Origin of the sequence: Nocardioides allogilvus (assembly GCF_003047285.1) — a bacterium.
GTDB classification, from domain to species: Bacteria; Actinomycetota; Actinomycetes; order Propionibacteriales; family Nocardioidaceae; genus Nocardioides; species Nocardioides allogilvus.
On the sequence record NZ_PZYX01000002.1, the window covers coordinates 55,985 to 113,655 of the forward strand.

The following is a 57,671-nucleotide window of genomic DNA, read 5'->3' on the forward strand; positions in this document are numbered from 1 at the left end:
GGTGTCGACCCCCAGCGCCTTGGCGTAGTCGGGGTCGAGGGCGTGCTCGGCGTCGATGAAGGCCACGATGCCGCCGGCCCGCTGGGCGTTGGCCACCGCGTGCAGGGCGACCGTGGTCTTTCCGGAGGACTCCGGACCGTAGATCTCCACGACACGGCCGCGGGGCAGCCCGCCGAGACCGAGCGCGACGTCGAGCGCGATGGAACCGGTGGGAATCACCTCCAGCGGGGCACGGATCTCGTCGCCCAGTCGCATGACCGAGCCCTTGCCGAACGACTTCTCGATGTTGGCGAGCGCTGCATCCAGCGCCTTCTCGCGATCTCCACCAGCCATGTGCGTGTCCTTCTCTACGTGTCGGATGTCAGGTACGTCTGCGACGCTAGAGCGAGCCACCGACATCCCCTGATCAGGGAGGTCGAACCTGTGGAGAACCTCGGTCCCACGTCGTACCTGTGGACACAATCTAACCCGAACGTCTGTTCGATGCGCTGTTCGCCCCCGGCGTGTCGCCCGGATCAGGCGCGGCCGTCGCGACGTGTCGCGAGCCCGGCCGCGACGACGACCGCGCCGAGCAGCGCGGCGAAGGCGGCCAGCATCGGATAACCGAGCTCCTGGACGATCACCCCGGCGAGCGCTCCCCCGGCGGCGGCCGTCAGGGACATCGCCATGTCGGAGGTGCCCTGGACGTCCGTGCGCGCGGACAGCGGCGTACGGTCCGCGATGATCGTCGAGGCCGCCACCGTCGCGAAGGACCAGCCGAGGCCGAGCAGGAAGAGCCCGGCGAAGATCTGCCACGAGCTCCCCTCGGGCGCCGAGCCGCACAGAGCCAGCGACGTCAGCAGCGTCAGTCCGCCGGCCGCCAGCACCGACGAGCGTCCCCAGCGATCGGCGGCGAGACCGACGAGCGGTGAGAACGCGAACATGCCGAGCACGTGCAGCGAGATCACGAAGCCGATGACGTGCAGGTGTGCGCCGCCGTGCTCCATGTGCAGCGGCGTCATGATCATCACGGTCACCATCGCCGCGTGCGCGCAGGCCATGCCGACCACGGCCGCGCCGACGGCCGGCACGTCGCGCACCGTGGCGGTGAAGCGCGACCACGACCGGGTGGGGACGTCGCCCGCGGTGACCGGTGCCATCGACTGCGCGACGAGGAGCGGATCCGGCTTGAGGCGTACGGCGAGCACGCCGGCCGCCACCACGAGCGCGACCGCGCCGATGGCGAACCCGCCGGTGAGCTCGGGGATGCCGACTGACCGCGCGAAGGAGGCGCCGACACCGGTCAGGTTGGGGCCGGCGACAGCGCCGATGGTGGTGGCCCACACGACGACGGACAACGCACGGGCGCGCGTCTCCTCGGGCGCGAGGTCGGTGGCGGCGTAGCGCGAGCCGGAGTTGGCTGCCGTGGTCGCACCGAGGAGGACGGCACCGACGAGCAGCACCAGCATCGAGTCGACCACACCGGCGACGACGGCCAGCACGGCGCCGGCAGCGCCGAGCAGGTAGCCGGTGACGAGGCCGATCCGGCGCCCGCGGGCGCGCATCAACCGCGCGAGCAGGAAGGCGGCGGCCGCCGTGCCGAGCACCTGGAAGGTCTGGGCCAGGCCGGCCATGCTCTCGCTGCCGGAGATGTCGCGCGCGAGCAGCGAGGCGGTCGCGACGCCGATCGTCACGCCGACCGCCCCGACTGCCTGCGAGACGACGAGCGTGCGGATCGTGCGGGTCTGGACGGCCTCGATGTCGACGAGGGTCGTCGTCGTCATGCGGCGCTGATCGGCGCGGTGCCGAAGGCGATGTTGAAGCGGTCGCACCAGATGACGACCGACTTCAGCCCGGCGAGGTCGGCCCCGGCCGGGATCTCGTAGTTCTGGTTGCCGTGGGTGGCCTTGAGGTCCCCGAGCGCGACGTAGCGACCGTCGTCGTAGGAGCCCCAGTCACCCCCGCTGGGTCGGTCGCTGAGCCAGACGTGGAGGTCCGGACCGTCGGAGCTGGCCAGTCCCTCGATGCGGACGAACCGGCGGCCGTCGGCGAGCTCGAGCAGGCGGACCTTCCCCGACGTCGCGTGTTCCGCGTCGACGAAGGTGCCGGCGCCGAGCTCCCGGTCCGTGGGCGTGGCGGTGGGCTTATCGACCGGCGTGGCCGACTCCGTCTGGTCCGCTCCTGAGGTGGCTGTCGGCACGGCCTCGTCGGCGGTGCTGCTGGTGAGGATGCGCCAGGGCTGGAACAGCCACGCCCCGACCCCGACGACCAGCAGCGCGGCGACGACCGCGACGCTGATCCAGCTGCCCTTGGTCATGCCAGCCATGGTCTCACCGTTCCCGGTCGGGCAGCTCGAGCGTGCGCCACACGGCCTGCCACACCTGCTTGGGCGCGACGCCCGCGTCGAGGGCCTCGACCGCGGTCCGGCTGCCGAGCTCGCCGATCACGAACAGCTCGGCCCAGGTCCGTGAGCTCGCCCGTCCGAGGGCGTGGTCGAGGCGGTCCCAGAACTCGGTGTGCCTCATGCGCGCACCGCCGACAGCTCGAGCCACGAGTCGGCGTTCTTCCGTCCGGCCTCGTGGGCGATCTCGACGTCGCGCCAGCCCGCGTCGGCGACGACGGTGGCCAGCGCATCGGCGCGCCAGTAGGTGAAGTGGCGCGGGCTGCTGATCGAGCCGTGCGTCGACCAGCCCTCCCCGTCGCCCTCCTTGACCGAGATGCGCAGCAGGCCACCGGGTCGCACGACCGCGGCGAGGCGTGCGATCACGGTGGGCAGGTCTCTCCGAGCGACGTGCAGCAGCGAGGCGTTGGCCCACACAGCGGCGTACGGGCCCTCGGGCGAAGCCAGGTCGTCGGTGAGCGGGTCGAGGACGTCGGCGTCGTGCCCCTGGGCCCGGAGCAGGGCGACGAAGCCGGGCGTGATGTCGGTACGGCGCACGCGCAGCCCCAGCTCCTCCATCAGCCGCGCGTCCCGCCCGCCGCCACTGCCGATCTCCAGCACCCGCGCGCCGGCGCCGAGCTGCTGGGCGAAGGCCCCGATGTCGCGGCGGACCGAGTCGGGCATGGTGGCGCCGTTGCCGGCATAGGCCGCCGCGTCGAGGTGGTAGGCGGCGACCGTGTCGTCGGTGTGACTCATGCGCGCACGTCGTGGACGTGGTGGACCACGTCGTGCAGGTGGTAGAGCCCGAGCGTCTCGATCGTGAAGGCACTCCCGTTGGAGCGCACCCCGGTCCGACCGATGGTCTCGGGGGTCACGGTGGAGTAGAGGCCGGCGACGTGACCGGCGGCCTCGATCAGGTCGACGTCGACCTCGGCCGGGTCCTGCTCGTCGTACCTCGATGCGATCGCGGTCTCGTCCTGGTCCCAGTTGGCGAAGGTCGGCGCGTCCTCGGTCAGCATCAGTGCGACGCGCTCCGCGAAGATCCGGTGCACGTCGCGGACGTGGCAGGCGTACTCGAGCGGCGACCAGACGTCCGGCTGCGGGCGCTCGCGGACCTCGGCGCGCCGCAGCACCGCGGAGAACGCCATCGCCGTGTCGTGGATCAGGCCCGGCACCGCTGCCAGCGTCTGCGCCGCGGGGTCGAAACCGCACTCGTCGCACTGCTGCTCGAGGACCCAGGTCCAGTCCTTGGTGTCGGGCGCGATGGGCTCAGGCATGGCGCCATCCTCGCAGTCGGGCAAGGCGATCCGCGAACGGGTTCCTGCCACGGTGCGGCACGATGGCGCCATGCTGATCCGCCCCGCCGAAGCCGACGACCTGACCGCGATCACCGCCATCTACAACCACGAGGTGGACCAGGGCGTGGCGACCTTCGACACCGAGCACCGACCGGTCAGCGCGTGGGCGACCCACCTCGCCGACGGCGAGCCGCTCCTCGTCGCGGCCGACGACGCGGGCGTCCACGGCTACGCCAGCGCCTTCCCCTACCGCCCCAAGCTCGGCTACAGGTTCACCCGCGAGGCCTCGATCTACGTCACGCCGACAGGACAGGGCCAGGGCGTGGGGCGCCGGTTGTACGTCGACCTGCTGGCCGAGCTCGAGAGGAGGGGCATGCACCTCGTGCTGGCCGCGGTGGCCCTGCCCAACCCCGCCAGCCTCGCGCTGCACACCGCCTGCGGGTTCGAGGAGGTCGGCACGATGCGCGAGGTCGGCCACAAGCACGACCGCTGGATCGATGTGACCTGGTTGCAGAAGAAGCTGTCGTGAGCGACGACTTCGCGCAGGTGCACTTCCTCTCCTGCGGCCGACCAGTCCGACGCGGTGTCCTTGACGCCCTGGCGGTGGCAGGACACCGCAGGAGCGACACCAGCGCCGCACTGCGGTGCTGTGGCCGGAGAGGTCCCGGCGCAGGTCACTCCGAGCCGAGCAGCGCCCGGGTGAGGGTCGCACCGTCGGACTGGAGCTCCCGGCTCGCGGCGACGAGGTCGTCGTCAGCCGGCTCGTGGCCGGCCATCGCTGCGTGCAGCACCGCGCGGCGTACGAGCTCCTTGGCGTAGGACGCCGTGGTGCCCTCGGCGGCATCCGCGGCGGCGGCGATCGCGTCGTCACCGAAGTCCACCTCGGCGCCGTAGAGGCGGATCAGCGCTCGCCGGGCGACCGCGTCGGGCAGCGGGATCTCGACTGCGAGGTCCACTCGGCCCGGGCGCTGCGCGAGCGCGCGCTCGAGGGCCTTGGCCCGGTTGGTCGTCAGCAGGAACACGACATCGGCGTCCTGGTCGAGACCGTCCATCGCGTCGAGCAGCGTGAAGAGCAGCGGGGAGGCCCCACCGCCGAACTGGCCGTGGCGGTCGCGGTCCTCGGCGATCAGGTCGCAGTCCTCGAGCACGACGATCGCGGGCTGGTGGGCCCGGGCGATCTGCGCGGCACTGCCGACGTGGACGAGGTTGGTGCCGGACAGCAGGATCACGGTGGTCCCGGGTACGGCGCCGATCACGTGTCGCACGGTGTGGGTCTTCCCGGTCCCGGGCGGGCCGTAGAGCAGGATGCCGCGCTTGAGGTGCTGGCCCTTGGCCCGCAGCTGGTCGCGGTGCTCGGCGAGGCCGACCACGTGGGAGCGCACCTGGTCGAGGGTCCCCTCGGGCAGGATCACCCGTTCGGCCGGCAGGTCCGGGCGACGGGTGAACGTGATCCCGCTGGCGGTGTGCTCGTAGGGGTTGCCGCTGAGGCTGATGACCTGGCCGCGCAGCACGCTCTTGGCCAGCGACAGCTCGCGGACCTCGGACAGCACCGCCGCAGCGAGCTCCGGCCTGCTGGCGATGACCTCGAGGCGAGCCTCGCCACCGTGCTGGGGATTGTGACCGCGCTGGAGGACGAGGACCGGCTCGTCGCCGTACGCGAACAGGTGGAGCCCGAAGGAGACGGTGGCGCGCTCGGAGTCGGGCCCGACGGCGACGCTGAGGCGATCGACCTGCCCCTGGCGGAACCTGCCCCACTCGGCGTTGGCCATCAGGTCGCTGAGCGACGAGTGGTGCCGATCGCCGCCGCCGACCCCGAGCAGCCGGGCGTCGGGGTCCCGCGCCGCGAGCGTCTCCAGCGCGATGTCGACGTCGGCCCACCGGTGGACGTCGATGCGCTCGGACACCACCGGCAGTTCGTCGGCGGGCGTGCCGAAGTGCGCGTCGAGGACCGGCAGCAGCGGTGTCCCGCGGCCTGTCGGCTGTTCCTCCTTGAGCAGCTGGTTGACGAGTCGCGCGAGCGACGTCCTGAGCTCCTGGTCCCCCGTGTCAGACATGGGGCTCAGCGTAGGGACAACGTCAATCGAGATCTGTGGAAGTGTGCGTCGCGTGACCGCGACCCCCGACCGCCGCCTCGGGGTGCTGATGCTCGCCGCGGCCGCCGGGACCAACGTCCCGACACCGCTGCTGCTGGTCTACCGCGACGAGCTGGACATGACCGACCAGTCGCTGACGGCGATCTTCGGCGTCTATGCGCTGGGGCTGATGATCGCGCTGGCCGTCGCCGGCCAGGCGGCGGACCGCTGGGGGCGCCGGCGGGTGGTGCTGCCGGCCGCGCTCGGCTCCGGCCTCGCGTCGCTGTTCTTCATCCTGGCGCAGGACAGCGAGGGCCTGCTCTACCTCGCGCGCTTCCTGCAGGGCGCCGTCTCCGGCACCGTGTTCAGCGTCGGCAGCGCCTGGCTCGTGGAGTCGGCGGCGCGACGGGGCAGCACGGCCGGGCCGCGGGTCGCCGCCGTCACGATGACCGGCGGCTTCGCGATCGGTCCGGCGGTGGCCGGGGTGATCGGCGAGTGGGGCCCATGGCCGCTGGTGCTCCCCTACCTGCTGCACGTCGCCGCGCTGGCGCTGGCCGTGGTCCTGGCGTGGACGGTCGAGGAGACCCTCAGCCGCACACGCGCGGAGCCGCACACCGTCCGGCCGGGCGCGTTCCGCGACGGCGAGCTGCGCACCTTCCTGCTGGTCATCGCGCCGCTCGCCATCTGCGTCTACGCGTTCCCGGCGAGCGCGGTCGGCGGGCTGCCGGTGCTGATCGGCTTCCCGGTCGCCCCGGTCGCGCTGACCGGCCTGCTCGCCGGCCTCACCCTGGGCGCCGGCGCCCTCGCGGCTCCGCTGCAAGGACGGTTGGGAGAGCGTACGGCGCCCATCGCCGCCCTCTGCGGTGTCATCGGGTTCGGCGGATCCGCGTTGGCGGCATCGGTCCCGTCGCTGCTCCTGCTGGCGGTCCCCGCCTCCGTCGTGCTCGGTGCGGGTGGCGGACTGGCGCTGGCAGCCAGCCTCGCGCGCCTGCCCGCGGTGGCGTCCGACGGCCGGCTCGGCTCCGTGTCGTCCGCGCTGTACGCCGTCGCCTACATCGGCTTCGGCTTTCCCCTGCTGCTCGCCGCCCTGTCGGAGCAGGTGCCGACCGCCGCGCTGCTGGCCGGGCTGGCCGTCGTGTGCACAGGGCTGGCGGTCCAGCAGGCCGCGCACGCCCGTCGCTGAGCCCACTTCCCCGTCGTTGTCGGTGCCGTAGGCCAGACTTGGGCCCATGTCCGCCCTCGACCACTTCAGCGCCCCGACGCGAACGTGGTTCGAGGCTGCCTTCGCAGCGCCGACGCCGGCCCAGGCAGGTGCCTGGGACGCGATCGCCCACGGCAAGCACGCGCTGGTCGTCGCCCCCACCGGCAGCGGCAAGACTCTCAGCGCCTTCCTCTTCGCGATCGACAAGCTCCTCACCGCGGGTCCGCCCGAGGAGAAGACCAAGCGCACCCGAGTGCTCTACATCAGCCCGCTCAAGGCACTGGCCGTCGACGTCGAGCGCAACCTCCGCGCGCCGCTCACCGGCATCCGGCACACGGCCGACCGGCTCCAGACACCGCTGCCCGAGGTCACCGTGGGCCTCCGGTCCGGTGACACGAGCCCGGCCGACCGGCGCCGGCTCTCGACCCGCCCGCCCGACATCCTGATCACGACCCCCGAGTCGCTGTTCCTGATCCTGACCAGCCAGGCGCGCGAGACGCTGCGCGGCATCGAGACGGTGATCATCGACGAGGTCCACGCCGTCGCCGGCACCAAGCGCGGTGCCCACCTCGCGCTCACCCTCGAGCGGCTCGACGCCCTGCTCGACCGGCCGGCCCAGCGCATCGGGCTCAGCGCCACCGTGCGCCCGCTCGAGGAGGTCGCCCGCTTCCTCGGCGGCACCGCCCCGGTCGAGATCGTCGCGCCGCCCTCGACCAAGGAGTGGGACCTCAAGGTCGTCGTCCCGGTCGAGGACATGACGATGCCCGGTGAGTACGACGAGGAGTCGGGCGATCCCGGTCGCGCCACCAGCATCTGGCCACACGTCGAGGAGCACGTCGTCGACCTGATCGAGCAGCACCGCTCGACCATCGTCTTCGCCAACTCGCGGCGGCTGGCCGAGCGCCTCACCGCGAGGCTCAACGAGATCGCCACCGAGCGAGCCTCGGCGGCGGTCGAGGAGGGCGCCCAGCGCCCGTCACGAGACCCCGAGGACCAACCGGCTCAGATCATGGCCCAGTCCGGGGCGAGCTCAGGGGCCGAGACGGTCATCGCCAAGGCCCACCACGGCTCGGTGTCCAAGGAGCAGCGCGGCATCATCGAGGACGACCTCAAGCGCGGCCGACTGCCGGCCGTGGTCGCCACGAGCAGCCTCGAGCTCGGCATCGACATGGGTGCGGTCGACCTCGTCATCCAGATCGAGTCGCCGCCGAGCGTGGCCAGTGCGTTGCAGCGGGTCGGCCGGGCCGGGCACCAGGTCGGCGAGGTCAGCCGCGGCGTCCTGTTCCCGAAGCACCGGGGCGACCTCGCGCAGACGGCTGTCTCGGTGCAGCGCATGCTCACGGGCACCATCGAGAAGCTCCGGGTGCCGACCAACCCGCTCGACGTGCTGGCGCAGCAGGTCGTGGCGGCGACCGCCATGGAGGACTGGTCGGTCGACGAGTTCTTCGACCTCACGCGGCGCGCTGCGTCGTACTCCAACCTCCCGCGCAGTGCCTTCGACGCCACCCTCGACCTCCTGAGCGGGCGCTACCCGAGCGAGGAGTTCGCCGAGCTGCGACCGCGCATCGTGTGGGACCGCGTCAACGGCACGATCTCCGGGCGACCCGGCGCCCAGCGGCTCGCCGTCACCAGCGGCGGCACGATCCCCGACCGCGGGCTGTTCGGGGTCTTCCTCGTCGGCGAGAAGGCCAGCCGGGTCGGCGAGCTCGACGAGGAGATGGTCTACGAGTCACGCGTCGGCGACATCTTCGCCCTGGGCGCGACCAGCTGGCGGATCGAGGACATCACCCACGACCGGGTGCTCGTCACGCCCGCGCCCGGCATCCCCGGCCGGCTGCCCTTCTGGAAGGGGGACACCCTCGGCCGGCCCGCCGAGCTGGGCGCCGCCATCGGCGCCTTCACCCGTGGCCTGCTCACGCAGAGCCAGGACGCCGCCCGCGCCACCGTCGGCGCGGCCGGGCTCGACACCTACGCCGCGGCCAACCTCGTCACCTACGTCAACGAGCAGCGCGAGGCGACCAACGTCGTGCCGAGCGACACCCAGATCGTGGTGGAGCGCTTCCGCGACGAGCTCGGCGACTGGCGACTCGTCGTCCACTCCCCCTACGGCACGCCCCTGCATGCTCCGTGGGCGCTGGCGATCAACGCGCGCCTGCGCGAGCGCTACGACATCGACGGCCAGGCGATGGCCTCCGACGACGGCATCGTCATCCGCATCCCCGACACCGACCAGGAGCCGCCGCTCGGCGACCTGATCGTCTTCGAGCCCGAGGAGATCGAGCAGCTCGTCACCCAGGAGGTCGGCGGCTCGGCGCTGTTCGCCAGCCGCTTCCGCGAGTGCGCCGCGCGCGCCCTGCTGCTCCCCCGTCGTGACCCCGGCCGTCGCAGCCCGCTGTGGCAGCAGCGCCAGCGCAGCGCCCAGCTGCTCGAGGTCGCCTCGAAGTACCCCAGCTTCCCGATCGTGCTCGAAGCGATCCGCGAGTGCCTGCAGGACGTCTACGACCTGCCGGCCCTCACCGCCCTGCTCGGCCGGATCCAGCGCCGCGAGGTCACCGTCGTCGACGTCGCCACCCAGACGCCGAGCCCCTATGCCCGCAGCCTGCTGTTCGGGTACGTCGCCCAGTTCGTCTACGAGGGCGACTCCCCGATCGCCGAGCGGCGTGCGGCGGCCCTCAGCCTCGACCAGGGCCTGCTCGCGGAGCTGCTCGGACGGGCGGAGCTGCGCGAGCTGCTCGACCCCGAGGTGCTCGCCGAGGTCGAGGCCGAGCTGCAGTGGCTGGCCCCCGACCGGCGCGCGCGCACCGCCGAGGCCGTCGCCGACCTGCTGCGCCTGCTCGGGCCGCTGACGATCGACGAGGTCGAGGCGCGGGTCACCGACGAGGGCGCCCCCGTGGTGCAGGCGTGGCTCACCGGCCTGGCCGAGGCCCGCCGGGTCGTCGCCGTACGCATCGCGAGCGAGGAGCGCTGGACCACGATCGAGGACATCGCGCGACTGCGCGACGGTCTCGGCGTCCCGGTGCCCGTGGGCACGCCCGAGGCCTTCACCGAGCCGACCGAGGACCCCATCGGCGACCTCGTCTCGCGCTACGCCCGCACCCACGGCCCCTTCACGACCGCCGACGTCGCAGGCCGGCTCGGGCTCGGCGAGGCCGTCGCGCGCCAGGCGCTGCAACGGCTGGCTGCCCGTGGGCGCCTGCTCGAGGGTGAGTTCCGACCGGCCGGCAGCGGCTCGGAGTGGTGCGACGCCGAGGTGCTGCGCAAGCTGCGCCGCCGGTCGCTGGCCAGGCTCCGCAAGGAGGTCGAGCCGGTCACCCCAGAGACCCTGGCCCGGTTCCTGCCAGCCTGGCAGCGGGTCGGCGGCAAGCTCCGCGGCGTCGACGGCGTGGTCGCTGCCATCGACCAGCTCGCGGGCTGCCCGGTGCCGGCGAGCGCGCTCGAGCCGCTGGTCCTGGCGAGCCGGGTCAACGGCTACGAGTCGAGCCTCCTCGACGAGCTCACCAGCAGCGGCGAGGTCATCTGGGCGGGCCACGCACCGCTGCCCGGCAGCGACGGCTGGGTGAGCCTGCACCTCGCCGACCAGGCCCACCTCACCCTCCCCGACCCCCTGTGGGGCGACCTCGACGAGCTCCAGCAGTCCGTGCTCGAGGCGCTCGCGCCGGGTGGCGCCTGGTTCTTCCGCCAGCTCAGCGACCGGCTCGGCTCCACCAACGACACCGCCCTGTCGACCGCACTGTGGGGCCTGGTGTGGGAGGGCATGGTCACCAACGACACGCTGACCCCGCTGCGGGCGCTGGTGCGCTCGGGCACCGCCAGCCACCGCACCCGGCGCGCTCCCCCGCGCGTCTCGCTCGGCTCGGGGCGCATGCCCTCCCGCACGGGCCCCCCGGAGACGGCCGGACGGTGGAGCGTGCTGCGCGCGCGCGACCCTGATGCCACCCGCCGCGCGCACGCCACTGCCGAGCACCTCCTCGAGCGGCACGGCGTGGTGACCCGTGGCGCGGTCATGCAGGAACGGATCGTCGGCGGCTTCGCGGGGGTCTACAAGGTGCTCTCCGCCTTCGAGGACACCGGCAGGTGTCGCCGGGGTTACTTCATCGAGGGTCTCGGCGCCGCCCAGTTCGGCGCGGCCGGCGCGATCGACCGTTTGCGCACGTTCTCCGAGCCCGACGAGTCCAAACCCGTCACCGTCGCCCTCGCCGCGACCGACCCCGCCAACCCCTACGGCGCCGCTCTCCCGTGGCCGGCCAACACCGGCGACAACGGCCACCGGCCCGGCCGGAAGGCAGGCGCCCTGGTGGTCCTCGTCGACGGCGCCCTGACGCTCTACGTCGAGCGCGGCGGGCGCACGCTGCTGACGTGGAGCGACGACATCGACCGGCTCACGCTCGCTGCCGCAGCCCTCGCCGACGCGACCCGACGCGGGGCGCTCGGCAAGCTGACGGTGGAGAAGGCCGACGGCGCGGCCCTGCTCGGTGGGGGCGACACCCCGCTGCGACAGGCGCTGAACGCCGCCGGGTTCGTGTCCACCCCCAAGGGGCTGAGGATGCGTGCCTGAGGGCGACACCGTCCTGCGGGCCGCCCGCCTGCTCGACCGCTCCCTGTCGGGCCGGGTGCTGACCCGCACCGACTTCCGGGTGCCGCAGCACGCGACCGCCGACCTGAGCGGCGCGAGCGTGACCGCGACGATCGCGCGCGGCAAGCACCTCCTCACCCGCACCGACAGCGGCTTCACGCTGCACACCCACCTGAAGATGGAGGGCGCGTGGCGCGTCTACCGCCCCGGCGAGAGCTGGCAGCGACCGGCCAGCCAGGTCAGGGTCCTGCTCGAGGCAGGCGACGTCACCGCCGTCGGGTTCAGCCTCGGCATCGTGGAGCTCATCGAGACGACGGACGAGGACCAGGTCGTCGGCCACCTCGGCCCCGACCTCCTCGGCCCCGACTGGGACGAGGACGAGGCCCTGCGGCGGCTGCGTGCGGATCCCGACCGTGAGCTGATGGCGGCCCTGCTCGACCAGCGCAACCTCGCCGGCATCGGCAACATGTATGCCGCCGAGCTCTGCTTCACCAGCGGCGTCCACCCGAGCAGCCAGGTGGGCGACGTGCCCGACCTCGCGCGGCTGGTCAAGCGGGCGAAGCTGATGCTGGAGCAGAACGCCGAACGCGCGATCCAGTCCACGACCGGCAACCTGCGCCCCCGCGAGCGGATGTGGGTCTATCGGCGCGACCGGTCGCCGTGCCGCCGCTGCGGCACCCCGATCCAGGTCGCGATGCGCGGGGAGCCCGGACGCGAACGTGCGGCCTACTGGTGCCCGACCTGCCAGCCCGCAGTCGGCTGACCGCTTCCCGCGTGCGGTCGGACTGCACGAGCGAGCACAGGGAGGCGGCGCGCAAACGCGGAGCGGAGGAGCCGCGGGCGGGAACCCGTCAGGCGGCGGAGGCGACGACGTCGCCGGGCGCGGGGCGGGCCGTGCTGATCGGCGTCGCGTCGACACTGTGCAGGCCGAGCGCACGCTCCTCGATCGCCACAGCGTCGGAGACCTCGCGCAGCACGTCGGAGAGCGGCAGGTCCATGGCCATGCACAACGATGCGAGCAGCTCCGAGGACGCTTCCTTCTGGCCGCGCTCGATCTCGGAGATGTAGCCCAGGCTCACCCGCGCCTCGGCGGAGACTTCACGCAAGGTCATGCCGCGCTGCATCCGCTCGCTGCGGAGCACGTCGCCGAGAAGCCGACGAAAGAGCACCATGCGCTTGTCCTTCCGGAGGTGGGGTGGGACCTAGGTGGCCAACGCTACCCGAGGACCGAATCTTCCCTGCGGAGCATGCCATCGAGCACCGACAGCGCGCCGCGACAGCTCGCGGCCTGGACGGCCGCGCGGTCGCCCTCCAGCGCCAGCAGTCGCGTCTCGACACTGGCCGGTCCGGCGCAGGCGATCCACACGTGTCCGGGTGGGTGCCCCTCCTGCCGCCCGGGCCCGGCGACCCCGGTGGTGGCGAGGGCGTAGTCCGCCCCGAGCCGCTGCCTGGCCCCGACGGCCATGGCTGTCGCGCACTCGGCCGACACGGCGCCGTACTCCTCGATGGTCGCGGGACTGACGCCGAGCACCGAGACCTTGACGGCCGTCGCATAGGCCACGACACCGCCGACGAAGCACACGGACGCTCCCGGCACCGCGGTGAGCAGCGCCGCGAGCTGGCCGCCCGTCAGCGACTCCGCGGTCGCGAGGGTCGCCCCGCGGGCCGTGAGCGACGCAACGAGGGCCGGGGCGTCCGCAGTCATGTGGGAGACGATAGCTACGTTGATCAGCATGGCTCTCCCCATCGAGGACTACGCGCTCGTCGGCGACCGCGGCACGGCCGCCCTGATCGGCCGGGACGGGTCGGTCGACTGGCTCTGCCTCCCCCGCTTCGACTCCCCCGCCTGCTTCGCGGCGCTGCTGGGCGCCCCAGACAACGGGCGCTGGCTGCTGGCCCCCGCTGACCTCGACGGCGTGACCACGAGCCGCACCTACGTCGGCAACAGCGCGATCCTGGAGACGACCTTCACGACCCCCACCGGCGTGCTGGTGCTGCGCGACGTGATGCCGGAGGGCGACGGGCGCGCCGACCTGGTCCGCACGATCCGCTGCACCGAGGGCACCGTGCGCGTGCGGCACGAGTGGATCGTGCGCTTCGACTACGGCCGGGTCCGGCCCTGGGTGATGCGCCAGCACGTCGGCGGTCAGGAGGTCATCGTGGCCACCGCCGGTCCCGACAAGCTGATGCTGCGCGGTCCGCGCCTGCCGCACGCCAACGACGGTCGCCACGACGACGAGTTCGACGTGTCGGCCGGCGAGGAGATGACGTTCTCCACGACCTGGGTGCGCTCCTGGCGCGACCTGCCCGAGCCGCTCCCCTTCGACGACCGGATCGAGGCCACCCGCGCCGAGCACGAGCAGTGGGCTCTGCACTGCGTCGAGGACATCCCCCACGCCCAGCTCGTACGGCGCAGCCTGCTCACCCTGCGCCTGCTGACGCACGCAGAGACCGGCGGGATCGTGGCGGCGCCGACCACGAGCCTGCCCGAGGACTTCGGCGGCGAGCGCAACTGGGACTACCGCTTCTGCTGGCTGCGCGACGCGGCGCTCACCCTCGAGTCGCTGCTGGCGGCCGGCTACACCGAGGAGGCCCGCGACTGGCGCGACTGGCTGCTGCGCGCGGTCGCCGGCGACCCGGAGGACCTCCAGATCATGTACACCGTCGACGGCGGTCGACAGCTGCCCGAGCGGGGGCTCCCCCATCTGCCCGGCTACGAGGACTCGCAGCCGGTGCGCATCGGCAACGCCGCCGTCGACCAGCGGCAGACCGACGTGCTCGGTGAGGTCATGATCGCCCTCGAGGACGCGCGCAACGCCGGCATCGCCGAGACGACGCAGAGCTGGGCGCTGCAGCGCTCGCTCGTGGAGAACCTCGCCGAGCACTGGGACCAGCCGGACAACGGCCTGTGGGAGATCCGCGGCGACCTGCGGCACTTCACGCACTCGCGGGTGATGGTGTGGGTGGCCTTCGACCGCGCTGTGAAGGCAGTCGAGCAGCACGGGCTCGACGGCCCGGTCGAGCGGTGGCGCACCCTGCGCGACCAGGTCTGCGAGGAGATCCTGGAGAAGGGCTACGACGCGGAGCGCGGCACCTTCACCCAGCACTACGACACCCGCGAGCTCGACGCGAGCCTGCTCAACATCTCCTTGGTGGGCTTCCTGCCCGGGGACGACGAGCGGATGCTCGGCACCATCCGGGCGATCGAGGAGGACCTCATGCACCACGGCTTCCTGCGGCGCTACCGCACCCAGACCGGGGTCGACGGGCTGAGCGGCGGCGAGCACCCGTTCCTGGCGTGCTCCTTCTGGCTCGTCTCCGCCTACGCCCGGGCCGGGCGGCGCGACGACGCCCACGCCCTGATGGACCGGCTCTGTGCGCTGGCCAACGACGTGGGCCTGCTCTCCGAGGAGTACGACGTCGACGGCGACCGGATGGCGGGCAACTTTCCCCAGGCCTTCAGCCACCTCACCCTCGTGCAAGCGGCCCTCGCCCTGCGGTGATCCGCAGGGCGAGGGCCGCCTCGAGGTCGGTGCCCGTCAGTCAGGCCGTCACTTCTGCGGGGTGCACCGCGACCGGCAGTCACGGTCGATGCCGCCCGCGGGGAGCCTGATCCCGACGACCTCCGGGTTGTGGTCGGAGGAGGCGAAGACGTCAGCGCGGTAGAGGTCCGTGCCGACGTAGTTGAACCGGCTGTACTGGTAGAACACCGACTCGTTGGCGTTGATCTCCCACAGGTCGACCCCGGTGACCATCTCCTGGGCCGCCGCGTTGGCGAAGACGTGGTCGAGCGACCCCGAGGTGCCGGCGAAGCTGTAGCTCTCCTCGTCCGGGTCGTCGGTCGACTTCAGCGACACGTAACCCGCGGCCTCGATCTCCTGGACCGGGTCCTCCTCGGAGTAGGCGTTGAAGTCACCGGTGAGGAACACCCGCTCGGTCCCCCGCTCCGCGGCGAAGGAATCGGCGAAGGCCACCAGCGCCCTGGCCTGCGCGATCCGGTCCGGGTTGGCGTTGCCCTGCCCGGTGCCGTCGTTGACACCCGACCCCTTCGACTTGAAGTGGTTGGCGATGACCGCGAACTTCTGACCGGTGGGCCCGCCCTTGCCCTTGAACATCTGGGCGACCGGCTCACGTGCGTTGTCGAAGGCGGGAACGTCGAGGATCGTGCTCTCGCCGACCGTCTCGATCGTGGAGGGGTCGTAGATGAACCCGTTGCGGATGACGTCCTCGGCGGCCGGGAGCACGGCCGGCGAAGCGGCGTAGGCCCAGCGGACGCGGCCGGCGTCGGCGTTGAGCGAGGCCACGAGCGCGGAGATGGCCTCGTCGCGGTCGCCACCGTCGACGGTGCGCGAGTTCTCGAGCTCCTCCAGGGAGACGATGTCGGCGTCCATGGTGTTGATGGCGCGCACGATCTTCGCCTGCTGGCGCTCGAAGTTGACCTGGTTCCACGCACCGCGCGGGCCGTTCGGGCCCGAGCAGCCCCGGGTGGCGATCGGGTTGCCGTCACGGTCGACGAACGGCGAGCACCCGGGCACGTCACCACCGAGGGTGGTGAAGTAGTTCAGCACGTTGAACGTGGCCAGCTGGACGTCGCCGCCGACCGGTGCGGGCGCCTGCGGACGGTCCTGCTCGAAGGTCACCAGGCCGGTCGGGACACCGACGACCTGACGCTGCGGCTGCAGCTTCCAGCCGAAGCGGAAGTCGAGGATGACCGGCTGCTCGAAGCTCACCTGCGCCCCGACGCGGACCGTGTGGTCGGCCGTCAGCCACGGCAGCGGCTGGTCCTGGGCGGAAGCGGTGTTGCTGGTGTTCCAGTAGTTCGCGGAGGAACCGTCGTCGAGCACGACCCGGTGAGCATCGTTGTACGCCGTACGCGCCGCGATGCCCGCCGTGTCCTGCGCGTCGACGACCTCGGTCGGGGTGACCAGCGGGATCGTCGAGCCCGCAGCGATGCCGATCTCGCCGAAGAAGCTGCTCGAGGAGACGCCGAAGTCGTAGGCGTCGGTCACCGTCATCGGGGCCGTCGGTGCGAAGGCCTCGCCCTCGAGCTCCTCGCGCTGGGCGTCCAACGCGGCCGTGCCCGGGCAACCCGTGCCCGGCAGCTCGCACGCCGAGCCGGGGAGCTCGGTGTTGGGCACGACCGGGGGCAGGGCCGCGATCTCGGCGATCTTCGTCGCGTCGATCTCGGTGAGGCCGTTGAACTCCTTGACCGTGCCCTCGACGTCGACCGAGCGGCCGACCGTGATGCCGGTGTCGAAGCCGGGCTCGTAGACGAAGAGGCCGTCGGAGGCGCCAGGCGTCGTGTCGGCCCCGCCGGTCTGGATGTAGAAGCCGTTGAACCCACCCGTCGGGAAGGCAGCGGTGACGACACCGGTGGTGGAGACGAGCTGGTTGACGACCGGGCTCGACGCTCCGGTGCCCTGGATCTCGGCGATGGTCAGGTCCGTGACGACAGGGTCCGGCGGATCGACCGGCGGGGTTCCTCCTCCGGAGCTCTGCGGTGCCGGGGCGGCGGCCGTGAAGTCAGCGGCGTTGTTGTCGGTGTCCGTCCGCTCAGCGTTGCGGGTCGCCGCGGTCGTGTTGCTCAGCGCCGGCGCGGCCGCACCCTCGCGCAGGGTGGCGGTGCCGTAGCCGACGAGGTCGAGCGTGGTGCCGTTGTTCTTGAGCGCGACGGAGCCGTTCGAGCCGCTCATGGCCAGCGACCCCGACGCATCCGGAGCCGGCAGCGCGGTGGTGCCGCCGGCGCCCATCGCCTCCTGGACCAGGTAGTGGCCGTTGGCCGGGACCGAGCCGGTGAGAGGGGTGCTGCCGCCGGATCCGCCCGAGGCGGAGAAGTACTCCACCGTGTGCCCGGTCAGCGAGATCGGTGCGGAAGTGGGGTTGTAGAGCTCGATGAAGTCGTGGGTGTAGGTGGCGCCGGAGTTCCCGCCACCGCCGTACACCTCAGAGATGACCAGAGCGGTGCCGCCGGGGTTGGCGGTGGCAGTGACGGGAGTGGCGACGAGGCTCGTGGCAGCGACCGCGAGGCCGACTAACCCGAGTGCCTGTCGCAGGACAGGACGAGGGGACATGAGATCTCCGAGGGACAGGTGGTGCGATGAGTGGTGGTGGACCCCGAGCGTCCGCGTGCACCAGAGCAGGTGCGGGGCAACCGCAGGTGAACGCCGCACCGACGTGCGGGGCACCGCGCGGGACGAAACCCTCCGGGGCGGGCCGAGCGAACCCGGCCCGCCCCGGAGGCGGCGATCAGCGCTTGATGCGCAGCGTCGTCGTCTTGCGGACGCCCTGGAAGCTCTCGTTGGCCTTGAACTGCACGACCATGCGGTACTTCCCGGGTCGCGAGAACGTGCGCAGCTTGAGCTTCGCCACGCCGTTCTTGACCTTGGCGGTGTACTTGCGAGCGGCCACGCGAACGACCACGCGGCCCTTGACGGGCATGGCGACGTCGGACGTGAGCTTGATCTTGACCCGAGCCCTGGTCTTCTTCGACTTGATGAACTTCGCCTTCGGGAACACCTTGGCGACGAGCGTCGGCTTGCCCTGCGTGACCGGGCGCTCGATGGTCGTCTTCGAGCCCTGCGCGACGAGGCGGAGCGCCTTGCCACCCCGAACCGTGAAGACTGCCCGGGCCTGGCCGTTGGTGACTGGGACCGAGGCGAAGGTCGCCGTGGAGCTGTCGCGGTTGATCTTCACCAGGTCGAGCTTGGTGTTGGGTGCGATGCCCAGCGAGTTGATGTTCAGCTTGTCGAAGACGATCGTCGCCTTCTCCCCCGACCGGTAGGTGCTCTTCAGGCCGGTCGCGAAGATCTGGCGCTTGATCGCGGACGGTGACTTGGTGACGCCGTCCTTGAAATAGCCGTCGATCCACAGGTCACGGTCGATGGCGCCGGTGTCGGCCGACTTGCCCTCGGTGAACGCGGTGAAGTTGTCGCCGCCCTGGGCCAGGAAGCTGAACGTGGAGACGGTGTAGGTCTTCTTGGGGTCCACCTGCGCTCCGTCGATCGTCAGCGACACGACGCGGTCACCGACCGGGCGGGACGGGTCGAGGATCGTCTGCACGTTCTTGGAGACACCGAGGTGCAGGAACGTGCGGCTGGCGGACGCAGGCTGCCACTGCTGCTCGAGGATCTTCTTCAGGGTCGCGCCGGTGACGTCGACATAGCTGATGTTGTTGACGAAGGGCAGGACCGAGTTGGCCTCCTCGAAGGTCACCACTCCGTCGAGGTTCTCGGGGCTGGTGGTGAGGTCGCCCTTGAAGAGCAGGTCGGCGCGCAGTCCGCCGGGGTTGGTGATGCCGATGACCGGGGTCTTGCCCGCGGCCGCGATCTTCACCTCACGCAGGGCGTCGGCGACCAGGTTGCCGATCGTGGACTCGCTGCCGCGGTCCTCCTGGACACCGGGGGCGACGAGGTCCTCGTCGGCCCGGGTGATGTCGGCGGAGATGGTGCCGACCTTGCGGTCGCCGATGACGTTGGAGGCGGCCAGCGCGGCATCGACGATCGACTTGACGGCCGCGACGCGCGGCAGGGTGTTGTCGGCCGTGGTCACGCGGTTCAGGACAGCCGCACCGAGCACGCTCACCGTGTTGGCGTCGGTGTCGATGGTCATGTCGAGCTTGCCGATCGAGTCGCCGTAGTTGCCGGACTGCAGGACCGGGCGACCGTTGTTGTAGGCGTACTTCTGGTGCGTGTGCCCGTTGTAGATCACGTCGACCGCGGGGACGGTGTCCTGGGTGATGTGACGGAAGACAGCGCTCTCGGTCTCCTGCTGCGCCTGCGTGGCGACGGCGTCGGGCTTGGGTGCGCCCTCGTGGTAGGTCGCGATGGTGGCGTCGCAGTCGACGGCCGCCGCCTGGAGCCGGGCGACCTCCTTGTTGACCGCGGCGACCGGGTCGGAGAAGGTCAGGCCGGCCACGCCGCCGGGGCTGACCAGGGTCGGGGTCTCCTGCGTGACCGCGCCGATGACGCAGACATTGGCGCCGTTGAGCGTCAGCTGGGTCGAGGCGGGCAGCACGGGGTTGCCGCTGGCGTCGACCACGTTGGCCGCGAGGTAGGGGAAGGCCGCCTTCGGGTAGGCCGTGCCGTCGGGTGCGGTCGCGCCGCCGTCGACGACGTGCGACTTGAACCAGGCGAAACCCTTGTCGAACTCGTGGTTCCCGACGGCCGAGGCTCCGACCTCGAGCGCGTTCAGCACGTCGATGGTGGGCTTGTCGTCGTTGTAGGCCGAGGCGAACAGCGAGGCTCCGATGCTGTCACCTGCCGAGAGCAGCAACGTGTTGGCGTCGCGGTTCTGCTCGATGGTGGTGGCCCACTTGGTCGTGTTGGAGTCGATGCGACCGTGGAAGTCGTTGAAGTTGAGGACGCGCACCGCAACGACTGCGGCGTTGGCCGGAGCTGCGGTGACGGCGACAACTGCAAGGGGCGCAGCGAGGACGCCGGTTGCGGTGGCAGCGGCGAGGAGGCGGCGGCCCAGACGTGATGTTGACACGAGGTACCTTTCGATCGGACAGGTGATTTGCGACACCCTAACCCGGCCCGGGGCGGGCGTTGTCCGTTCTCGAGCGACTCGTCAGACGGTCCTCAGGGAGGTGTCAGGCAGTCGGCGTACGACGCTGCTGCCACACCGCGCGGAAGAACTCGTAGCCCGACCACAGGGTCATGACCACGGCGCCGGCGAGGAACACCTGGCTGAGGTAGAACAGCGCCTCACCGAAGCCGCCCCACGCGTCGAAGGCGCCGCCGTGGGCGTCACCGTGCGGCAGCGGGAGCATCAGCCCGGACAGCGCGATCGCCTGGAAGGTCGTCTTGATCTTGCCGCTCATGGCGGCCGGGATGACGACCTGCTTGAGCACCGAGAGGCGCAGCAGCGTCACGCTCCACTCGCGGATCAGCACGACGATCGTGACCCACCACCAGATGTCGCCGACGATCGAGAGCCCGATGAAGGCCATGCCCGTGATGGCCTTGTCGGCGATCGGGTCGGCGATCTTGCCGAAGTCGGTGATCAGGTTGTGCTTGCGGGCGAGGTCACCGTCGATCTTGTCGGTGATCATCGCGACGACGAAGATCCCGAAGGCGATCCAGCGCCACATGGTGGAGTCGCCGCCGTCGTGGAGCAGCGCCCACGCCAGCACCGGCACCAGCACGATGCGCAACGTCGTCAGGACGTTGGCGATGTTGAAGTTGGAGACCTGGTTCTCGGTGGTGGTCATGAGTGGTCTCCGTCGTTGTCGAGGGGTACGGCGATGAGGTCGACACCATCGGTGGCGATCACCTCCGCGGTGACGAGGTCGCCGACCCGGGCCTGCGAGCCGTCGAGGGTGGTGGTGCCGTCGACCTCGGGGCCCTGGTGCTCGGCCCTACCCTCAACTCTGCCTTCGACCCCATCAGAACCAACGGACTCCACCAGGACGCTGACGGTCTCGCCGATCCGCTCCTCGGCGCGCTGCGCGTTGAGCTCCTCGACGAGGGCGGTGACGTGCTCGGTGCGGGCCCGCACCTCGTCGTCGTCCAGCTTGCCGTCGTAGGTGGCGGCCTCGGTGCCGTCCTCGTCGGAGTAGCCGAAGACGCCGGTGACGTCCATGCGTGCGGCCTCGAGGAAGTCGCACAACGTCTGCAGGTCGTCCTCGGTCTCGCCGGGGAACCCGACGATGACGTTGGACCGCACACCGGCCAGCGGACTGAGCTTGCGGATCCGGGCGAGCAGGTCCAGGAAGCTCTCCGGGTCACCGAAGCGACGCATCCGGCGCAGCACCGTCGCGCTGGCGTGCTGGAAGGACAGGTCGAAGTAGGGCACGACGCCCGGGGTGTCGGCGATCGCCTCGATCAGGCCGGGGCGGGTCTCGGCCGGCTGCAGGTAGGACACCCGCACGCGCGCGATGCCCTCGATCGCGGCGAGCTCGGGGAGCATCGTCTCGAGCAGGCGCAGGTCACCGAGGTCCTTGCCGTAGGACGTGGAGTTCTCGCTGACGAGGAAGAGCTCCTTGATGTCCTGGGTCGCGAGCCACTGGGCTTCCTGGAGGACGTCGCTCGGGCGGCGGCTCACGAACGAGCCGCGGAAGCTGGGGATCGCGCAGAACGAGCAGCGGCGGTCGCAGCCGCTGGCCAGCTTGAGCGGGGCCATCGGGCCGGCGTCGAGCCTGCGGCGTACGACCCGGGGGCCGGTCGCCGGCGCACCCTGGCCGATCTCGGCCGTGTCGGCCCGGAGGTTGTCGGCGTGGCCGGGCATCGAGATCGCCGAGGCGTCGCGGTCGACCGGCGAGATCGGCAGCAGGCGACGGCGGTCGGACGGCGTGTGGGGATGGTGGACCTCGCCCGCCACGATGGAGCGCAGCTTGGCGGCGATGTCGGGGTAGTCGTCGAAGCCGAGGATCGCGTCGGCCTCGGGCAGCGACTCCGCGAGGTCCTTGCCGTAGCGCTCGGCCAGGCACCCGACGGCCACCACCGCCTGCGTCTTGCCGGTCTCCTTGAGGTCGGCCGCGGCGAGCAGCGTGTCGACCGAGTCCTTCTTGGCGGCCTCCACGAAGCCACATGTGTTGACCAGGACGGTGTCGGCGTCCTCCGGCTCGTCGACGAGCACGAAGCCGCCGGCCTCGAGGCGGCCAGCGAGCTCCTCGGAGTCGACCTCGTTGCGGGCGCAGCCGAGGGTCACCACGGCCACGCTCATCGGGGTCTCGGCAGCAGCCGGGTTCGTGAGCCGGCCGGGGGCAGCAGAAGTAGTCGTCATCGCTGTCCGAGTATGCCGGTTCAGCGCCTGCGAGACCCCTTCGTGGCGCGCGTGGGGGTCGCCACACAGACGCAGATGGCCCCGTCTCACGAGGAGACGGGGCCATCGAGAGGGCTGGAGTCAGCGGGCGACGTAGGTGCCCTGCCCGGCGACACCGGACTCGCCGATCGGCTTGGCGTCCTCGCCGTCGAGGGAGACCGTGACGGCCCCGTCGGTGGTCTGCACGCGGACCGGCGGGGCGGCGTCGAGCTCCTTGGTGTCGCCCACGGCCAGGTTGCCCTTGAAGACGATCTCGCCGGCACCGTCACGCACGACGATGTGGGCGCCGCCGGTGGTCGCGCTCAGCACGACCGGGACGGGGTCGCCGAGGCTGGTCGAGCCACCGCCACCGGGACCACCGGACCCGTTGAGGACGGGCGCCGAGCCGCGCAGCTCCGGCGGGGCGTCCATGACCAGGCGCGCGATGGACCAGCACAGCACGAGGGCCATCACCACGGCGACGAGCATCGACCAGTTGGGGCCGCCGCGCGTGCTGCGGATCGAGCCGTTGGCGCCCGTGGCCAGCTCGGCCTCGAAGACCCGACGCGGGTTGATCTCGGCGTGGGCGTAGCGCTCGTCGTAGGACGCGAGCAGCGGCGCCACGTCGACACCGAGCACCCGCGCGAGCGTGCGCAGGTGCCCGCGGGCGTAGAAGTCACCGCCGCAGGGGGCGAAGTCGTCGACCTCGATCGACTCGATGACGTGTGGGCGGATGCGGGTGCGATCCGCCAGCTGGTCGACGCTGAGGCCGAGCCGCGTGCGGGCCGCGGCCAGCTCCGGTCCGATGACGGGGTCGACGGCCGGCTCGACCTCGAAGTCGTCGAGCACGATCGGGTCGACCGCGTCGCCGCCCTTGGCGATCGGACGCACACGATCACCCCAGACCTGGGTGTCCTCGACGAGGCTGACGCTGCCCGGGCGTCGCAGCTCGCGACCCTCGAGCTCGGTCTCCTCGACGGGCAGGTCGAGGCGCGCGTCGCTGCGCCGACCGGCCGTGGACTCGCGCAGCGGCGCGGGCGTCTCGCTGGCGACGACGGGCTCGTCGTCGAGCTCGACGTCCACGTCGACGTCGTCCTCGACCTCGTCGAGCAGGTCCTCGCCCGCGTCGACCTGTCGGCGCTTCGGCGCCATGGACGCGAGCTTGGCGATGCCCGCGGCCAGCAACGGCCGCGGGTCGCGCAGCGAGGGACGGGCGTGCGGGGTGTCGTCCTCCTCGTCGAGGGGCGCGGTCTCGACCGGCTCACTCTCCTCGACGGCGGTGGCCAGCGTCGGGTCGATGACCACGACGTCACCGGCCTGGTGGGCGACCTGCTCGAGCGCGGTGCCCAGGTCGTCGCCTGCACCCACGACCTGCGTGGCCAGCCCGAGGGGTACGGCGAACGGCGCGCCGTACAACCGGGTGGAGAGCTTGGCCTGGCGACGTCCGGAGGAGTCGAGCTCGGCGAGCAGCTTCTCCTCGTTGTGTGCGCTGATGACGAGGCGGCCGTCGCGCAGCAGCCCGCGTCGGGGCGTGTGCTCGACGTGCTCGACCGCGCTCCACGGCAACCCGCGCCAGGTGCGGCCCAGACGGATCCGGATTCCGTGGGCATCGGCCACGAGCAACGGCGTGCGGGCATCGACGAAGGTGAGCAGCCAGTAGCCGCCCAGCAGCCCCATGACCGTGGCCAGCAACCAGTCCAGCGCTCCCCCTCCGCCCACGGCTCGCGCGAGGTAGGCGATCGCGACCGCCGAGGCGATCGCGCCGACGCCGGCGGCGAGGCCTGCGTTGCGGCGCACCTCCACCGCGTCCGGCGTCAGCGACAACGACTCCGTCGTCTCCGAGCCGGCCGCGGACTCCAGGTCCGTGTCGCGAAGTTCGGCAGCACCCATCACGCGTCCCCCTCAAGTGTGGCAATCACTGCATCGATCTCATCGGGCTTCACCAGCACGTCACGCGCCTTCGAGCCCTCGCTGGGCCCGACGACGCCGCGGCTCTCCATGATGTCCATCAGTCGGCCGGCCTTGGCGAAGCCGACGCGGAGCTTGCGCTGGAGCATCGAGGTCGAGCCGAACTGCGTCGAGACGACCAGCTCCACGGCCTGGATGACGAGCTCCATGTCGTCGCCGATGTCGTCGTCGATCTCGCGCTTGGCCGCGGCGGGCGCGGTCACGTCCTCGATGTAGGTGGGCTCCAGCTGCGTCTTGCAGTGGCTGACCACCTGGTGGATCTCGGCCTCGGTGACCCAGGAGCCCTGGACCCGGACCGGCTTGCTCTGGCCCATCGGCAGGAAGAGTCCGTCACCCTGTCCGACGAGCTTCTCCGCACCGGGCTGGTCGAGGATGACGCGGCTGTCGCCGAGCGACGAGGTCGCAAAGGCGAGCCGCGACGGCACGTTGGCCTTGATCAGGCCGGTCACGACGTCGACCGACGGTCGCTGCGTCGCGAGCACCAGGTGGATGCCGGCCGCACGCGCCAGCTGCGTGATCCGCACGACCGAGTCCTCGACGTCGCGCGGGGCGACCATCATCAGGTCAGCGAGCTCGTCGACGATGACCAGGAGATAGGGGTACGGCGCCAGCTTGCGCTCGCTCCCGGGCGGCACCTCGACCTTGCCGCCCCGCACCGCCTTGTTGAAGTCGTCGATGTGGCGGAAACCGAAGTTGGCCAGGTCGTCGTAGCGCATGTCCATCTCGCGCACGACCCAGGCGAGTGCCTCGGCAGCCTTCTTGGGGTTGGTGATGATCGGGGTGATCAGGTGTGGGACGCCCTCGTAGGCGTTCAGCTCGACCCGCTTGGGGTCGACCAGGATCATCCGGACCTCGTCGGGCGTCGAGCGCATCAGGATCGAGGTGATCAGCGAGTTGATGAACGACGACTTGCCCGAGCCGGTGGCGCCGGCCACCAGCAGGTGCGGCATCTTCGACATGTTGGCGACGACGAAGCCGCCTTCGACGTCCTTGCCGAGGCCGGCCACCATCGGGTGGTGGTCCGAGCGCGCGGTGTTGGAGCGGAGCACGTCGCCGAGGGAGACGATCTCCTTGTCGACGTTGGGGATCTCGATGCCGATCGCGGACTTGCCCGGGATCGGGCTCAGGATCCGCACGTCGGCGGAGGCGACCGCGTAGGCGATGTTCTTCGACAGCGCGGTGACCTTCTCGACCTTGACGGCCGGACCGAGCTCGACCTCGTAGCGGGTGACCGTCGGTCCGCGCGTGTAGCCGGTGACGGCGGCGTCGATGCCGAACTCGTCCATCACCTGCATCAGCCGCTCGACGACCGCGTCGCTGGCCTTGGAGCGCTGCTTGTGCACCGACCCGGGCTTGAGGACCTCGTTGCTGGGCAGTGAGTAGGTGATGTCGCCGGACAGCGCGAGCTGCTCGACCCGCTGCGGCAGCGGCGTGTGCGGCGGCGCGACGAGCTCGCCGGTGCCGTCGACCGTGGGCTCCACGACCGGAGCGACCTCGGTGGGGGCGTCGGCGAACAGGTCGATGCCGAGGTCGACGCCGGGCTCGGTGGCGGCCTCGTCCTTCTTCTTGCGGCGCCTCTTGACCTCGCGGTCCTCGAGCATCGGGGTGTCGTAGGGCTTGTCGCCCATCTCCGGGTCGATCTCGTCGAGCATGCTGCTGCGGCGCGTGCGGATCGGCCGGGTGCCGGTGTCGGCCAGCTCGTCCTCGGGGCTCGGCGGCGTGCGCCCGAGCAGCTTGTCGCGGGTCGCGGCCAGCTTCGTCGGGATCTGGTAGACGGGCGTCGCGGTGATGATGAGGACGCCGAAGAACGCGAGCAGGACCAGCACCGGCACGACGACGTACGCCGTGCGCAGCAGGTCGAGCAGCAGGCTCGACATCACGAAGCCCACGGCACCGCCGGCCTGCTGGAGCTGGCTGGCGTCGCCGAGCTCGGGCTGCGGGTTGCCGTTGGCGATGTGGACGATGCCCAGCAGGCCCAGCGCGAAGGCGGACCAGCCGATGACCTGGCGCCCGACGGGGCCGTTGTGCTCGGGGTCGCGCAGCGTGCGCCATCCGGCATAGAGGACGAAGAACGGCACGAGCCAGCCGACCTTGCCGACGGCGCCGGCGGTCATCTGGCGCAGGAACTCCATCACGCCGCCGGGCAGCTGCCACCACACCGCAGCCGCGATCACCAGGGCCAGCGCGATCAGGAACAGCCCGGCGCCGTCGCGGCGGTGCTCGGGCTCGAGGTCACGGGCCGAGCGCCCGATCGAGCGCGCGACCGCGCCGACCGTGTGGGCGATGCCCAGCCAGATCGAGGCGACGACGTGACCGAGCGCGCCGAACGTGCGAGAGACGGGTCCGGGACCGTTGCGTACGGCGCGGGGCGCGGGTCGCTTCGCCGGAGCGCGCGAGCGCCCCTTGGCGGCGGCCTTGGCCGAGCCGCGTGCGGGCGCGGCAGAGCCGCGAGCCGGTCTGGTGGTCGGTCGCTTGGAACTGGTACCCCGAGATCGCGTGCTCGCACTCGTCTTGGACGTGCTCGAACTCCGCGAACCCGGCGGGGAAGACGTACGGGTCGCCATGGTTCGACCCTAGTCCCAAGTCACACCAGCCCCATGCATCACAGTTGCGTGTCGGTCGACATCTGCCGGCCCCCCTCAGCCCGGTCACCGGCGGACAAACGGGTCAAGCGCAGGTGTCGCACGAAACCATCCGCTCGAGGGGCCAGTGACGGACAATGCTCCCAATGGTGTTGCAGGGTCTCCGGGCGAGACGCGTCCGGGAGCAGGGAAGGAGCCCCCACGTGAAGCCGCTCAGGACGGGGCTTGCGCTGATGATGGTGGGGGCTGGTCTGGCGGCCATGCCCAGCCTCGGAGCGCAGGCAGCGCCAGCACCGGCCAGCGAATCGCTGCTGGCGCAGGTGCGCGACCAGGCTGATCGGCCTGTGGTCGTCAACGACCAGGTCGCGACCGGCAAGCTCGGCTTCGTCCGCACCAAGGGCGACCTGATGCCCGGCCGGCTCGCCACCGACCGCGCGAGCGCCGTTGCGAAGGCCGACGTCTACCTCGCGAAGTTCGCCCCCGCCTTCGGTGCCCGCGCCGGTGAGCTCGAGCAGGCCGAGGTCCACGCCGACCGCGCCGGCTGGTCCGTCACCTACGAGCAGAGCTACCAGGGCGTCCCGGTGTTCGCCGCGGAGCTGAAGGCGCACGTCGACCGGGAGGGCGACCTGACGTCGGTCAACGGCTTCGCGGCTCCCGCCCTCGACCTCTCCGTCACTCCCACCGTCTCCGAGGACGAAGCATCGGCGCGCGCCCTCGCCGCGGTCAGGGCCAAGCCCACCGGCCACGAGGACGGCCTGCCCGCCTCCTTCGCCGACGGCCTCACCGTCCGCTCGGCCGACCTGGAGATCTACCGCATGGGTTCGACCCGCGGGATCGACGGCGAGGCCAGGCTCGCCTGGGTCGTCGAGGTCTGGAACAGGTCGACGATCCGCGAGACGCTCATTCTCGACGCGGCCACCGGCAAGCCGCTCAACCGCTGGTCGATGATCGCCCACGCCCTCGACCGCGAGCTCTACGAGGCGCGCCAGGACTTCTCCGGCTACGAACACGTCTGGAGTGAGGGTGAGCCCTACCCCGCCCCCCACATGACCGAGGACCACCGGAACGAGGTCCGGGGCGCCGGCGAGGCCTACTGGATGTTCCGCAACACCTTCGGCTACGACTCCTGGGACGGCAACGGCGCCACGATGATCACGGTCAACAACGACCCGCGGATCAGCTGCCCCAACGCCAACTGGAACGGCGTCACCACCAACTACTGCACCGGCGTCACCGGTGACGACACCGTCGCCCACGAGTGGGGCCACGCCTACACCGAGTCGACCTCCGGCCTGATCTACCAGTGGCAGGCCGGCGCGATGAACGAGGCCTACTCGGACATCTGGGGCGAGACCGTCGACATGCTCAACACCCGCCATAACGAGGTGGGCGAGCCCGGCTCGGGCACCACGGTGCACCGCACCCCGGGACGGTGCTCGGAGTACACCAGGGCCGCCACCAACATGACGATCACGGCGCCCGCCTCCGTCGCCGGTCCCTGCGTCAACGTCCCCGCGTCCTTCGGCCCGGTCATCACCCAGGCCGGCGTCAACGCCACCGCGGTCGTCGGGATCGACAAGGCGGAGAAGGACGGGAGCGGCACCACCATCGGCACCACGACCGACGGCTGCTCCCCGTTCACCAACGCCGCCGTCATCACCGGCAAGTGGGTCTACGTCGACCGCGGCCTGTGCTCGTTCGCGGTCAAGATCGACAACGCGGAGGCTGCCGGCGCCCTGGGCATCGTCGTCGGCAACACACCAACGCAGACCCTGGGGTCCATGGCCGGCAACTCCGAGATCTACGGCGTCATGGTCTCCAACGCGGACGGTGCGAAGTTCAAGTCCGCCGGCGGGCCCGTGTCGTTCCACATCGAGGCGAAGCCCTCCCCCGCCGACCCGACCCACCGTTGGCTCTCCGGGGAGTCCGACCCGGCCTTCGGTGGCGCGATCCGCGACATGTGGAACCCGAACTGCTACGGCGACCCGGGCCAGGTCTCCGACGCCGAGTACACCTGCGGGTCCGAGGACAGCGGTGGCGTCCACTCCAACTCGGGCGTCGTCAACCGCACGTTCGCGATCCTGGTCGACGGCATCGACGGCTCCGGCACGAGCGGCATCGGGCTGGACAAGGCGGCGCGGTTGTTCTGGCACGCCCAGACCAACTACCTGACCCCGTCGTCCTACTTCCCCGACCTGGCCGACGGACTGGAGGCGTCGTGCGCGGACCTGACGGGGATCAGCTTCGAGAAGGTCACGCTGGGCAACCCCACCGACCCGGACGGGTCCGACGGCGGCGTCGTCGAGCCTGAGCTCGTCGTGGGCGGCACCACTGCGGCCGACTGCGCCAAGGTGACGGCCGCCATCGCGGACACCGAGCTGCGCCTCGACCCGAGCGCGCAGTGCGACTGGCAGCCGCTCCTGGCGCCGGGGGCTCCGAAGCTCGAGTGCGGCACGGGAACGGTCACGAAGGCCAGCTACACCGAGGACTTCGAGGACGGCCTCGAGGGCTGGACCCAGGACGAGGAGATCGGCTTCCCCGACGGCTCCGGCATCGCCTGGGAGGCATCCACGACCGCCCCCGCCGGCCACGCCGGCGGTGTCGCGTTCGGCCCGGACCCGGTCGAGGGATCCTGCAGCGGCGCTGCTGGTGACCTCACCAGCCGCAACGGCCTGATCAGCCCGGCCATCACCGTGCCGGCCGGCGCCACGCCGCGGCTCTCGTTCGACCACTACGTGGCGACCGAGGCGACCTGGGACGGCGGCAACGTCAAGGTCAGCGTCGACGGCGGAGCCTTCCAGCTCGTGCCCGCCGACGCCTACCTCCACAACGCGCCTGGCGGCACGCTCGACCCGGATGCCGGCCCGATGGGTGGCGAAGCCGCCTGGACCGGCACCGACGGCGGTCAGATGGCCGGGGCGTGGGGCACCTCGGTGATCAACCTCGCCAAGGTCGCTGCGGCCGGTGCGTCGGTCAAGCTCCGCTTCGACATGGGACGCGACGGCTGCAACGGCATCGACGGCTGGTACGTCGACAACGTCGTCGTCGAGGCCTGTGAGGTCGTGGCGACGCCCACGCCCACGCCGACCACGACCCCGACCACCACGCCCACGACCCCGACCACCACACCGACCACCACACCGACGACACCTGCCAAGGCGGCCACGTCGACGAAGATCAAGGTCAAGCCGCGGACGGTGGTGCGTGGGAAGGCCTTCAAGGTGATCGTCAAGGTCAGCTCGGTGGTCGACGTCGACGGGAAGGTCAAGCTCAAGCTCGATGGCACGCGGCTCAAGGTCGTCCGACTCAAGGACGGCCGCGCCGTGCTGAAGGTCAGGCGCCTGCTCCGCGTCGGGAAGCACAAGGTGGCGGCCACCTACCTCGGGTCCGTCACGACGCTGCGCAGCAAGGACAGCGTCCGTGTGAGGGTCATCGCCTGACGGACAGCTGAGTGAAGAAGCGGGGGCCCGGCAGTCAGCTGCCACCAGAGATTGTTACAAACAACTCTCGATGAGGGCTATCGGTGTCACGTCACAATTCGTATGGTGACGTGGATCACTCGGACACACCTCGGCTCCGGGTGGCAATCGAACTGGGAGGAACCCCCGTGAAGCTCCTCAAGCAAGGAGTCGCGCTGGCGATGCTCGGAGCCGGCCTCGTTGCCGTTCCGTCGCTGCAGGCGCAAGCAACCCCGGCCGCGACGTCCGCGGCCGCCGCCGACAACGGCGTACAAGCCATGAAGAACGAGGCCGACGGCCTCGTCGCCGTGTCCGGCGAGAGCGCGACGAAGCGAGTCGGCTTCATCCGCCTGACCCAGAAGTCCGGCGACCTCATGCCTTCTCGAGGCGCATCGAGCAAGTCCGCCGCTGCCGCCAAGGCCGACGCCTACCTCGCCAAGTACGCCGCCAACTTCGGCGCGCGACCCGGTGAGCTCACGCAGGAGGGCGTCACGTCCTCGGCGTCCGGCTGGACGGTCAGCTACACCCAGGCCTACAAGGGCGTGCCCGTGTTCGGCTCGATGCTGCGCGCTCACGTCGACAAGCAGGGCGACCTGACGTCCGTCAACGGCTACGCCGCGCCGGACCTGTCGCTGTCGACCACGCCGCGGATCACCGCTGCCGGAGCCGCTGAGCGCGCGGTGGGCACCGTGCGCGCCAACCCGCCCGGCCACGAGGGTGACGCCGACACCACGGGCATCCGCGCCGCCTCCACCGAGCTGGCGGTCTACCGCCTGGGCTCGACCAAGGGCGAAGCCGGCAAGGCGATCCTCGCCTGGATCGTCGAGGTCTCCAACGACGCCAACGTGCGCGACGTCCTGACCCTCGACGCCGCCACCGGCAAGCTGGTCAACCGCTACTCCCTCATCCACGACGGTCTCTACCGCGAGCTCTACGAAGCCACCTACGCCCGCAAGGGGCTGAAGTGGAAGGAGGGCGACAAGTTCCCCGGCCGCCTCGACGTGGACCAGCAGAACGAGGTCCTCGCCACCGGTGAGTCCTACTGGTTCTTCAAGAACGCCTTCGGTCGCGACTCCTACGACGACGCCGGCCACAAGATGATCACGGTCAACAACGACCCGCGCATCTCGTGCCCCAACGCCAACTGGAACGGCGTCACCACCAACTACTGCTCGGGGGTCTCCTCCGACGACGTCGTCGCCCACGAGTGGGGCCACGCCTACACCGAGTACACCCACGGCCTCATCTACCAGTGGCAGTCGGGCGCGCTCAACGAGTCCTACTCCGACATCTGGGGCGAGACCGTCGACCTGATCAACGGCCGCATGGACGCCGACGAGGGCGACATCACCGCGAAGCGACAGGTCGGCGTGTGCTCCACGCACTCCCCCGCCCGTCCGATCGTGCTGATCAACTCCCCGGCCACCATCGCCAAGGAGTGCGAGGCCGGCGCGGCCTCCTTCGGCCCCCAGCTCGACGGCGCCGGCGTGTCCGGCGACGTGGTCCTGGCCGTCGACAACGGCCAGCCGCTGCCCGACGGCACCCCCAGCCCGAGCACCTCCGACGCCTGCACCGCGCTGACCAACGGCGCAGCCGTTGCCGGCAAGGTCGCGCTCGTGGATCGCGGCTCCTGCGCCTTCACCATCAAGGTCAAGAACGCCCAGGCAGCCGGCGCCACCGCCGTGCTCGTCGCGGACAACGTCGAGGCCACCCCCTCCGGCATGTCCGGTGTCGACCCGGCCATCACCATCCCGGCGGTGCGCATCCGGCTCAGCGACGGCAACCTGATCAAGTCCGAGCTTCCCAACGGCCCGGTCAACATCACGATGAAGGACGCCTCCGGCGACCGTGCCGACACCTACCGCTGGTTGATGGGTGAGGACTCCTCGGCCTTCGGCGGCGCGATCCGCGACATGTGGTCGCCCACCTGCCACGGTGACCCGGGCAAGGTCTCGGACGCGGAGTACTACTGCGCGACCGACGACGGCGGCGGCGTGCACAGCAACTCCGGGGTGCCCAACCACGGCTATGCGCTGCTCGTCGACGGCGGCACCTACAACGGTGTCACGGTCAAGGGCCTGGGCCTCGACAAGTCCGCGGCGATCTACTTCCGCGCGATGGTGGACTACCAGACGCCCACCACCGACTTCGCCGACCACGCCGACGCCCTGGCTGCGTCGTGCCTCGACCTCGTCGGTCAGCCCATCGCGACCCTCACGACGGCGGCCAACGCCAAGACCGCCCCGGCCGACTCGATCCGACGTGCCGACTGCGCTCAGGTCGGCAACATGGCCGCGGCCGTGGAGCTGCGCACCGACCCGGTGCAGTGCAACTTCAAGCCCCTGCTCGACCCGAACACCCCCGCCCTGTGCGGCGAGGGTGGCACCGAGACGCAGGTCTGGTCCGAGGACTTCGAGGACGGACTCGCCGGCTGGACTGCCTCGCAGCAGGTCGTGTTCGCGGGTGGCTTCGGCCAGCCGTGGGAGGCCTCGTCCACCGCACCCGGTGACCACGCAGGTGGTGTGGCCTTCGGCCCCGCCCCCGACCGTGGTCAGTGCTCCAACGGCGCCGGGGACTTCTCGAGCCGGGACTCGATCACGAGTCCGTCGGTGAGCATCCCGGCCGCCGGCGCGGCACGCCTGTCCTTCGAGCACTACGTCTCGACGGAGTCGGGCTATGACGGCGGCAACGTCAAGGTCAGCATCAACGGTGGCGACTTCATGGTCATCCCCGCCGCTGCCTACACCTTCAACAAGCCCTCGAAGATCTTCGACGCCTCGACGAACACCAACCCGCTGGCAGGCGAGGACGGGTTCACCGGCACCGACGGCGGCGAGATCGGCGGCTCGTGGGGCACCTCCCAGGTCGACCTGACCCAGGCCGGTGTGAAGGCAGGAGACACCGTCACGTTCCGCTTCGACATCGGTCGTGACGGCTGTGGCGGCCTCGAGGGTTGGGCCGTCGACAACGTCGAGGTGGCCACGTGCCCGGCGCCCGCCGCCACCGCGGCAGGCACCGAGGGGCGTCGCCGCTGACACCCTGATCGACCGCATGACACGAAGGGCCCCGGCACCTGGTGCCGGGGCCCTCTGTGTGTCTCGGAAGCTGTGTCAGGGGAGGCCGCGGTGTCGCGACCGTCCGTGACTAGGCCTCGATGACGACCGGGATGATCATGGGCCGGCGGCGCAGGCTCTTGTTCACCCAGCGACCGACGACGCGGCGTACGGTCTGCTGCATCTGGTAGGAGTCGGCTCCCCCGTCGGCGGCGATCTTGGCGAGCGCGTCGATGATCTGCGGCTTGATGGCGTCGAAGGCGGAGTCGTCCTCGGCGAAGCCGCGGGCGTGGATCTCGGGCCCGCCGGAGACCTTGCCGGTCACCGAGTCGACGACGACGATCACCGAGATGAAGCCCTCCTCGCCCAGCACCCGGCGGTCCTTCATGGAGGACTCGGAGATGTCACCGACGCTGGAGCCGTCGACGAAGACGTAGCCGCACGCGACCTTGCCCGCGATCTTCGCGACACCGTCGACGAGGTCGACCACGACGCCGTCCTCGGCCATGACGACGCGGTCGGCCGGCACGCCGGTCGCGATCGCGAGCGCGGCGTTGGCACGCATGTGCCGGATCTCGCCGTGGATGGGCATCACGTTGCGCGGCTTGACGATGTTGTAGCAGTAGAGCAGCTCGCCGGCGCTGGCGTGACCGCTGACGTGCACGAGGGCGTTGCCCTTGTGCACGACGTTGGCGCCCCAGCGGGCGAGACCGTTGATCACGCGGTAGACGGCGTTCTCGTTGCCCGGGATCAGCGAGCTGGCCAGGACGACCGTGTCGCCCTCCTCGAGGTGCACGAAGGAGTGGGTGCGCTGCGCGATCCGGCTCAGCGCGCTCAGCGGCTCGCCCTGCGACCCGGTGGAGATGAGCACCTGGCGCTCGACCGGCAGGTCGGCCAGCTCCTTGGCGTCGACGAGCACGCCGGCCGGCACCTTGAGGTAGCCGAGCTCCTTGGCGATCGCCATGTTGCGCACCATCGAGCGACCGACGTAGGCGACCTTGCGGTCGTTGGCGACGGCGGCGTCGATGACCTGCTGCACCCGGTGGATGTGCGAGGCGAAGCAGGCCACGATGATCCGCTGGGCGGACTTGTGGAAGACCCCCTCCAGGACCGGCGCGATGTCCTTCTCGGAGGTCGTGAAGCCCGGCACCTCGGCGTTGGTGGAGTCGGTCATGAAGAGGTCGACGCCCTCGTCGCCCAGCCGCGCGAACTCGTTGAGGTCGGTGATCCGGCCGTCGAGCGGGAGCTGGTCCATCTTGAAGTCGCCGGTGTGCAGCACGACGCCGGCGCCGGTGCGGATGACGACCGCGAGCGCGTCGGGGATGGAGTGGTTGACCGCGATGAACTCCAGCACGAAGGGCCCGAAGGTGATCGTCTCCCCCTCGGCCACGACGTGGTGCACGGTCTCCTTGAGACGGTGCTCGCGCAGCTTGGAGCCGAGCAGGGCCAAGGTCAGCTCCGAGCCGACGAGCGGGATGTCGCCGCGTTCGCGCAGGAGGTACGGCGTCGCGCCGATGTGGTCCTCGTGACCGTGGGTCAGCACCAGCGCCTCGACCTTGTCGAGCCGGCCCCGGATCGGGTCGAAGTCGGGGAGGATCAGGTCGACGCCGGGGTGGTGGTCCTCGGGGAACAGGACGCCGCAGTCCACGATCAGCAACCGGTCGTCGTACTCGAAGACAGTCATGTTGCGACCGATCTCGCCGAGGCCGCCGAGCGGGATGACGCGCAGGCCCCCTTCGACCAGTGGCGCGGGCGTGCTCAGTTCGGGATGCGGATGGCTCAAGGGACTCCTCAGATCAGGCCCGACGCGGCGAGCCCGGCGCGGAGCGCGGTGACCTCGTCGTCGTCGAGAGGAACGAGCGGACCTCGCACGTTCCGGTTGTCGAGCACGCCGAGCAGCTCCAGGGCTGCCTTGGCGGTTGTAGCTCCGTAGTTGGTGACGCCCATGACGGCGTCGAAGGCCGGCACGAGCCGGGTGTGGATCTCGAGGGCCTCGCGCTGGTTGCCCGCGAGGTAGGCCTCGATCATGGTCTTGAGCTCGCGTCCTGCGGCGTGGCCGACGACGCTGACGAGTCCGGCGGCGCCGTACGCGAGGTAACCCAGCGTCGCGGCGTCGTCGCCGCAGTAGACGGTGTAGCCGAGCTGGGTGAGCGCGACCGTGTGGGCAGGATCGCCGGTGGCTTCCTTGACGGTGGTGACGTTGGCGAGCTCACGAGCCCGCTCGTAGGTCTCGAGCGCGATCGGGATGCCCGAGCGGCTGGGGACGTCGTAGAGCATCACCGGCAGGTCGGTGGCCTCGGCCACGCTGCGGAAGTGGTGCAGGACCCCGGCCGGGCTCGGCTTGTTGTAGTAGGGCGTGACCAGCAGCACTGCGTGGACGCCGATCTTGGCGGCCTGCTCGGCCAGCTCGACGGAGTGGGCGGTCGCGTTGGTGCCGACGCCGGCGATGACCGAGGCACGGTCGCCGACCGCGTCCATGACGGCCTGCAGGATCTGGCCGTCCTCGGCCACGGTGGTGGTCGGGGCCTCTCCGGTGGTGCCGCTGACGACGACTCCGTCGTTGCCGTTGTCGACGAGATGTCGGGCAATCTTGGCCGTTGCTTCGAGGTCCACCGACCCGTCGTCGTGGAACGCCGTGGCCATCGCGGTCAACAGGCGGCCGAACGGTGCTGCGGTTGTCATAGGGGTCAGGCTATCCCGCCCGGGACCCATGAGTAGGCCACGGCCTTGCCAGAGGCGCATACTGGTACTGATGTCTACTCCAGTGCGCCGCCACCTCGCCAGCAGTCCCTTCCAGGCCGAACCCGAGCCGACCATCGAGACGTTTGCGATGGACGACCTGGTCTGCCATGACGCACACGGCGTCGGACGGGTGATCGGCATGGAGCCAGCAGCGGTCACCGTCGACTTCCGTGGGCAGGCCATGCGCATCACCAGCCCCTACCGCAAGCTGGTCAAGCTCTGAGCCGTGGCTCCCGGCTGGCGCTGTCGGTGCCGTCGCCTAGCGTGTGCGTCGTGAAGACACGATGAGCAAGATGGACGCACTGCGAGCGATGCGCGAGGCGCGCTACGCCGAGAATGCCGCACGAGCCAAGACCTCCGCCCCGGCTGCGAAGCAGCCCGCGGCGACTGGGGCGACGGCGAAGAAGACGACCGCCAGGAAGGCACCGGCGAAGAAGGCTGCCGAGCCCGCTGCCACCGAGGCTGCGGAGACCGCCCTGTGCGGTCACCGCAACATGAGCGGGCGGTCCTGCACCCGCGAGCACGGCCACGCCGCCAAGAGCCACCGCTACTCCTGAGCGACGCAGGACAGCGGTGGTCCACAGTCACCCAGTGACCGTCAGATACCGCTGTCTTCGACGACGCGGCTGACGCGCTCCCACCACACCCAGTCCAGCCCGAGGTCGGGCCGCGACTCCCGGCGCACCTCGGTCCACTCGTCGAGCGGGAAGACGGGATAGCGGGCGTCACCGGGCGGCGCGAGGTCGACCTCGGTGAGCACCTGGTGCGTGGCCCGCGGCAGCGCGAGCTCGTAGACCTGCGCTCCCCCGACCACGAAGACCTCACCGAGCGAGGCGGCCAGGCCCAGCGCCTCGTCGAGGGAGTGCGCGACGAGCACCCCGTCGAAGCCGGGCTGCCAGGTCGTCGACCGGGTGAGCACGATCGTGGTGCGTCCGGGCAACGGGCGACCGATCGAGTCCCAGGTCGCGCGGCCCATGACGAGCACGCCGCCCATGGTCACGGCCTTGAAGTGGGCGAAGTCCTCGCTGATGTGCCACGGGATCGAGCCCGCGTCGCCGATGATGCGCCCATCGGCGTACGCCGCGACCAGGGTGACGCGGCCCGAGCCCTCAGACGGCAACGGGTGCCTTGATGCCGGGGTGCGGGTCGTAGCCCTCGAGGCCGATGTCCTCGAGGTCGAAGCCGTCGATCTCGGTGATCGACTCGTTCAGCACCAGTCGCGGCAGCGGGCGGACGTCGCGGGTGAGCTGGAGGCGCGCCTGGTCGACGTGGTTGGAGTAGAGGTGGGCGTCACCGATCGTGTGCACGAAGTCGCCGACCTCGAGGCCGCACACCTGGGCGACCATGTGGGTCAGCAGGGCGTAGGACGCGATGTTGAACGGGACGCCGAGGAAGACATCGCCCGAGCGCTGGTAGAGCTGGCACGAGAGCTTGCCGTCGGCGACGTAGAACTGGATCAGGGTGTGGCAGGGCGGCAGCGCCATGTCGCCGATGTCGGCGACGTTCCAGGCCGAGACGATGTGCCGGCGGCTGTCGGGGTTGTCCTTGATCTGCTGGACGACCTGGGCGATCTGGTCGATGTGGCGCCCGTCGGGCGTCGGCCAGGAGCGCCATTGGTAGCCGTAGACCGGGCCGAGATCACCGTTGTCGTCGGCCCACTCGTCCCAGATCGAGATGCCGCGGTCGTTGAGCCACTTGACGTTGGTGTCGCCGCGCAGGAACCACAGCAGCTCGCCGAAGACGGACCGGGTGTGGATCTTCTTGGTGGTCACCAGCGGGAAGCCCTCGGCGAGGTTGAACCGCATCTGGTGACCGAAGACGCTGTAGGTGCCCGTGCCGGTCCGGTCGGACTTCTCCACCCCGTCGTCGAGGAGCCGTTGGAGGAGGTCGAGGTAGGCCTGCATGCGCCGACAATACTGCGGACTCGGCAGGTCTCAGCGCAGGCGCACGTCGGCGCCCGCGACCACGACACGGCGGATCGAGGTGCAGTCGCGATCGCGGCAGACGAGGAACATCCTGCGCACCGTCTCGGACTGGCGCAGGTAGATCTCGGCCTCGTGCCGGGACAGCGAGATCTCCATGAGGTGCACGGGTTCGCCGCCCGGCGCGAGGACGACGTCGAGGCGCCGGTCACCCGGGGTGCCTCCCTCGGACGGCGGCGGCAGGTCCGGCGCCGGCTCCTCGGGCATGGCCTCGTCGAAGTCCGACACGTCCCCGTCGGCCGCGACCATCAGCAGCGAGCCGTCCTCGTGCTCGATCACGACGCCGTCGGCCAGCGGCACGAACGACCCGGCACGGGGCAGCGACACCACGACGTCGGCCAGGTGCAGCTCGCCGTCGGCGAACCACGGCACCGGGACCCGGTTGGCCTCCTCGCGCACGGCGGGCGGCGCGGGCAGGAGCGAGACGACCACCGCGCCGGCGACGAGGAGGGCGAGCACCCCGACGGCGTACAGCGTCAACCGTCGGCGCCGCGGACGCTCGAGCTCCTCGGCGACGAGGTCACGGACGTGTGCCTCGACGTCGGTGGTCTGCTCGAGCCTGCGCCACCCGCGCTGGCAGCGCGCCAGCGCGCGGTCGACGGCGGCCTCGGCCCTCGCTCCCCCGCCGAACTCCTCGACCAGCGAGGAACGGCGCGCGGCCACGAAGTCGTCGTGGGTGTCCATCCGCACCTCCGGGGTGTGTTCGGCGCCCCCGTCGTCCCGGATGGGTCAGGGCGACGCCGTCACCAGCACTGCCTCGACCGGGAAGACGAGGTGCTCACCCACCAGCCAAGGCGCAGCGAAGTCCTCGTACAACTCCCGCATCGACTCCTGCACCGCGGTCGACTGGGCCCGCCAGGTCACCCCGAAGTTACCGATCGTGGTGGCGCCGGCCCAGAAGTCCTCAGGGCGCACGCTCCAGTCCCATCGCGGCGCGCTCGCCTCGATGACGTCGAGCCCGGCCCCGGACAGCAGCGACCCGAGGCCCTCGGACGAGCGTTCGAAGTCGAGGTGCGGCGCCAACCGCGGCGCGGGAGGGCGTACGGCGCCCGCCGCATCGAGCAGGTCGTTCCACAGCTGCGCCTGGTGCATCAGCGAGGCCGGCCACACCGTCGCAGCAACCTGCCCACCAGATCGCGCCACGCGCACCAGCCCACGGGTCGCCGCACGCGGGTCGTCGACGTGATTGAGCACGAAGTTGGCCAGCACGACGTCGAACGGGGCGTCGTCGAACGGCAGGTCGGGCAGCCCACCCTGACGAACATCAGCTCCCGACCGGGAGCTCGCCAGCGCGACCATCTCGGGATCGGGGTCGACCGCGGTCACCACGTGGCCAGCCGTCAGCAGGGCCGCCGTGAGGTGGCCGGATCCGCAGCCGACGTCGAGCACCCTCGACCCGGACGGGATCCGCGTCAGCAGGGCTGGTGCGGTGCCGGAGCACAGCGTCGCGAAGGACCGGTCGTAGGCCGCTGCGACGTCGTCCCAGAGGCCCTCTGCCATCAGGCGTGCAGCGACATCGGTCCGTAGACCTGGCGCTCGTGCTCGAACAGCGTCACCGCGTCCACACCGGCCTCCGCCAGCTCGGCCCAGATCTCCCCGACCCACGACTCGGCGTCGGCCTGCGAGAGGAAGCGCTTGCCGGCGAACTCGTCGGCCGCGACCTCGTTGCCGGCCGCGTCCTCGAGGCGCCACCACCAGGGGCGCTCGGCTGCCGACGGCTGGCGGAAGGTGGGCGGCTGGTCGGGCAGCATCACGACTCCTTGACCGAGGTGTCGACGAACGGCGGCTTCGTCAGCTGGAAGATCTCGCGGCGGCCGCGGACGTCCACGCCGACCTCGGCCTCGGGGTGCACCATCGTGGGCACCAGCGCCATCCCGATGCCCTTCTTCAGCGTCGGGGAGAAGGTGCCCGAGGTGATGTCGCACAGCGGGACGTCCTGGGTGAGCGTGACGCCCATGCCCGGGCGCGGGATGCCGCGACCGGTGGCGACGAGGCCGCGCAGGAGGCGCTTGGGCCCGGCCTCCTTGACGGCCAGGAGCGCGTCGCGACCCCAGAAGGCGTCCTTCTTCCAGCCGACGGCCCAGCTCAGGCCGGCCTCGACCGGGTTGACGTCGATGGTGATGTCCTGGCCGTGCAGCGGGTAGCCCATCTCGGTGCGGAGCGTGTCGCGGGAGCCGAGCCCGCAGGCCAGCATCCCGAACTCCTCGCCGGCCGCGAGCAGGGCATCCCACAGGGCGCCGGCCTCGGCATTGCGGACGATCAGCTCGTAGCCGCGCTCGCCGGTGTAGCCCGTGCGGCACACCACGACGCCGACCTCGGAGCCGAGGACGTCGGGGACCTGGGCCTCGAGGAAGGACATGTAGTCGTGGCCGGTCGGCAGCCCGACGCGCTCAAGGACCTCGTCGGACCTGGTGCCCTGCACTGCGAGGACGGCATAGTCCTCGTGGTGGTCCTTGACCGAGACACCGTCGGGAGCCTCGGCCTGCAGGCGGCGTACGACCTCGGCAGTGTTGGCGGCGTTGGGGACGAGCAGCACGTGCTCGTCGTCCTGGTAGTAGGCGATCAGGTCGTCGACGATGCCGCCGGTCTCGGCGTCGCAGCACAGGGTGTACTGCGCCTTGCCGGGCTGGATCTTGGCGAGGTCGTTGGAGAGCGTGGCGTTGACGAAGTCGGCGGCGCCGGGGCCGCTGACCATCGCCTTGCCGAGGTGGCTGACATCGAAGATGCCCACCGACTCTCGGACGGCCGTGTGCTCCTTGACGACACCGGCGGGATATTCGAGGGGCATGGACCAGCCACCGAACTCGGCGAGCTTCGCACCGAGAGCGACGTGGCGGTCGTGGAGTGGGGACTGCTTGAGGTTCGCGTCAGCCATGGCCCGAAACCTACCCCAGCGACTCGCGGCTCCGCCCTGACCTAAAGTGCCCGGGTGACGACGACGTACACGCTGCGCAGCGCGAGCCCCGCCAAGACCCGGGCGGAGGCCGTCGTGGTCGGCGTCCTCGCCTCCGACAAGGGACCGGTCGTCTGCGACGCCGGCGCCGACGTCGCCGAGGCCTGGGGCCGCAAGTGGCAACCCCTTCTCTCGACGCTCGGCGTGACCGGCAAGGCCGGTGAAGCCGTGCGCATCCCGGCCAACGGCCTCATCAACGCCCAGCTGCTCGTGCTCGTCGGGTTGGGTGCCGAGCCGGACGAGACGTCCGTACGACGCGCGGCCGGCGTCGCCGCGCGCAGCGTGCCCAACGCCGCGTCGGTCGCGATCGCGCTGCCCGCCGACACCCCGGGCCTGGTGGACGCCGTGACCCAGGGCCACCTGCTCGGCGGCTACACCTACACGCTGCACAAGACCTCCGCGGCCAAGGCGGACGAGTCGTCGGGGGCCGGCCAGGTCGTCGTCCTCAGCCCCGTCGCGCGCCAGGGCGAGGCGATCACAGCCTTCGAGGAGGCACAGGTGCTCGCCGACGCCGTCCGGCTCACCCGCGACTGGGTCAACGAGCCGCCCGGCCACCTCACCCCCGCCGGATTCGCCGACGCGGTCACCGACGCCCACCGCGCGGCGACGAAGGGCCGCGGCGCCCCCAAGGTCGACCTCGAGATCTGGGACCACGCGAGGCTGACCGAGCGCGGCCTCGGCGGCACCCTCGCCGTCGGCAACGGCTCGGACGCCACACCCCGGCTGGCCAAGCTGACCTGGTCGCCCAAGGACGCCACGACCCATCTCGTCCTGGTCGGCAAGGGCATCACCTTCGACTCGGGCGGCCTCACCATCAAGCCGGCCTCGAGCATGGTCGGGATGAAGGGCGACATGGGCGGCGCGGCCTGCGTCATCGCTGCGACGCTGGCCATCGCGAAGCTCGGGCTGCCGGTCAAGGTCACCACCTTCGCGCCGATGGCGGAGAACATGGTCTCCGGCTCGTCGTTCCGCCCCGGCGACGTCGTCACGATGTACGGCGGCACCACCGTCGAGATCGCCAATACCGACGCCGAGGGCCGGATGCTCCTGGGTGACGCCTTGGTGCTCGCCACCGAGGAGGCGCCCAACATCATCGTCGACGTCGCCACCCTCACCGGCCACCTCCAGCTCGCGCTCGGCGACAAGGTCGGCGCCGTGCTCGGTTCCCAGGAGATCGTCGACGCGGTGCTGGCCGCCGGCGCCCGCGCGGGCGAGCAGCACTGGCAGATGCCGATCCCCGAGGAGATGACGGAGCGGATCAAGGCCTCCAAGATCGCCGACCTGCTCCAGCACGACTGGGTGCGCTGGGGCGGTGGGCTGATGGCCGCGGCGTTCCTGCGCGAGTTCACCGCCGGCCTGCCGTGGGCCCACCTCGACATCGCCGGCAAGGAGATCAACACGGGCGGGCCCTACGGCCACGTCCCCTCCGGCGGCACGGGCTTCGGCGTCACCACGATCGTGGAGTACGCCCGCTCGCTCGCCGCCCCGGAGTGAGCACCCCGCGGCGTTCATTCATGTAAATGAACCTCGCGACGGGGGTCAGATCCCGCCGGCCTTCTTGCGACGGTTGAAGTCGCGCATCCGCTGCGGGATGCCGACGACGGCGGCGTCGTACGACGGCACCTGGTGCTTGTTGGCGAACGTGTGGGCCCACTGGACGCTCGGGACACGGCGACGCGTCCACTCGCCGTCGTGGGCCACGAGGAGCAGCGTCACGTCACTGACCGCGGTGCGCGGCTCGACGAATCCCTCGACGCCGCGACGCGTGGTCACGAAGTCGGTGAGGTGGGCGATGTCGTGGCCGTCGGAGGCGCGCACCGATGTCGACCCGGTGCGCAGGCCGTCGCGCGCAGGTCGGCGCACGCGCCCGGATCGTCTGAATCGGTCCAGCAGTCCCATGCCGTCATTGTGCCTGCCGCCCGGGAGCAGACGGGTCAGACCCGGTGTGGACAGGCTCACAAAGAGTGCAAGGATGTGCGCGTGACCGACGGCGACTTCGACGTACTCATTCTCGGTGCTGGGTCCGGCGGCTACGCGTGTGCACTCCGCGCAGCCCAGCTCGGCCTCACCGTGGGACTCGTGGAGAAGGGCAACCTCGGGGGCACCTGCCTCCACGTGGGTTGCATCCCCACCAAGGCCCTGCTGCATGCGGCGGAGGTGGCCGACTCGGCGCGCGACGCGTCCAAGTTCGGCGTCAGCGCCACCCTCGACGGCATCGACATGGCCGGGGTCAACTCCTACAAGGACGGCGTGGTCGCGCGCCTGTTCAAGGGACTGACCGGCCTGATCAAGTCGCGTGGCATCACCGTCATCGAGGGCGAGGGGCGCGTCACCGGCCCGCGCACGGTGACGGTCGGCGCGGCGACGTACACCGGGAAGAGCCTCGTCCTGGCGTCCGGTTCCTACTCCAAGTCGCTGCCCGGGCTCGAGCTCGACGGCGAGCGCGTCATCAGCTCCGAACACGCCCTCAAGCTCGACCGGGTGCCGGCGTCGGTGATCGTGCTCGGCGGTGGCGTCATCGGCTGCGAGTTCGCCAGCGTGTGGGCGAGCTTCGGCGCGAAGGTCACCATCCTCGAGGCACTCCCCCGGCTCGTGGCTGCCGAGGACGAGGCATCCTCGAAGGCCCTCGAGCGGGCCTTCCGCAAGCGCAAGATCGACTTCCGCACCAGCACGCCGTTCCAGAGCGTCAAGACCACCGACTCCGGCGTCGCCGTGACCGTGGAGGGTGGCGACGTGATCGAGGCCGAGCTGCTGCTCGTCGCAGTCGGTCGCGGTCCCTCGACCGACGGCCTCGGCTACGAGGAGCAGGGCATCGTGATGGAGCGCGGCTTCGTGCTCGCCGACGAACGCTGCCGCACGAATGTCGAGGGCGTCTTCGCCGTCGGTGACATCGTGCCGGGTCTCCAACTGGCCCACCGCGGCTTCCAGCAGGGGATCTTCGTGGCCGAGGAGATCGCCGGGCTCGACCCGAAGCCGATCGACGAGGCCGGCATCCCGCGCGTCACCTACTCCCACCCCGAGATCGCCTCGGTCGGCCTCGACGAGGCCACGGCCAGGGAGCAGTACGGCGACGACATCACCACGATCACCTACGACCTCGGCGGCAACGGCAAGAGCCAGATCCTGCAGACCGCGGGCTTCGTCAAGCTGGTCGGCCTCAAGGACGGCCCCGTGCTCGGTGTCCACATGGTCGGCGACCGTGTCGGCGAGCTCATCGGAGAGGCGCAGCTGATCTACAGCTGGGAAGCCCACGCCGACGACGTGGCACCTCTCATCCACGCCCACCCGACGCAGAACGAGGCCCTCGGCGAGGCGCACCTCGCGCTCGCTGGCAAGGCCCTGCACGCCCACTCGTGACCACCACCCACACAGAAGGAATGCCCATGGCCTCCGAAGTCACCCTCCCCGCCCTTGGTGAATCCGTCACGGAAGGAACCGTCACCCGCTGGCTCAAGCAGGTCGGCGACACCGTGGCGGTCGACGAGCCGCTGCTCGAGGTCTCCACCGACAAGGTCGACACCGAGATCCCCTCGCCGGTCGCGGGCACGCTCCTGGAGATCAAGGCCGCCGAGGACGAGACCGTCGAGGTCGGCGCCGTGCTGGCCGTCGTGGGTGAGGCCGGCGAAGGTGGCGCAGCCGCGGAGTCCGCCGAGGCCCCCGCCGCCGAGGCCCCGGCCGAGCAGGCCCCCGCGCAGGAAGCACCCGCCGAGCAGGCCGCCCCGGCCGCTGAGCAGGCGCCCGCCGAGCAGGCCGCTCCGGCCGCCGAGTCGAAGCCCGCCGGTGGTGGCGCCTCGACCTCCGTCACGCTGCCCGCGCTCGGGGAGTCCGTGACCGAGGGCACCGTCACCCGCTGGCTGAAGGAGGTCGGCGACGACGTCGCGGTCGACGAGCCGCTGCTCGAGGTCTCCACCGACAAGGTCGACACCGAGATCCCTTCGCCGGTCGCCGGCAAGCTGCTGGAGATCAAGGTCCAGACGGACGAGACCGTCGAGGTCGGCGCCGAGCTGGCCACGATCGGTTCGGGCGACGCAGCCCCCGCGCCCGCCGCCGAGGAGAAGCCCGCCGAGGCCCCGGCCGCACCTGCTGCGGAGCAGAAGCCCGCCGAGCCTGAGCCGGCCGCAGCACCCGCCGCCGAGGCCAAGCCCGCCGAGGCGCCCGCCGCTCCCGCGCAGGCACCGGCACCGGCACCGGCCGCCCCGGCACCGGCCGCCCCGGCACCGGCCGCGCCGACGCACGCCGAGCCCTCCGCGGCCCCGGCTCGCTCGGACGACCAGAGCTCCTACGTCACGCCCCTGGTTCGCAAGATGGCCTCCCAGCACGGCATCGACCTGGCCTCCGTCACCGGCACCGGTGTCGGTGGCCGCATCCGCAAGCAGGACATCCTCGACGCGGCTGCTGCCAAGGCTGCCCCGCCCGCCCCGGCTGCTGCAGCACCGGCCGCCGCTGCGGCACCGGCCGGCGGCGTACAGGCTGCTGCCCCGGCTGCCGGCGCGGCTCCCTCGGCGCTGCGTGGCACCACCGAGGACCTGTCGCGGCTGCGCAAGATCATCGCCGAGCGCATGGTCGGTTCGCTCCAGACGACCGCGCAGCTCACGCAGGTGATGGAGGTCGACGTGACCACCATCGCGCGGCTGCGCGAGAGCGTGAAGGCCGACTTCCTGGCCCGCGAGGGCGTGAAGCTGACCTACCTGCCGTTCTTCGCCAAGGCGGCGATCGACACGTTGAAGGAGCACCCCAAGCTCAACGCGGCGATCGACACCGACGCCGGCAAGGTCACCTACTACGACCGCGAGAACATCGCGTTCGCCGTGGACACCGAGAAGGGCCTGCTCACCCCGGTCGTCAAGGACGCCGGCGACCTGTCGATCGCCGGTCTGGCGAAGAAGATCGCCGACGTCGCCGAGCGCACCCGCACCAACAAGATCGGTCCCGATGAGCTGTCGGGCGGCACCTTCACGATCACCAACCTCGGCAGCTTCGGGGCCCTGTTCGACACCCCGATCATCAACACGCCGCAGGTCGCGATCCTCGGCCCGGGTGCCGTCGTGAAGCGTCCCGTCGTCATCGACGACCCCAACCTGGGCGAGACGATCGCGGTGCGGCACATGGTCTACCTCTCGCTGACCTACGACCACCGCCTCGTCGACGGCGCCGACGCCGGTCGCTTCCTGGCCGCGGTCAAGGCGCGCCTCGAGGGTGGAGCCTTCGAGGTCTGACCACCTCGACGAGACCCCGGTTGCCACGGCAGCCGGGGTCTCGTCGCGTCCGGGGGCGGGTGAAAACCAGACGCGCGATGTCGGTGCGGACGCGTAGCGTCGGGTCCGTGACGGGGACCTACATCGAGGCGAGCACCAAGCGGCCGACACAGCCGCCCAGACCGACCGACCGGGTGCCGGTCGACTGGCGCCGGGTCCGGCGCCCGCTCACGGTGCTCTGCTTCTCGATGTCGCTCACGGGCGCCATCGCCGCCTCGCTCGGCACGATGTTCGCCGGACGCCTGGCCGACGAGCCGACGTCGGCGCTGCTGACGCTCCTCGCGCTGTGCGTGGTGGGCGGAGCCCTGGTCGACACCGTGGCGAAGACCATCTGGGCGACCGTGGTGGACCGCGCGGAGGGCCGGCTCCGCTCAGACCTGCTCGACGCCGCCATGGCCCAGCCGCTCGCGGAGCTGTCCGAGCAGGCCGTCGGCGAGGTGCTCGACCGCATCGACGACGACACCTGGGAGGTCGGCCAGCTGATGCGCTGGGGCGTGTGGCAGGCCGCCCGCACCTTCCTGGCGTCCGGGCCACTGTGGGTGGTGGCCTCGCTGACCTGGTGGCCGGCAGCGTTCCTGTTCCCGCTGACCGCCTTCATGGCGTTCGCCGTCGTTCGCCGCCTGCTCCCCCAGGTCGCCCAGCGCAAGGTCCTCGAGGAGGCAGCCTGGACCGATCACGCTGCGTCCACCGAGGAGGGCGTGGCGGCCCGGGACGACCTGCGTACGTCGCTGGGCCAGGCCTTCGTCCTGCGGCGCAACGCGCAGCTGGCGGCCGTGGTCCACCGCACGCTCGACGCCGTGCTGCTGGTCGAGACCCGCATCACCAGGCGCAGCGGCGGCCTCCTGCACGGAGCCCTCGCGGCCGTGGGTGTCGTCGGGATCGCCCTCGTGCTGGCCGGGGACCTCTCCACGGCCCGGCTGGTCACCCTCTTCCTCGTCACCACCATGTTCGTGGGTGGTGTCGACATGCTGGCGCGTCACCTGCCCGACCTGCAGGAGGGCTTCGGCGCAGTGCTGCGACTGCGCTCGATGATGGACTCCCCCGCCGAGCCGACCGGCGGTCTGCCGCTGCCCGAGGGCCCGCTCGACGTCGAGTTCCGTGACCTCGACTTCAGCTACGGCACCGGCAACTTCTCGCTGCGCGACATCGACCTGCTCGTGCCCGCCGGCCACACCTGCGCCCTCGTGGGCCGCACCGGGTCCGGCAAGTCCACCCTCGCGTCACTGCTCTCACGCGCCGTCGAGCCGCCCCGCGGCACGGTCCTGCTGGGCGGCGTCGACGTCCGCGATCTCGACCTCCAGCAGCTGCGCGCCGCGGTCGGGGTCGTCACCCAGCGCACCGAGGTGCTCGCGGGCACGCTGGCGGAGAACATCACCCTCTTCGACCACGTCGCGCGCTCGACCATCGAGGCAGCGGTCGCCGAGCTGGGCCTCACCGACTGGGTGGCCGGGCTCCCCCAGGGGCTCGACACCGTGCTCGGTCCCGGCGGCACGAACCTCTCGGCCGGCGAGGAGCAGCTCGTCGCGTTCGCGCGGCTGCTGGTGCGCGACGTGAGCGTGGTCGTGCTCGACGAGGCCACGGCCCGGATGGACCCGGTGACGGAGGCCCGGGTCGTGCGGGCTGCCAACCGGCTGATCTCGGGACGCACGGGCATCCTGGTCGCCCATCGGCTCTCCACGACCGAGCGGGCCGAGCGGGTCGCCGTCCTGGAGTCCGGTCGGGTCGTCCAGCAGGGACCGCGCGCCCGGCTCGCCGCCGAGCCGGGCCCCTTCCGCACCCTGCTCGACGCGGCCGCGCACGAGGCCGTCATCGAGGAGCACCACCACGACGACTCGGCGATCGGGTCGGTCCGCCGCAGCACCACCCCTCCTCCGGCGCCGGTCCTGGCGCCGACGCCGAGCCTGGCCCGGCAGGTGCTCCACACGGTCAGCATCCAGCCGCAGTGGGGCCTGGTGGGAGCCTTCCTGTTCCTGGCCGCCTCCCTCACCGGGGCCTTCGGTGCCATCACGGGCTGGATCTGGGGCCACATCGTCACCGACCTCCAGGCCGGTGACCGACCCACCGCGCTCACCGCCTGCCTGGTCGTCTCGCTGGTGATCAGTCCGCTCCTGCTCTCGCAGGCATTCCGCACCTACCCCCACTGGTGGGTCGAGGTGCGGCTGCGGGTCCGCGCCGCCGTGCTCCACGGACAGACGGCGCAGCACCGGCTGCGCCGCACCCCACCGGGCGAGGTCGTCGCCCGCACCATGGACGCCGACCGGCTGGCGCGCTACACCGACCGCTGGGTCGACTTCGTCAACGGCCTCGTCGTCGCCGGCGTCACCGCGATCATCGCCGGCACCTGGCTGGCCGGCGCCGTCCTGATCACCGTGATGGTCGCCTCCGCACTGGCCTCCACGATGGGCCGTCGCGTCGCCGGCCGCTCGGCCGCGGCCGCCTCGACCTCGCGCGCCCGCTTCGGCCAGTCGCTCGTCTCCGCCCTGGAGTCGGTCCGCACGGTCAAGCTCGCCGCGGCCACGCCCCAGGTCCACGCCCACCTGCGGGAGGTCGACGGCGGTCGCGTCGACGCAGCGGTGAGCGAGCATCGCGTGCAGGCGCTGCTCGACGGCGTACCCGTCGTCATGGTGCAGTTCGGCGTCGTCGCGGCCTGGGCCGGGCTGCTCAGCGGCGAGTGGGGGCTCGCCACCGCACTGCTGGTCGCCAACGCCGTCAGCGGCTTCGACTGGTTCGGCCGGGTCGCCGGATCGGTCGTGACCGAGGCTCCCGGCGTCCGGGCCTGGATGACCGCGACCAGCGAGCTGGCCGGCGGCGGCGACCTGATGGACCTGCCGCCCGGCGTCGACCTCGTCCAAGGCACCGGCCCCACCCCCGACGAGCCGCGCCGCGACCCGCTGCGCACGCTCGCGCTGAGCAGCTTCTCGGCCGTGCACGACGACGGCACGCTCGGCGTCCAGGACGTCGACCTGACGATCTCCGCGGGCGAGCTGGTGCTGCTGCTCGGCCAGGTCGGATCCGGCAAGTCCAGCCTGCTGAGCGCGCTGGCCGGCCTGGTCAGCGTCACCGGTGAGGTCCGCTGGAACGACCGCCTCGTCGCCGACCCGCAGGCCGAGCTGCGTCCCGCACTCGTCGCCCATGTAGCCCAGGTCCCGCGGGTGCTGTCGGGCACGTTCAGCGGCAACGTCGGCCTCGACCACCCGGGCCGCTCGGTCATGCCGGCGCTGGAGGCTGCCCGGATGGGACGCGACGTCGCCGAGGCGGGCGGGGCCGACTCCCTCGTCGGCCACCGCGGCGTGCGTCTCTCGGGCGGCCAGGTCCAGCGGCTCGCGCTCGCGCGTGCGGTGGCCTGCGACGCCGACCTCCTGCTGGCGGACGACGTGAGCTCGGCACTCGACGCCACGACCGAGACCGAGCTCTGGTCGGCCCTGCGCGCGGGCGGTCGGACCGTCATCGGCGCGACCAGCAAGGCCGCCGCGCTCACCCAGGCCGACCGGGTCGTCGTCCTCGACGCCGGGCGCGTGGTGGATGCCGGGCCCTGGTCGGTCCTGTCGGCACGCTGGGGCCATCTGGCGGGCTGACGGCCCGCTTGCGGCGTCTGGTTGGCTGGGCGGCATGCGCGTCGTCATCGCCGGAGCATCTGGGTTTCTCGGCACCCACCTGACCGAGCACCTGCGCGTCGGCGGCCACGAGGTGACCCACCTCGTCCGCCGGGCCCCGGAGTCCGCCAAGCAGTCGCGCTGGGATCCCTATGCCGACGACCTCGACCAGTCGGTGATCGACCGCTCCGACGTCGTGGTCAACCTCGCCGGGGTCAACATCGCCGGCAACCCGCACTCCTCGAAGCGCGCCCACGCCGTGCTCGAGAGCCGGGTCGCGACCACCGACGTGCTCGCCCGCGCCATCGCGAAGTCCGAGCGCCCGCCGGCGTTCCTCGCCGGCAACGGCATCAGCTGGTACGGCGACCACGGTGCCGACGAGGTCACCGAGGAGTCCGACAGCCGCGGGGACAGCTTCCTCACCGGAGTAGCCCACGAGTGGCAGGCCGCGGCCGCTCCGGCCATCGAGGCCGGCGCTCGCGTGTGCGTGCTGCGGACCTCCCCGGTCCTGGACGGCAGCTCATCGCCCCTGCGTGAGCTCGCCCGCCTCTTCAAACTCGGGCTCGGCGCCCGTCTCGGCAACGGCGAGCAGCACTTCCCGATCATCTCGCTGCGCGACTGGGTCGGCGCCGCGTCCTACCTCGCCGAGTCCCGCGACGTCTCGGGCGAGTTCAACCTCTGCTGCCCACAGACGCCGACCAACGCCGAGTTCACCCGTGCACTCGCCGCAGCAGTGCACCGGCCTGCCTTCCTGGTCGCCCCGGCGCCGGTGATCAAGGTGGGCGCCGGGCGGATGGCGCCCGAGCTCCTGGGCTCGGTCAACGCCCGACCGGCTGCCCTCGAGCGCGCCGGCTACGACTTCCAGGACGTCGACGTGCGCGAGGTGCTGTCCGCCGCGCTGTCCTGATCGCGCACGGTCACCACCAGCCACTCACCGTCGACGCGCCGCAGCACGAGGGTGCGCGTGGTGGGCCGGTCGCGCGGCAGTGGCGTTCCGCCCGCCTCGCCGGTGACCACTCCCCCGGCCACCCGGTCGGTGATCCGCACCGTCAGCTCGTCTGCAGCCTCGTCGAGCACCTCCAGCGCCAGCACCTGGGTCGCGAGCCCGTCGACGCGCAGTCCGCGATCGACGTACGCCGCCAGCATCCGCGCGTCGGCACGGCCGGTCGACGAGCCTGCGACGTAGAGCTCGCGCAGCGCTGCGACGTCCCCGGCCGCCCAAGCGGCCGAACGGCGTGCGTCCCAGCCGGCGAGCACGTCGCGTGGGGTGCTGGCCCCGGCCGGCGGCGGTGAGGCCTCGGCCTGCGCGCCGGGCGGCGACGACCTCTGCGAGAACAGCGCCACTCCGGCCGTCGTGAGCACGGCCAGGGCGGTCAGGGCGAGGAGGTAGGGCAGCAGTCGTCGCGGGTCCACGGGTCCACCGTGCCCCAGATCGAGCCGAGGCGTCGTCCGTTGTCCACAGGCGTAGGCTCGCGGCATGCGTGAGCACCAGCTGGAGCACCGGATCGCCGGGCTCGGACCGGACGCCGTCGACTACCTCGCCGCCTGGGACCTCCAGCGCGAGGTGCACGCCGAGGTCGTCGCCGGCACCCGCGGTGACACGGTGCTGCTGCTCGAGCACCCGCCCGTATTCACCGCCGGCAAGCGCACCGAGCCCCACGAGCGCCCGCTCGACCCCGGCGGCGCGCAGGTCATCGACGTCGACCGCGGCGGCAAGATCACCTTCCACGGCCCCGGCCAGCTGGTCGGCTACCCGATCGTGGCGCTGCCCGACCACGTCAAGGTCGTCGACTACGTCCGCCGCGTCGAGGAGGCGCTGATCGCGGTCTGCACCGACGTCGGCGTCACCACCGCCCGCATCCCCGGTCGCAGCGGGGTGTGGATGCGCGCCGACGACCGCGGCCCCGAGCGCAAGATCGCGGCGATCGGCATCCGGGTCAGCCGCGGCGTGACCATGCACGGCTTCTCGCTCAACTGCGACGTCGACCTCGGGTGGTACGGCCGCTTCGTGCCCTGCGGGATCGCCGACGCGGGCGTCACCTCGCTGAGCGCCGAGCTCGGCCGCGACGTCCCGGTGACCGAGGTGCTGCCCGCCGTCCAGCACCACCTGTCGACCTACCTCGCCTGGGGCCCGTACGCCGCCACGCCCGACTACGACGCCAGGCCGGAGCCCGGCCGCGCTCCCCGGATCGAGCTGGTCACGCCAGGTCTCGTAAACCGCTGACGGGATCTTCCCCGCGCCGCTAGCGTTCGCCTGACTCGGCCCGGCACGGGCCACGGACACGTCGGGGGATGTGGCATGCGCGCACGCATCGGTGCCCTGCCGCCCGTCAGCAGGACGACAGCGGTGCTGATGCTCGCCGTACCCCTCGTCCTGTGGCTGTTCCTGGTCTGGGACACCCGTCCCTACTCCCCCGAGGAAATCGCGGCCGATCGAGCGGCCGCCGAGAGCGCCCCCGGCTTCGCCCGGACACTGGCGGAGTGCGAGGCGTCGGTCTATCCGAGGGACGTGTGGACGGGCAGTGGTTTCACCACCATCTCTCCCTCCACGAGTCATTGTCGGAGAGACGCGCTCGAGGCGCATTCGTCCCTCACCCGCGAACCACTGGGCACCGACGACCACCCGGGGACCGTCGTCGTGATCCTGTTGTCGATGCCCGCAGCCATGCTGCTCGTCGGGGTGAGGTGGCAGCCGGCACCCGGAGCGCGCGCGTTCCTGCGTCGCGCCGGCAAGGTCCTCCTGCTCGGGACAGTCGTCGCCTTCGTGGTGAACTCGACGTGGTGGTGGGCCCTGGGGTGGGTCGCAGAGCGCCGAGGGGTCCTGCACCTCAGCACCCCCATGCAGTTCATCAGCGGCCACGCCCTGCTGGTCGGGTTGACCGGGGTGGTCGGCCTCACCGCCGGAGTGCTGCTCCGCGGGCCGGTGCGGGCCGTCTCGACCCTGGCAACGGCAGCGGTGGCCATCGGTGTCGTCGTGCTGCTCGCGCACCCGATCGAACCGTGGCTGCCGCTGCTCAACATCGAGGCATTCCTGTCCGGCGGCGCGGAGTATGACCAGCCACCCCGCGAGGTCTCGTGTGCCAGCCTCTACGGCTCGAGCATCCCCGGCTCTGGCTCGCTCACGTGCACCGACCGCCGTGCGAACCACAGCTTCAGGTTCGCGGGGCTCTACTTCTTCGGCCTGACCGGGATTCTCGTCGCGGCAGCAGCCTTGGCCAACACCCGTCGGCGCGGCACGCCGCAGCCCGCCTGAGCCTCTGCCACAGTCACCGCAACACGAACGGGGGAACCGACATGAGCGACCTGGTGATCGAGACCAGTGGTCTGCGCAAGGAGTTCACGGGCAGGCGCGGCACCCGCGTCGCGGTGAACGACCTGGACCTCGCGGTCCCGCGCGGCGGGGTGCACGGCTTCCTCGGGCCCAACGGGTCGGGCAAGACGACGACGATCCGGATGCTGCTCGGACTTGCGCGACCGACGGCCGGGACGATGAGCCTGTTCGGCACCCCGGTCCCCCAACGGCTGCCCGAGGTGATCGGGCGTGTCGGCGCGGTGGTCGAGTCGCCCAAGTTCTCCCCCACGTTCTCCGCGCGGCAGAACCTCCGGCTCCTCGCCGGCTCGGTCGGTGTCGAGCGTGGCGTCGTCGACGACGCGCTGGTCCGGGTCGGTCTCGCCGACCGCGCCGACGACCGTTTCAAGTCCTACTCGCTGGGCATGAAGCAGCGCCTGGCGATCGCGGCGACGCTGCTCAAGTCGCCCGACCTCCTGATCCTGGACGAGCCGACCAACGGCCTCGACCCGGCCGGCATCCGAGAGATCCGCGAGCTCATCCGCGGCCTCGGGGAGGCTGGGGTGACCGTGCTGCTGAGCTCGCACATCCTGGCCGAGGTGCAGCAGGTCTGCACGAGCGCCACCATCATCGGCAACGGCCGGATGCTGGCCTCGGGCCTCGTCGAGGACCTGCTCGGCAGCACGTCCTACCGGCTCCGCGTGGGTGATCCCGCCGCGGCTGCGACCGCACTGGAGAGGGCCGGGATGACAGTCCGCACGGACGTCGACTCGCTCGACGTCATCACCGACGAACCCGCGGACCGGATCACCCGAGTCCTGGCCGACGCCGGGCTCTATCTCTCCGAGCTCACCCCGGTCCGGGCCGACCTGGAGACGATCTTCCTCGAGCTCACCGCCGACGACCGGATGGGCGTCACGCCGATGACGGAGGAGGTCCGATGATGCGCCTGCTGTCCGTCGAGCTGACCCGGCTGCGCTGGCGCCGGGCCATCGTCGTCCTGCTGGTCGCGTGCATCGCCGTACCCCTCATCATGCTGGCGGGCTTTGCCTGGAGCACCCGCCCGTTCAGCGAGGCCGACATCGCCGAGGCGAAGCAGCTGGCTGCCCAGGAGGCACAGCAGCCCTACATCGCGGAGGAGATCGCCCGGTGCGAGCAGGACCCGGAGAACTACACCGGGCCCGGCGCGACTGCGGCCGACTGCACGGAGGCGTTGACGCCGACCTACCAGAACTACCTGTATCGCCAGGAGTTCACCCTCACCTCGCTGCGCACGGACGTCGGCGCCGCGGCCATCATCATCATGACCGGGCTGATGATGCTGGTCGGCACCACGTTCGTCGGCCACGACTGGAACACCGGCTCGATGAGCAACCAGCTGCTGTTCGAACCACGTCGGCTGCGGGTGTGGTGGGCCAAGGGCCTGGCGGTGATGCTCGTCGGCGCCGTCGTGGGCGCTGCCGTGCTCGCGACCTTCTGGGCCGGAGCATCACTCGTCGCGGCCAGCCGGGACGTCCGGGTGGAGCCTGGCCTCTGGAGCACCATCGTGGAGACCCAGGCCCGCGGCGTCGTCGCCATCGCCCTCGGCGGCCTGCTGGGCCTTGCGCTCACCATGTTGTTCCGCAGCACCGTGGCGACGCTGTCGCTGATGTTCGGGATCTCGATCGCGGGGTCACTGCTGATCATGACCGTGCTCGGCGAGGAGGGCACCCGATGGCTGCTGCCCACCAACTTCCTGGCCTTCGTCCTCGGTGGCTTCACCTACTACGACGGTTCCGCGTGCTCGTTCTCCCCCGACGGGATGACCAGCGGCGACTGCGAGAGGCACGTGTCCGCGATGGACGGCGGGGTCGTGCTGGCGGTGATCGTGGTGGTCGCCGTGCTCCTCTCGGTGTGGTCGATGCGACGCCGCGATGTGCCCTGAGCGAACTCAGACCCACTCGAATTGGGTGCTCCTTACCCCCGGCGTAGAGTGACGAACGTGACTGCTCCGGTACCCGAAGGCCGCAAGCTCCTCCGCCTGGAGATCCGCAACTCCGAGACGCCGATCGAGCGCAAGCCGGAGTGGATCAAGACCCGAGCGAAGATGGGGCCGGAATACACCGCCCTGCACAGCCTGGTGAAGTCCGAGGGCCTGCACACGGTCTGCCAGTCGGCCGGCTGCCCCAACATCTTCGAGTGCTGGGAGGACAAGGAAGCCACCTTCCTCATCGGTGGCGACCAGTGCACTCGGCGCTGCGACTTCTGCCAGATCGACACCGGCAAGCCGCAGCCGCTGGACCGCGACGAGCCGCGCCGCGTGGCGGAGTCCGTGCAGAAGATGGAGCTCAAGTACGCCACCATCACCGGCGTCGCCCGCGACGACCTGCCCGACGGTGGTGCCTGGCTGTACGCCGAGACGGTCCGCGCGATCCACGAGCTCAACCCCGGCACCGGCGTCGAGAACCTGATCCCCGACTTCAACGGCGAGCCCCACCTGCTGCGCGAGGTCTTCGAGTCGCGCCCCGAGGTGCTGGCCCACAACGTCGAGACCGTGCCACGGATCTTCAAGCGGATCCGCCCGGCCTTCCGCTACGAGCGCTCCCTCGACGTGATCACCCAGGCCCGCGACTTCGGCCTGGTCACCAAGTCCAACCTCATCCTCGGCATGGGCGAGACCCGTGAGGAGGTCAGCCAGGCGCTGCGCGACCTGCACGACGCCGGCTGCGAGCTGATCACCATCACCCAATACCTCCGCCCCTCGCTGCGTCATCACCCGGTGGAGCGCTGGGTGAAGCCCGAGGAGTTCGTGGAGCTCAAGGACGAGGCCGACCAGATCGGTTTCTCCGGCGCGCTGTCCGGACCGCTGGTCCGTTCGTCCTACCGGGCCGGTCGGTTGTACCGTCAGGCCATGGACGCGCGCGACTCCGTCACCGCGGCCGTCTGATCCGTCTCGTCGTCCAGTAAAGGCACCGCATGTCGACCCCCGCCACCCCGCCCACCAAGCGGAGCCAGCAGCTCATCCAGACCTACCGGATGGCGAAGAACACCGACCGCCGCATCGGGCTCTACACCTTCGGCGCGTTCGTGCTCGGCGCCCTGGTCGGGTTCGCCGTCATCTACCTGCTGCCCGGCGACGGCCTGCTGTCGCTGATCCTCTCGATCGTCGGCGCGCTGCTGTTCGGCCTGCTGGCCGCCATCATCATCTTCGGCCGTCGTGCCCAGGCCGCCGCGTTCAAGCAGATGGAGGGCCGGCCCGGTGCGGCCGCCTCCGCGCTGCAGATGCTGCGTCGCGGCTGGAAGACCGACCCGGTCGTCGGCTTCAACAAGCAGCAGGACATCGTCCACCGGGTCGTCGGCCCGCCCGGCATCGTGCTGGTCGGCGAGGGCAACCCGGCTCGCCTCAAGACGCTGCTGGCCACCGAGCGTCGCAAGCACGAGCGCGTGCTTCCCGAGACCCCGATCCACGAGGTCGTCTGCGGCAACGGCGAGGGCGAGGTGCCGCTGCCCAAGCTGGTGCGCCACGTCTCCAAGCTCGGCCGCAACGTGAAGCCCGCCGAGATCACCGACATCCTGGCTCGCCTCCGGGCGATCGATGCGGTGCGCGGCACCGTCCCGATGCCCAAGGGCCCGATGCCCACCAGCATGAAGGGCATGCGCGGTCAGCAGCGCGGCCGCTGACCGACGCACCCCCTCACGCTCAGCAGGTGTAGGCCGCCGCTGCCCCGATCCAGGTGTCGAGCATCTGGAACGGCACCGTGGAGCCGGCTCCGAAGTACTCCAGCCCCTTGCCGTCGGCGCCGTTGTTGCTCGGGATCCTCTCCTCGCCCTTCGGGTCGCCGATCGTCATCTTGCCGAAGAGCTTGAGACCCACCGGCAGGTCGGCCGCGCGCAACGCGGCGTAGCCGGCCTCGGCCGCCTCGGGACAGGCCGCCTCGAAGCCGGCGATGTCCGGGTCAGCCGCGGCGTCCTGCGCGGACAGCACGAACCAGTTGTCGGACACAGGCCCGTTGAGCGAATACATCGGGACGAAGCAGTGGTGCGCCGACGCACTGCCCGCACCGAGCGCGATCGCAGCGGTGGTGCCGACGGCGATCATGGCGGCGCGACGGATGCTGGTCATGTTCATGTGGTTTCCCCTCGTCACGGGCTCCCGTGTGGAGACCGGCCAACGAGTTCACCAGCGATGTCGCCGGCGAGCATCGCCAGCATTGGGGACTTTGCGCTCAGCCCCGCAGGTCGGCCAGTCGCACGGTCTTCGACCTCGCGGCCATGTCGTGCAGCCCCCGCCCGTCCGGTCGAAAGACCAGCGGCGGGATGACCAGGGCGATCAGCACGCTGCGCACCAGCGCCGGGATCAGCTCCAGCGGTCGGTTCGTGGCGTCGTTACGGACGACGCGCAGCCGGGTCACCAGCTTGCCGAACGACCCGCCCAGCAGGGCTGTGAAGAACGCCGACTCGACGACGAAGATCCCCGTGGCATAGAAGCCGGCGAAGCGGTCCTCGCTCCACCCGGCCGGGCCGAGCACGAGCATCACGACGAGCGTGCACGCGGCCCAGTCGACGAGCAG

47 protein-coding genes (2 of these 47 running past the window's edge) are annotated in these 57,671 nt (G+C 71.2%); 20 read left to right on the forward strand and 27 right to left on the reverse strand.

The window, feature by feature from the left end:
- The 6 genes from recA to C9J87_RS03595 form a co-directional block, all read right to left on the reverse strand.
- A protein-coding gene (gene recA / locus C9J87_RS03570; protein WP_036490843.1) for a recombinase RecA crosses the window boundary here: on the reverse strand, positions 1 to 333 show its 5' end (the start). The gene continues 720 nt to the left of window position 1, outside the view; the window shows 333 of its 1,053 coding nt (coding positions 1-333); its start codon is at positions 331 to 333; its stop codon lies off the left edge, out of view.
- A 182-nt stretch (positions 334 to 515) separates the two neighbouring features.
- Entirely contained in the window at positions 516 to 1,763 is a 1,248-nt protein-coding gene (locus C9J87_RS03575) for an MFS transporter (protein ID WP_107704780.1), read from the reverse strand.
- Complete coding sequence (locus C9J87_RS03580) at positions 1,760 to 2,305, reverse strand: DM13 domain-containing protein (protein ID WP_232819821.1); 546 nt, start codon at positions 2,303 to 2,305, stop codon at positions 1,760 to 1,762. Before C9J87_RS03580 ends, C9J87_RS03575 begins: the two co-directional genes overlap by 4 nt.
- 4 nt (positions 2,306 to 2,309) lie before the next feature.
- Complete coding sequence (locus tag C9J87_RS03585) at positions 2,310 to 2,504, reverse strand: DUF3046 domain-containing protein (RefSeq protein WP_036490839.1); 195 nt, start codon at positions 2,502 to 2,504, stop codon at positions 2,310 to 2,312.
- On the reverse strand, positions 2,501 to 3,115 hold the full coding sequence (locus tag C9J87_RS03590; RefSeq protein ID WP_107704781.1) for a class I SAM-dependent methyltransferase: 615 nt from the start codon (positions 3,113 to 3,115) through the stop codon (positions 2,501 to 2,503). Before C9J87_RS03590 ends, C9J87_RS03585 begins: the two co-directional genes overlap by 4 nt.
- Positions 3,112 to 3,636 carry a DinB family protein gene (locus tag C9J87_RS03595; protein ID WP_107704782.1) on the reverse strand — a complete coding sequence of 175 codons (525 nt, stop codon included), beginning with the start codon at positions 3,634 to 3,636 and terminating at the stop codon, positions 3,112 to 3,114. The genes C9J87_RS03590 and C9J87_RS03595 overlap by 4 nt, the downstream gene beginning before the upstream one ends.
- Before the next feature lie 70 nt (positions 3,637 to 3,706).
- Here C9J87_RS03595 and C9J87_RS03600 point away from each other — a divergent pair, with 70 nt between their 5' ends.
- The gene (locus tag C9J87_RS03600) at positions 3,707 to 4,186 is read left to right on the forward strand and encodes a GNAT family N-acetyltransferase (RefSeq protein WP_157953110.1); all 480 of its coding nucleotides are present in this window, start codon (positions 3,707 to 3,709) and stop codon (positions 4,184 to 4,186) included.
- A gap of 145 nt (positions 4,187 to 4,331) precedes the next feature.
- Here the strand turns inward: C9J87_RS03600 and C9J87_RS03605 are convergent, their stop codons facing one another.
- Positions 4,332 to 5,711, reverse strand: coding sequence for an AAA family ATPase (locus C9J87_RS03605; protein WP_107704783.1), 1,380 nt, complete (start codon positions 5,709 to 5,711; stop codon positions 4,332 to 4,334).
- Positions 5,712 to 5,763: 52 nt separating this feature from the next.
- Here C9J87_RS03605 and C9J87_RS03610 point away from each other — a divergent pair, with 52 nt between their 5' ends.
- Genes C9J87_RS03610 through C9J87_RS03620 form a run of 3 tightly spaced genes read left to right on the forward strand, consistent with a single transcriptional unit; the run spans position 5,764 to position 12,266 of the window.
- Positions 5,764 to 6,912 carry an MFS transporter gene (locus C9J87_RS03610; RefSeq protein ID WP_198652269.1) on the forward strand — a complete coding sequence of 383 codons (1,149 nt, stop codon included), beginning with the start codon at positions 5,764 to 5,766 and terminating at the stop codon, positions 6,910 to 6,912.
- A gap of 46 nt (positions 6,913 to 6,958) precedes the next feature.
- Complete coding sequence (locus C9J87_RS03615; RefSeq protein WP_107704784.1) at positions 6,959 to 11,485, forward strand: ATP-dependent helicase; 4,527 nt, start codon at positions 6,959 to 6,961, stop codon at positions 11,483 to 11,485.
- The gene (locus C9J87_RS03620; RefSeq protein ID WP_107704785.1) at positions 11,478 to 12,266 is read left to right on the forward strand and encodes a DNA-formamidopyrimidine glycosylase family protein; all 789 of its coding nucleotides are present in this window, start codon (positions 11,478 to 11,480) and stop codon (positions 12,264 to 12,266) included. The genes C9J87_RS03615 and C9J87_RS03620 overlap by 8 nt, the downstream gene beginning before the upstream one ends.
- Before the next feature lie 88 nt (positions 12,267 to 12,354).
- Here the strand turns inward: C9J87_RS03620 and C9J87_RS03625 are convergent, their stop codons facing one another.
- Entirely contained in the window at positions 12,355 to 12,675 is a 321-nt protein-coding gene (locus tag C9J87_RS03625) for a helix-turn-helix domain-containing protein (RefSeq protein ID WP_010833336.1), read from the reverse strand.
- Between the two features lie 44 nt (positions 12,676 to 12,719).
- A complete protein-coding gene (locus C9J87_RS03630; protein WP_107705003.1) occupies positions 12,720 to 13,208 on the reverse strand; it encodes a CinA family protein in 489 nt (162 codons plus the stop codon).
- A 28-nt stretch (positions 13,209 to 13,236) separates the two neighbouring features.
- Between C9J87_RS03630 and C9J87_RS03635 the strand changes: the two genes are divergently transcribed.
- Positions 13,237 to 15,006: a glycoside hydrolase family 15 protein gene (locus C9J87_RS03635; RefSeq protein WP_107704786.1), complete on the forward strand. Its 1,770-nt coding sequence runs from the start codon at positions 13,237 to 13,239 to the stop codon at positions 15,004 to 15,006.
- Positions 15,007 to 15,054: 48 nt separating this feature from the next.
- Here C9J87_RS03635 and C9J87_RS03640 read toward each other — a convergent pair whose 3' ends face one another.
- The 6 genes from C9J87_RS03640 to C9J87_RS03665 all read right to left on the reverse strand — a co-directional run bounded on the left by C9J87_RS03640 (position 15,055) and on the right by C9J87_RS03665 (position 26,778).
- The gene (locus C9J87_RS03640) at positions 15,055 to 17,574 is read right to left on the reverse strand and encodes an ExeM/NucH family extracellular endonuclease (RefSeq protein WP_107704787.1); all 2,520 of its coding nucleotides are present in this window, start codon (positions 17,572 to 17,574) and stop codon (positions 15,055 to 15,057) included.
- Between the two features lie 175 nt (positions 17,575 to 17,749).
- Complete coding sequence (locus C9J87_RS03645; protein ID WP_157953112.1) at positions 17,750 to 19,990, reverse strand: bifunctional metallophosphatase/5'-nucleotidase; 2,241 nt, start codon at positions 19,988 to 19,990, stop codon at positions 17,750 to 17,752.
- Positions 19,991 to 20,093: 103 nt separating this feature from the next.
- Complete coding sequence (pgsA, locus tag C9J87_RS03650; protein WP_107704789.1) at positions 20,094 to 20,714, reverse strand: CDP-diacylglycerol--glycerol-3-phosphate 3-phosphatidyltransferase; 621 nt, start codon at positions 20,712 to 20,714, stop codon at positions 20,094 to 20,096.
- Complete coding sequence (gene rimO / locus C9J87_RS03655) at positions 20,711 to 22,228, reverse strand: 30S ribosomal protein S12 methylthiotransferase RimO (protein WP_010833330.1); 1,518 nt, start codon at positions 22,226 to 22,228, stop codon at positions 20,711 to 20,713. Before rimO ends, pgsA begins: the two co-directional genes overlap by 4 nt.
- Before the next feature lie 120 nt (positions 22,229 to 22,348).
- A complete protein-coding gene (locus C9J87_RS03660; protein WP_107704790.1) occupies positions 22,349 to 24,136 on the reverse strand; it encodes a helix-turn-helix domain-containing protein in 1,788 nt (595 codons plus the stop codon).
- Positions 24,136 to 26,778 carry an FtsK/SpoIIIE family DNA translocase gene (locus C9J87_RS03665; protein WP_010833328.1) on the reverse strand — a complete coding sequence of 881 codons (2,643 nt, stop codon included), beginning with the start codon at positions 26,776 to 26,778 and terminating at the stop codon, positions 24,136 to 24,138. The genes C9J87_RS03660 and C9J87_RS03665 overlap by 1 nt, the downstream gene beginning before the upstream one ends.
- Before the next feature lie 221 nt (positions 26,779 to 26,999).
- Here C9J87_RS03665 and C9J87_RS20395 point away from each other — a divergent pair, with 221 nt between their 5' ends.
- Positions 27,000 to 30,236, forward strand: coding sequence for a M4 family metallopeptidase (locus tag C9J87_RS20395; RefSeq protein ID WP_157953113.1), 3,237 nt, complete (start codon positions 27,000 to 27,002; stop codon positions 30,234 to 30,236).
- 167 nt (positions 30,237 to 30,403) lie between these two features.
- Positions 30,404 to 33,289, forward strand: coding sequence for a M4 family metallopeptidase (locus C9J87_RS20400; protein ID WP_107704792.1), 2,886 nt, complete (start codon positions 30,404 to 30,406; stop codon positions 33,287 to 33,289).
- Positions 33,290 to 33,398: 109 nt separating this feature from the next.
- On the opposite strand, the gene C9J87_RS03680 is transcribed toward C9J87_RS20400, so the two are convergent.
- Together C9J87_RS03680 and dapA are read right to left on the reverse strand one after the other, a co-directional pair.
- Positions 33,399 to 35,090, reverse strand: coding sequence for a ribonuclease J (locus C9J87_RS03680; protein ID WP_010833325.1), 1,692 nt, complete (start codon positions 35,088 to 35,090; stop codon positions 33,399 to 33,401).
- A gap of 8 nt (positions 35,091 to 35,098) precedes the next feature.
- Positions 35,099 to 35,989 (reverse strand): 4-hydroxy-tetrahydrodipicolinate synthase, encoded by an 891-nt coding sequence (dapA, locus tag C9J87_RS03685; RefSeq protein WP_107704793.1) that lies wholly within the window; start codon positions 35,987 to 35,989, stop codon positions 35,099 to 35,101.
- Positions 35,990 to 36,059: 70 nt separating this feature from the next.
- Here dapA and C9J87_RS03690 point away from each other — a divergent pair, with 70 nt between their 5' ends.
- On the forward strand, positions 36,060 to 36,272 hold the full coding sequence (locus C9J87_RS03690; protein ID WP_036490829.1) for a hypothetical protein: 213 nt from the start codon (positions 36,060 to 36,062) through the stop codon (positions 36,270 to 36,272).
- A gap of 70 nt (positions 36,273 to 36,342) precedes the next feature.
- On the forward strand, positions 36,343 to 36,606 hold the full coding sequence (locus C9J87_RS03695; RefSeq protein ID WP_036490827.1) for a hypothetical protein: 264 nt from the start codon (positions 36,343 to 36,345) through the stop codon (positions 36,604 to 36,606).
- A 41-nt stretch (positions 36,607 to 36,647) separates the two neighbouring features.
- Here the strand turns inward: C9J87_RS03695 and C9J87_RS03700 are convergent, their stop codons facing one another.
- The 6 genes from C9J87_RS03700 to gcvT are packed head-to-tail and all read right to left on the reverse strand — an operon-like array spanning position 36,648 to position 40,906.
- Positions 36,648 to 37,169, reverse strand: a complete 522-nt coding sequence (locus C9J87_RS03700) for a dihydrofolate reductase (protein WP_107704795.1) — start codon at positions 37,167 to 37,169, stop codon at positions 36,648 to 36,650.
- Positions 37,159 to 37,953 (reverse strand): thymidylate synthase, encoded by a 795-nt coding sequence (locus tag C9J87_RS03705; RefSeq protein WP_010833321.1) that lies wholly within the window; start codon positions 37,951 to 37,953, stop codon positions 37,159 to 37,161. The genes C9J87_RS03700 and C9J87_RS03705 overlap by 11 nt, the downstream gene beginning before the upstream one ends.
- Before the next feature lie 30 nt (positions 37,954 to 37,983).
- The gene (locus C9J87_RS03710) at positions 37,984 to 38,715 is read right to left on the reverse strand and encodes a hypothetical protein (RefSeq protein ID WP_107704796.1); all 732 of its coding nucleotides are present in this window, start codon (positions 38,713 to 38,715) and stop codon (positions 37,984 to 37,986) included.
- Positions 38,716 to 38,760: 45 nt separating this feature from the next.
- Entirely contained in the window at positions 38,761 to 39,531 is a 771-nt protein-coding gene (locus tag C9J87_RS03715) for a class I SAM-dependent methyltransferase (protein WP_107704797.1), read from the reverse strand.
- Complete coding sequence (locus C9J87_RS03720) at positions 39,531 to 39,782, reverse strand: hypothetical protein (protein ID WP_010833318.1); 252 nt, start codon at positions 39,780 to 39,782, stop codon at positions 39,531 to 39,533. The genes C9J87_RS03715 and C9J87_RS03720 overlap by 1 nt, the downstream gene beginning before the upstream one ends.
- Positions 39,782 to 40,906: a glycine cleavage system aminomethyltransferase GcvT gene (gene gcvT / locus C9J87_RS03725; protein WP_010833317.1), complete on the reverse strand. Its 1,125-nt coding sequence runs from the start codon at positions 40,904 to 40,906 to the stop codon at positions 39,782 to 39,784. The genes C9J87_RS03720 and gcvT overlap by 1 nt, the downstream gene beginning before the upstream one ends.
- A 54-nt stretch (positions 40,907 to 40,960) precedes the next feature.
- Between gcvT and C9J87_RS03730 the strand changes: the two genes are divergently transcribed.
- Complete coding sequence (locus tag C9J87_RS03730) at positions 40,961 to 42,478, forward strand: leucyl aminopeptidase (RefSeq protein WP_232819822.1); 1,518 nt, start codon at positions 40,961 to 40,963, stop codon at positions 42,476 to 42,478.
- A 45-nt stretch (positions 42,479 to 42,523) separates the two neighbouring features.
- On the opposite strand, the gene C9J87_RS03735 is transcribed toward C9J87_RS03730, so the two are convergent.
- Positions 42,524 to 42,847, reverse strand: coding sequence for a hypothetical protein (locus C9J87_RS03735; protein WP_010833315.1), 324 nt, complete (start codon positions 42,845 to 42,847; stop codon positions 42,524 to 42,526).
- A 117-nt stretch (positions 42,848 to 42,964) separates the two neighbouring features.
- Between C9J87_RS03735 and lpdA the strand changes: the two genes are divergently transcribed.
- From lpdA to C9J87_RS03755, 4 genes are all read left to right on the forward strand, one after another.
- On the forward strand, positions 42,965 to 44,341 hold the full coding sequence (lpdA, locus tag C9J87_RS03740) for a dihydrolipoyl dehydrogenase (protein WP_107704798.1): 1,377 nt from the start codon (positions 42,965 to 42,967) through the stop codon (positions 44,339 to 44,341).
- Positions 44,342 to 44,367: 26 nt separating this feature from the next.
- On the forward strand, positions 44,368 to 46,200 hold the full coding sequence (gene sucB / locus C9J87_RS03745) for a 2-oxoglutarate dehydrogenase, E2 component, dihydrolipoamide succinyltransferase (protein WP_107704799.1): 1,833 nt from the start codon (positions 44,368 to 44,370) through the stop codon (positions 46,198 to 46,200).
- 107 nt (positions 46,201 to 46,307) lie between these two features.
- The gene (locus tag C9J87_RS03750; RefSeq protein WP_036490901.1) at positions 46,308 to 49,814 is read left to right on the forward strand and encodes an ATP-binding cassette domain-containing protein; all 3,507 of its coding nucleotides are present in this window, start codon (positions 46,308 to 46,310) and stop codon (positions 49,812 to 49,814) included.
- Between the two features lie 34 nt (positions 49,815 to 49,848).
- Positions 49,849 to 50,739 carry a TIGR01777 family oxidoreductase gene (locus tag C9J87_RS03755; RefSeq protein ID WP_010833451.1) on the forward strand — a complete coding sequence of 297 codons (891 nt, stop codon included), beginning with the start codon at positions 49,849 to 49,851 and terminating at the stop codon, positions 50,737 to 50,739.
- On the opposite strand, the gene C9J87_RS03760 is transcribed toward C9J87_RS03755, so the two are convergent.
- The gene (locus C9J87_RS03760) at positions 50,685 to 51,245 is read right to left on the reverse strand and encodes a hypothetical protein (protein ID WP_036490903.1); all 561 of its coding nucleotides are present in this window, start codon (positions 51,243 to 51,245) and stop codon (positions 50,685 to 50,687) included. The two genes, C9J87_RS03755 and C9J87_RS03760, sit on opposite strands and share 55 nt — an antisense overlap.
- Positions 51,246 to 51,309: 64 nt before the next feature.
- Between C9J87_RS03760 and lipB the strand changes: the two genes are divergently transcribed.
- From lipB to C9J87_RS03790, 6 genes are all read left to right on the forward strand, one after another.
- Positions 51,310 to 52,056 (forward strand): lipoyl(octanoyl) transferase LipB, encoded by a 747-nt coding sequence (gene lipB / locus C9J87_RS03765; protein ID WP_010833453.1) that lies wholly within the window; start codon positions 51,310 to 51,312, stop codon positions 52,054 to 52,056.
- A 75-nt stretch (positions 52,057 to 52,131) separates the two neighbouring features.
- A complete protein-coding gene (locus C9J87_RS03770; RefSeq protein WP_010833454.1) occupies positions 52,132 to 53,085 on the forward strand; it encodes a hypothetical protein in 954 nt (317 codons plus the stop codon).
- Positions 53,086 to 53,126: 41 nt separating this feature from the next.
- A complete protein-coding gene (locus C9J87_RS03775; RefSeq protein ID WP_010833455.1) occupies positions 53,127 to 54,065 on the forward strand; it encodes an ABC transporter ATP-binding protein in 939 nt (312 codons plus the stop codon).
- Positions 54,062 to 55,045, forward strand: a complete 984-nt coding sequence (locus C9J87_RS03780; RefSeq protein ID WP_010833456.1) for an ABC transporter permease — start codon at positions 54,062 to 54,064, stop codon at positions 55,043 to 55,045. The genes C9J87_RS03775 and C9J87_RS03780 overlap by 4 nt, the downstream gene beginning before the upstream one ends.
- A gap of 57 nt (positions 55,046 to 55,102) precedes the next feature.
- Positions 55,103 to 56,047, forward strand: a complete 945-nt coding sequence (gene lipA / locus C9J87_RS03785) for a lipoyl synthase (RefSeq protein ID WP_036493036.1) — start codon at positions 55,103 to 55,105, stop codon at positions 56,045 to 56,047.
- Between the two features lie 29 nt (positions 56,048 to 56,076).
- Positions 56,077 to 56,781 carry a DUF4191 domain-containing protein gene (locus tag C9J87_RS03790; protein ID WP_010833458.1) on the forward strand — a complete coding sequence of 235 codons (705 nt, stop codon included), beginning with the start codon at positions 56,077 to 56,079 and terminating at the stop codon, positions 56,779 to 56,781.
- Between the two features lie 19 nt (positions 56,782 to 56,800).
- Here the strand turns inward: C9J87_RS03790 and C9J87_RS03795 are convergent, their stop codons facing one another.
- Positions 56,801 to 57,229 carry a hypothetical protein gene (locus C9J87_RS03795; protein ID WP_010833459.1) on the reverse strand — a complete coding sequence of 143 codons (429 nt, stop codon included), beginning with the start codon at positions 57,227 to 57,229 and terminating at the stop codon, positions 56,801 to 56,803.
- A 97-nt stretch (positions 57,230 to 57,326) separates the two neighbouring features.
- Positions 57,327 to 57,671 carry the 3' portion of an RDD family protein gene (locus C9J87_RS03800; RefSeq protein WP_010833460.1) on the reverse strand. The gene runs 39 nt beyond the window's last position, so only the last 345 of its 384 coding nucleotides appear in the window; its start codon lies beyond the right edge, outside the window; the stop codon is at positions 57,327 to 57,329.

Excerpts from the sequence above, each read along its gene's own strand:
- C9J87_RS03580 (WP_232819821.1), bottom strand. The coding sequence starts at position 2,305 with ATGGCTGGCATGACCAAGGGCAGCTGGATCAGCGTCGCGGTCGTCGCC.
- C9J87_RS03715 (WP_107704797.1), bottom strand. The coding sequence starts at position 39,531 with ATGGCAGAGGGCCTCTGGGACGACGTCGCAGCGGCCTACGACCGGTCC.
- C9J87_RS03605 (WP_107704783.1), bottom strand. The coding sequence starts at position 5,711 with ATGTCTGACACGGGGGACCAGGAGCTCAGGACGTCGCTCGCGCGACTC.
- pgsA (WP_107704789.1), bottom strand. The coding sequence starts at position 20,714 with ATGACCACCACCGAGAACCAGGTCTCCAACTTCAACATCGCCAACGTC.
- C9J87_RS03585 (WP_036490839.1), bottom strand. The coding sequence starts at position 2,504 with ATGAGGCACACCGAGTTCTGGGACCGCCTCGACCACGCCCTCGGACGG.
- C9J87_RS03795 (WP_010833459.1), bottom strand. The coding sequence starts at position 57,229 with ATGAACATGACCAGCATCCGTCGCGCCGCCATGATCGCCGTCGGCACC.
- C9J87_RS03755 (WP_010833451.1), top strand. The coding sequence starts at position 49,849 with ATGCGCGTCGTCATCGCCGGAGCATCTGGGTTTCTCGGCACCCACCTG.
- C9J87_RS03640 (WP_107704787.1), bottom strand. The coding sequence starts at position 17,574 with ATGTCCCCTCGTCCTGTCCTGCGACAGGCACTCGGGTTAGTCGGCCTC.
- C9J87_RS03660 (WP_107704790.1), bottom strand. The coding sequence starts at position 24,136 with ATGGGTGCTGCCGAACTTCGCGACACGGACCTGGAGTCCGCGGCCGGC.
- C9J87_RS03780 (WP_010833456.1), top strand. The coding sequence starts at position 54,062 with ATGATGCGCCTGCTGTCCGTCGAGCTGACCCGGCTGCGCTGGCGCCGG.
- C9J87_RS03705 (WP_010833321.1), bottom strand. The coding sequence starts at position 37,953 with ATGCAGGCCTACCTCGACCTCCTCCAACGGCTCCTCGACGACGGGGTG.
- lipB (WP_010833453.1), top strand. The coding sequence starts at position 51,310 with ATGCGTGAGCACCAGCTGGAGCACCGGATCGCCGGGCTCGGACCGGAC.
- sucB (WP_107704799.1), top strand. The coding sequence starts at position 44,368 with ATGGCCTCCGAAGTCACCCTCCCCGCCCTTGGTGAATCCGTCACGGAA.
- C9J87_RS03720 (WP_010833318.1), bottom strand. The coding sequence starts at position 39,782 with ATGCTGCCCGACCAGCCGCCCACCTTCCGCCAGCCGTCGGCAGCCGAG.
- C9J87_RS03790 (WP_010833458.1), top strand. The coding sequence starts at position 56,077 with ATGTCGACCCCCGCCACCCCGCCCACCAAGCGGAGCCAGCAGCTCATC.
- C9J87_RS03710 (WP_107704796.1), bottom strand. The coding sequence starts at position 38,715 with ATGGACACCCACGACGACTTCGTGGCCGCGCGCCGTTCCTCGCTGGTC.
- C9J87_RS03615 (WP_107704784.1), top strand. The coding sequence starts at position 6,959 with ATGTCCGCCCTCGACCACTTCAGCGCCCCGACGCGAACGTGGTTCGAG.
- C9J87_RS03630 (WP_107705003.1), bottom strand. The coding sequence starts at position 13,208 with ATGACTGCGGACGCCCCGGCCCTCGTTGCGTCGCTCACGGCCCGCGGG.
- rimO (WP_010833330.1), bottom strand. The coding sequence starts at position 22,228 with ATGACGACTACTTCTGCTGCCCCCGGCCGGCTCACGAACCCGGCTGCT.
- gcvT (WP_010833317.1), bottom strand. The coding sequence starts at position 40,906 with ATGGCTGACGCGAACCTCAAGCAGTCCCCACTCCACGACCGCCACGTC.
- C9J87_RS03590 (WP_107704781.1), bottom strand. The coding sequence starts at position 3,115 with ATGAGTCACACCGACGACACGGTCGCCGCCTACCACCTCGACGCGGCG.
- C9J87_RS03690 (WP_036490829.1), top strand. The coding sequence starts at position 36,060 with ATGTCTACTCCAGTGCGCCGCCACCTCGCCAGCAGTCCCTTCCAGGCC.
- C9J87_RS03600 (WP_157953110.1), top strand. The coding sequence starts at position 3,707 with ATGCTGATCCGCCCCGCCGAAGCCGACGACCTGACCGCGATCACCGCC.
- C9J87_RS03665 (WP_010833328.1), bottom strand. The coding sequence starts at position 26,778 with ATGGCGACCCGTACGTCTTCCCCGCCGGGTTCGCGGAGTTCGAGCACG.
- C9J87_RS03595 (WP_107704782.1), bottom strand. The coding sequence starts at position 3,636 with ATGCCTGAGCCCATCGCGCCCGACACCAAGGACTGGACCTGGGTCCTC.
- C9J87_RS03575 (WP_107704780.1), bottom strand. The coding sequence starts at position 1,763 with ATGACGACGACGACCCTCGTCGACATCGAGGCCGTCCAGACCCGCACG.
- C9J87_RS03635 (WP_107704786.1), top strand. The coding sequence starts at position 13,237 with ATGGCTCTCCCCATCGAGGACTACGCGCTCGTCGGCGACCGCGGCACG.
- C9J87_RS03625 (WP_010833336.1), bottom strand. The coding sequence starts at position 12,675 with ATGGTGCTCTTTCGTCGGCTTCTCGGCGACGTGCTCCGCAGCGAGCGG.
- dapA (WP_107704793.1), bottom strand. The coding sequence starts at position 35,989 with ATGACAACCGCAGCACCGTTCGGCCGCCTGTTGACCGCGATGGCCACG.
- C9J87_RS03775 (WP_010833455.1), top strand. The coding sequence starts at position 53,127 with ATGAGCGACCTGGTGATCGAGACCAGTGGTCTGCGCAAGGAGTTCACG.
- C9J87_RS03695 (WP_036490827.1), top strand. The coding sequence starts at position 36,343 with ATGGACGCACTGCGAGCGATGCGCGAGGCGCGCTACGCCGAGAATGCC.
- C9J87_RS03770 (WP_010833454.1), top strand. The coding sequence starts at position 52,132 with ATGCGCGCACGCATCGGTGCCCTGCCGCCCGTCAGCAGGACGACAGCG.